Annotated in this window: 50 protein-coding genes (1 of these 50 running past the window's edge); 45 read left to right on the top strand and 5 right to left on the bottom strand. The window is 73.1% G+C overall.

What is annotated here, in order from left to right:
- On the bottom strand, positions 1–157 hold the 5' portion of the coding sequence (locus ACWGKT_RS40395) for a hypothetical protein (RefSeq protein ID WP_453277601.1). 89 nt of this gene lie to the left of the window's left edge; the window shows 157 of its 246 coding nt (coding positions 1–157); its start codon is at positions 155–157; the stop codon falls past the left edge of the window.
- Between the two features lie 281 nt (positions 158–438).
- On the opposite strand from ACWGKT_RS40395, the gene ACWGKT_RS40390 reads away from it, so the two are divergent.
- The 4 genes from ACWGKT_RS40390 (at position 439) to ACWGKT_RS40375 (ending at position 4,916) form a co-directional block, all read left to right on the top strand.
- Positions 439–1,260, top strand: a complete 822-nt coding sequence (locus tag ACWGKT_RS40390) for an AfsR/SARP family transcriptional regulator (RefSeq protein WP_356144419.1) — start codon at positions 439–441, stop codon at positions 1,258–1,260.
- A gap of 319 nt (positions 1,261–1,579) precedes the next feature.
- Positions 1,580–2,362, top strand: a complete 783-nt coding sequence (locus ACWGKT_RS40385; RefSeq protein WP_356144421.1) for a thioesterase II family protein — start codon at positions 1,580–1,582, stop codon at positions 2,360–2,362.
- Entirely contained in the window at positions 2,359–3,630 is a 1,272-nt protein-coding gene (locus ACWGKT_RS40380) for a beta-ketoacyl-[acyl-carrier-protein] synthase family protein (protein ID WP_453277600.1), read from the top strand. The genes ACWGKT_RS40385 and ACWGKT_RS40380 overlap by 4 nt, the downstream gene beginning before the upstream one ends.
- A complete protein-coding gene (locus tag ACWGKT_RS40375) occupies positions 3,627–4,916 on the top strand; it encodes a ketosynthase chain-length factor (protein WP_453277599.1) in 1,290 nt (429 codons plus the stop codon). Before ACWGKT_RS40380 ends, ACWGKT_RS40375 begins: the two co-directional genes overlap by 4 nt.
- Positions 4,917–5,075: 159 nt before the next feature.
- Here the strand turns inward: ACWGKT_RS40375 and ACWGKT_RS40370 are convergent, their stop codons facing one another.
- Positions 5,076–5,330: a DUF6059 family protein gene (locus tag ACWGKT_RS40370; RefSeq protein ID WP_356144427.1), complete on the bottom strand. Its 255-nt coding sequence runs from the start codon at positions 5,328–5,330 to the stop codon at positions 5,076–5,078.
- A gap of 409 nt (positions 5,331–5,739) precedes the next feature.
- Between ACWGKT_RS40370 and ACWGKT_RS40365 the strand changes: the two genes are divergently transcribed.
- The 6 genes from ACWGKT_RS40365 (at position 5,740) to ACWGKT_RS40340 (ending at position 11,987) form a co-directional block, all read left to right on the top strand.
- A complete protein-coding gene (locus ACWGKT_RS40365) occupies positions 5,740–6,693 on the top strand; it encodes an aromatase/cyclase (RefSeq protein WP_356144429.1) in 954 nt (317 codons plus the stop codon).
- A complete protein-coding gene (locus tag ACWGKT_RS40360; RefSeq protein WP_453277598.1) occupies positions 6,690–8,450 on the top strand; it encodes an acyl-CoA dehydrogenase in 1,761 nt (586 codons plus the stop codon). The genes ACWGKT_RS40365 and ACWGKT_RS40360 overlap by 4 nt, the downstream gene beginning before the upstream one ends.
- Before the next feature lie 233 nt (positions 8,451–8,683).
- Positions 8,684–9,505, top strand: a complete 822-nt coding sequence (locus tag ACWGKT_RS40355) for a 4'-phosphopantetheinyl transferase family protein (protein WP_453277597.1) — start codon at positions 8,684–8,686, stop codon at positions 9,503–9,505.
- Between the two features lie 216 nt (positions 9,506–9,721).
- Positions 9,722–11,242, top strand: a complete 1,521-nt coding sequence (locus tag ACWGKT_RS40350; RefSeq protein WP_453277596.1) for a condensation domain-containing protein — start codon at positions 9,722–9,724, stop codon at positions 11,240–11,242.
- Between the two features lie 35 nt (positions 11,243–11,277).
- Positions 11,278–11,418, top strand: a complete 141-nt coding sequence (locus ACWGKT_RS40345; protein WP_235454279.1) for a hypothetical protein — start codon at positions 11,278–11,280, stop codon at positions 11,416–11,418.
- Between the two features lie 149 nt (positions 11,419–11,567).
- Positions 11,568–11,987 carry a pyridoxamine 5'-phosphate oxidase family protein gene (locus ACWGKT_RS40340; RefSeq protein ID WP_453277595.1) on the top strand — a complete coding sequence of 140 codons (420 nt, stop codon included), beginning with the start codon at positions 11,568–11,570 and terminating at the stop codon, positions 11,985–11,987.
- Positions 11,988–12,130: 143 nt separating this feature from the next.
- Here ACWGKT_RS40340 and ACWGKT_RS40335 read toward each other — a convergent pair whose 3' ends face one another.
- On the bottom strand, positions 12,131–12,616 hold the full coding sequence (locus tag ACWGKT_RS40335; RefSeq protein ID WP_453277594.1) for a nuclear transport factor 2 family protein: 486 nt from the start codon (positions 12,614–12,616) through the stop codon (positions 12,131–12,133).
- Positions 12,617–12,782: 166 nt separating this feature from the next.
- Between ACWGKT_RS40335 and ACWGKT_RS40330 the strand changes: the two genes are divergently transcribed.
- From ACWGKT_RS40330 to ACWGKT_RS40285, 10 genes are all read left to right on the top strand, one after another.
- Positions 12,783–14,252 carry an FAD-dependent monooxygenase gene (locus ACWGKT_RS40330; protein ID WP_453277593.1) on the top strand — a complete coding sequence of 490 codons (1,470 nt, stop codon included), beginning with the start codon at positions 12,783–12,785 and terminating at the stop codon, positions 14,250–14,252.
- Positions 14,253–14,305: 53 nt separating this feature from the next.
- Positions 14,306–15,001, top strand: coding sequence for an antibiotic biosynthesis monooxygenase family protein (locus ACWGKT_RS40325; protein ID WP_356144441.1), 696 nt, complete (start codon positions 14,306–14,308; stop codon positions 14,999–15,001).
- A 259-nt stretch (positions 15,002–15,260) separates the two neighbouring features.
- The gene (locus tag ACWGKT_RS40320; RefSeq protein ID WP_356144443.1) at positions 15,261–15,590 is read left to right on the top strand and encodes a TcmI family type II polyketide cyclase; all 330 of its coding nucleotides are present in this window, start codon (positions 15,261–15,263) and stop codon (positions 15,588–15,590) included.
- Positions 15,587–16,858: a beta-ketoacyl-[acyl-carrier-protein] synthase family protein gene (locus tag ACWGKT_RS40315; RefSeq protein ID WP_235454273.1), complete on the top strand. Its 1,272-nt coding sequence runs from the start codon at positions 15,587–15,589 to the stop codon at positions 16,856–16,858. Before ACWGKT_RS40320 ends, ACWGKT_RS40315 begins: the two co-directional genes overlap by 4 nt.
- Positions 16,855–18,069: a ketosynthase chain-length factor gene (locus ACWGKT_RS40310; RefSeq protein ID WP_453277592.1), complete on the top strand. Its 1,215-nt coding sequence runs from the start codon at positions 16,855–16,857 to the stop codon at positions 18,067–18,069. The genes ACWGKT_RS40315 and ACWGKT_RS40310 overlap by 4 nt, the downstream gene beginning before the upstream one ends.
- A gap of 42 nt (positions 18,070–18,111) precedes the next feature.
- Positions 18,112–18,381 carry an acyl carrier protein gene (locus ACWGKT_RS40305; protein WP_356144449.1) on the top strand — a complete coding sequence of 90 codons (270 nt, stop codon included), beginning with the start codon at positions 18,112–18,114 and terminating at the stop codon, positions 18,379–18,381.
- 14 nt (positions 18,382–18,395) lie between these two features.
- A complete protein-coding gene (gene fabG / locus ACWGKT_RS40300; protein ID WP_453277591.1) occupies positions 18,396–19,184 on the top strand; it encodes a 3-oxoacyl-ACP reductase FabG in 789 nt (262 codons plus the stop codon).
- 39 nt (positions 19,185–19,223) lie between these two features.
- The gene (locus ACWGKT_RS40295) at positions 19,224–20,168 is read left to right on the top strand and encodes an aromatase/cyclase (protein WP_453277590.1); all 945 of its coding nucleotides are present in this window, start codon (positions 19,224–19,226) and stop codon (positions 20,166–20,168) included.
- A gap of 2 nt (positions 20,169–20,170) precedes the next feature.
- Positions 20,171–21,649 (top strand): FAD-dependent oxidoreductase, encoded by a 1,479-nt coding sequence (locus tag ACWGKT_RS40290; RefSeq protein WP_453277589.1) that lies wholly within the window; start codon positions 20,171–20,173, stop codon positions 21,647–21,649.
- A gap of 99 nt (positions 21,650–21,748) precedes the next feature.
- Positions 21,749–23,260: an FAD-dependent monooxygenase gene (locus ACWGKT_RS40285; RefSeq protein WP_453277588.1), complete on the top strand. Its 1,512-nt coding sequence runs from the start codon at positions 21,749–21,751 to the stop codon at positions 23,258–23,260.
- A gap of 247 nt (positions 23,261–23,507) precedes the next feature.
- Here the strand turns inward: ACWGKT_RS40285 and ACWGKT_RS40280 are convergent, their stop codons facing one another.
- Positions 23,508–24,593: a methyltransferase gene (locus tag ACWGKT_RS40280; RefSeq protein WP_356144459.1), complete on the bottom strand. Its 1,086-nt coding sequence runs from the start codon at positions 24,591–24,593 to the stop codon at positions 23,508–23,510.
- A 388-nt stretch (positions 24,594–24,981) separates the two neighbouring features.
- Here ACWGKT_RS40280 and ACWGKT_RS40275 point away from each other — a divergent pair, with 388 nt between their 5' ends.
- The 23 genes from ACWGKT_RS40275 (at position 24,982) to ACWGKT_RS40165 (ending at position 53,927) form a co-directional block, all read left to right on the top strand.
- A complete protein-coding gene (locus ACWGKT_RS40275; protein ID WP_356144461.1) occupies positions 24,982–26,112 on the top strand; it encodes an inositol-3-phosphate synthase in 1,131 nt (376 codons plus the stop codon).
- A 29-nt stretch (positions 26,113–26,141) separates the two neighbouring features.
- On the top strand, positions 26,142–27,158 hold the full coding sequence (locus tag ACWGKT_RS40270) for an SCO3242 family prenyltransferase (protein ID WP_453277605.1): 1,017 nt from the start codon (positions 26,142–26,144) through the stop codon (positions 27,156–27,158).
- On the top strand, positions 27,155–28,027 hold the full coding sequence (locus tag ACWGKT_RS40265; RefSeq protein WP_453277587.1) for a sugar phosphate isomerase/epimerase family protein: 873 nt from the start codon (positions 27,155–27,157) through the stop codon (positions 28,025–28,027). Before ACWGKT_RS40270 ends, ACWGKT_RS40265 begins: the two co-directional genes overlap by 4 nt.
- A complete protein-coding gene (locus tag ACWGKT_RS40260; RefSeq protein WP_453277586.1) occupies positions 28,024–28,638 on the top strand; it encodes an EboA domain-containing protein in 615 nt (204 codons plus the stop codon). The genes ACWGKT_RS40265 and ACWGKT_RS40260 overlap by 4 nt, the downstream gene beginning before the upstream one ends.
- Positions 28,638–29,525, top strand: a complete 888-nt coding sequence (locus tag ACWGKT_RS40255) for a TatD family hydrolase (RefSeq protein WP_453277585.1) — start codon at positions 28,638–28,640, stop codon at positions 29,523–29,525. The genes ACWGKT_RS40260 and ACWGKT_RS40255 overlap by 1 nt, the downstream gene beginning before the upstream one ends.
- 3 nt (positions 29,526–29,528) lie before the next feature.
- On the top strand, positions 29,529–30,698 hold the full coding sequence (gene eboE / locus ACWGKT_RS40250) for a metabolite traffic protein EboE (protein ID WP_453277584.1): 1,170 nt from the start codon (positions 29,529–29,531) through the stop codon (positions 30,696–30,698).
- Positions 30,695–32,128: an alkaline phosphatase family protein gene (locus tag ACWGKT_RS40245; RefSeq protein ID WP_453277583.1), complete on the top strand. Its 1,434-nt coding sequence runs from the start codon at positions 30,695–30,697 to the stop codon at positions 32,126–32,128. Before eboE ends, ACWGKT_RS40245 begins: the two co-directional genes overlap by 4 nt.
- 126 nt (positions 32,129–32,254) lie before the next feature.
- Positions 32,255–32,581, top strand: a complete 327-nt coding sequence (locus ACWGKT_RS40240) for a 4Fe-4S dicluster-binding protein (protein ID WP_356144475.1) — start codon at positions 32,255–32,257, stop codon at positions 32,579–32,581.
- Entirely contained in the window at positions 32,581–34,578 is a 1,998-nt protein-coding gene (locus tag ACWGKT_RS40235; protein ID WP_453277582.1) for a hypothetical protein, read from the top strand. The genes ACWGKT_RS40240 and ACWGKT_RS40235 overlap by 1 nt, the downstream gene beginning before the upstream one ends.
- 56 nt (positions 34,579–34,634) lie before the next feature.
- On the top strand, positions 34,635–36,035 hold the full coding sequence (locus ACWGKT_RS40230) for an amidase (RefSeq protein WP_453277581.1): 1,401 nt from the start codon (positions 34,635–34,637) through the stop codon (positions 36,033–36,035).
- 3 nt (positions 36,036–36,038) lie between these two features.
- Complete coding sequence (locus ACWGKT_RS40225; RefSeq protein ID WP_453277580.1) at positions 36,039–37,562, top strand: glutamine synthetase family protein; 1,524 nt, start codon at positions 36,039–36,041, stop codon at positions 37,560–37,562.
- Positions 37,563–37,656: 94 nt separating this feature from the next.
- Entirely contained in the window at positions 37,657–38,943 is a 1,287-nt protein-coding gene (purB, locus tag ACWGKT_RS40220; protein WP_453277579.1) for an adenylosuccinate lyase, read from the top strand.
- Positions 38,927–39,331 carry a GNAT family N-acetyltransferase gene (locus tag ACWGKT_RS40215; RefSeq protein WP_235454247.1) on the top strand — a complete coding sequence of 135 codons (405 nt, stop codon included), beginning with the start codon at positions 38,927–38,929 and terminating at the stop codon, positions 39,329–39,331. Before purB ends, ACWGKT_RS40215 begins: the two co-directional genes overlap by 17 nt.
- Before the next feature lie 186 nt (positions 39,332–39,517).
- Positions 39,518–40,291, top strand: coding sequence for a response regulator transcription factor (locus ACWGKT_RS40210; RefSeq protein ID WP_453277578.1), 774 nt, complete (start codon positions 39,518–39,520; stop codon positions 40,289–40,291).
- A gap of 109 nt (positions 40,292–40,400) precedes the next feature.
- On the top strand, positions 40,401–41,156 hold the full coding sequence (locus ACWGKT_RS40205) for an MFS transporter (protein WP_453277577.1): 756 nt from the start codon (positions 40,401–40,403) through the stop codon (positions 41,154–41,156).
- A gap of 364 nt (positions 41,157–41,520) precedes the next feature.
- Positions 41,521–43,557, top strand: a complete 2,037-nt coding sequence (locus ACWGKT_RS40200) for an FAD/NAD(P)-binding protein (protein ID WP_453277576.1) — start codon at positions 41,521–41,523, stop codon at positions 43,555–43,557.
- Positions 43,554–44,975 carry a 3-carboxy-cis,cis-muconate cycloisomerase gene (gene pcaB / locus ACWGKT_RS40195; protein ID WP_453277575.1) on the top strand — a complete coding sequence of 474 codons (1,422 nt, stop codon included), beginning with the start codon at positions 43,554–43,556 and terminating at the stop codon, positions 44,973–44,975. The genes ACWGKT_RS40200 and pcaB overlap by 4 nt, the downstream gene beginning before the upstream one ends.
- A gap of 218 nt (positions 44,976–45,193) precedes the next feature.
- Entirely contained in the window at positions 45,194–46,267 is a 1,074-nt protein-coding gene (locus ACWGKT_RS40190; RefSeq protein WP_453277574.1) for a ScyD/ScyE family protein, read from the top strand.
- A gap of 260 nt (positions 46,268–46,527) precedes the next feature.
- Entirely contained in the window at positions 46,528–48,006 is a 1,479-nt protein-coding gene (locus ACWGKT_RS40185; protein ID WP_356144494.1) for an FAD-dependent monooxygenase, read from the top strand.
- An 80-nt stretch (positions 48,007–48,086) separates the two neighbouring features.
- Positions 48,087–49,559, top strand: coding sequence for an FAD-dependent monooxygenase (locus tag ACWGKT_RS40180; RefSeq protein WP_356144496.1), 1,473 nt, complete (start codon positions 48,087–48,089; stop codon positions 49,557–49,559).
- A gap of 246 nt (positions 49,560–49,805) precedes the next feature.
- Positions 49,806–51,044 carry an FAD-dependent monooxygenase gene (locus ACWGKT_RS40175; RefSeq protein ID WP_453277573.1) on the top strand — a complete coding sequence of 413 codons (1,239 nt, stop codon included), beginning with the start codon at positions 49,806–49,808 and terminating at the stop codon, positions 51,042–51,044.
- A gap of 96 nt (positions 51,045–51,140) precedes the next feature.
- A complete protein-coding gene (locus tag ACWGKT_RS40170) occupies positions 51,141–51,599 on the top strand; it encodes a carboxymuconolactone decarboxylase family protein (RefSeq protein WP_356144500.1) in 459 nt (152 codons plus the stop codon).
- Positions 51,600–52,400: 801 nt separating this feature from the next.
- Positions 52,401–53,927, top strand: coding sequence for an MFS transporter (locus tag ACWGKT_RS40165; RefSeq protein ID WP_356144501.1), 1,527 nt, complete (start codon positions 52,401–52,403; stop codon positions 53,925–53,927).
- Between the two features lie 183 nt (positions 53,928–54,110).
- Here ACWGKT_RS40165 and ACWGKT_RS40160 read toward each other — a convergent pair whose 3' ends face one another.
- On the bottom strand, positions 54,111–54,815 hold the full coding sequence (locus tag ACWGKT_RS40160) for a gamma-glutamyl-gamma-aminobutyrate hydrolase family protein (RefSeq protein ID WP_453277572.1): 705 nt from the start codon (positions 54,813–54,815) through the stop codon (positions 54,111–54,113).
- Between the two features lie 510 nt (positions 54,816–55,325).
- Here ACWGKT_RS40160 and ACWGKT_RS40155 point away from each other — a divergent pair.
- Positions 55,326–56,336, top strand: a complete 1,011-nt coding sequence (locus tag ACWGKT_RS40155; protein WP_356144505.1) for an alpha/beta hydrolase — start codon at positions 55,326–55,328, stop codon at positions 56,334–56,336.
- Positions 56,337–56,374: 38 nt separating this feature from the next.
- On the top strand, positions 56,375–57,604 hold the full coding sequence (locus tag ACWGKT_RS40150; RefSeq protein ID WP_453277571.1) for an acyltransferase family protein: 1,230 nt from the start codon (positions 56,375–56,377) through the stop codon (positions 57,602–57,604).
- The last annotated feature ends 67 nt before the right edge of the window (positions 57,605–57,671 follow it).

Genomic DNA, 57,671 nt, shown 5'->3' with positions numbered 1-57,671 from the left:
GCAGGTCTGGCAAGAAGCCGTGCCCGCAGCGCGCACTCTCCAGAACGAGGTTGCCCACCCCGTCCTGCCGCGCTGGCGTCGCCAGACGGCTCAGCAACTCCCGGACGAGCGGGTCGGTGCCGCGGTCCGGGGGCGCGCTGTGCGATTCCGTCCCCATGGCTGGAAAGCTAACAGCATCCATGCGCCCCGGGACAGGGGTTTCGGACCCGCGCCGCAAGCTCGCGAACCCTTTTTCAGTGATATGTCAGCGCTGTATCAGGGCCCTGCACGTAAGGTCACTCAAGAAATGCTCAAGCAACTCTTGCGTTCGAGTCGCGAGAAGATCAAGTTCCCCTCTTTGGCGCCCTGCGGCAATGACAAAGAATGTCGTGAGGCGACAGTATCTAATGGCTCGATTACCCGACTCGGAACCGACGGCCTACACGGCTCGGAGGAATCATGGAGATAAAAGTCCTGGGTGCACTCAATGCCGAAGTCAATGGAATGTCGATCGTCCCGACCGCCGGCAAGCCACGCCAGATCCTGGCGCTGCTGGCGCTGTACCCGGGACGAGTCGTTCCCGTGCCCACCCTGATGGAGGAGATCTGGGGCACCGACCTGCCGCAAAGCGCCCTGACCACGCTCCAGACGTACATCCTTCAGCTGCGCCGCATGCTGGGCACCGCCATGGGGCCCGATGCCCCGGGCTCCGCCAAGGACGTGCTGGCCACGCGGTACGGCGGCTACACGCTGCAGGTGCCCGCCGAGGCCGTCGACGTCTACCAGTACGAGCGGCTGGTGGCCGAGGGGCGGCAGGCGTTCGAGGACGGGGAGGACGAGCTTTCGGCCTCCAGCCTGCACGAGGCGCTGAAGCTGTGGGACGGGCCCGCGCTGGTCGACGTCCGGGTCGGGCCGATCCTGGAGATCGAGGTCATCCGCCTGGAGCAGAGCCGCCTGGTCGCCCGCGAGCGCCGCATCGACGCCGACCTGCGTCTTGGCCGGCACGTCGAACTGATCGCCGAGCTCACCGACCTGATCGCCCGTCACCCCCAGCACGAGGGGCTGCACTCCCAGGCGATGGTGGCGCTGTATCGTTCCGGCCGGCAGGCGGGGGCGCTGGACGTGTATCGCAGGCTCCGCCACCGGCTGATCGACGAACTCGGCGTGGAGCCCTCGCCCCAGCTCCAGCGGCTGCACCAGGCGATGCTCGCCGTCGACCCGCGTCTGGACGTCGCCGCGGGACCGCGGCGGACCTCGACCTTCGACCTGTACGCGGCCTGAGGGACGCGGACGGACCGAAGGGGCGCACCCGGCCCGAGGACCGTAGGCCGGCCGAGCACCGTACGCCGCCGAAGACGCTGAAGATTCGGCACCCGCACGGGACCCGTCCGCGCACCACGGAACCACACCGGGTCCCGGACGCACGACGTGACAGACACCGCACAACCGAGGGCGCGGGGGATCCTCCGGCTTTGGTGTCGAATCGAGCGCGGCCCAAGTCGTACCGGCCAAGCTCTGGAGGCGGACGTCCGCGCCGCCCGCCCCCGGGCCGGTGCCGCACGCGCCGCGACGCACACATCTTCCAGGAGGAGGGCGACGGATGGGTTCCCGAATGGAGGAGGGCGGGGCGCACAAGAGCCGCGTGAGGCTGCACTGCCTCGGCCACGCGGGCGCGGGGGTGGGCAGTTACCGCCACTGGGCCGCCTCGGTCGGACCCGACGTCGACGTGGTCACCCTTCCCCTGCCCGGCCGTGACAGCCGCCGGCGCGAGCAGCGCGTGACCGATCGCGCCGGGCTGCTGGCCGACCTGCTGCCCAACCTGCTGAAGGCGGCGCACGAAGGGCCGTACGCGCTGTACGGCCACAGCCTGGGCGCCCTCGTCGCCTACACGCTCACCCGGGCGCTGGCCGACGCCGGCGCACCCCCGCCGCTGCTCCTCGCGGTGGGCGCCTGCCCGCCGCCGCACGCCTCGACCGCCCTGATGAGCGCGGCCGACCTGCCCGACGACCAACTGCTGCCCCTGCTGGACCATCTGGGGTCACTGCCGCGCGGGACGTCCGCGTCCCCCGGCGGGCTGTGGCGGCGCAGCGTCCTGCCCGTGCTCCGCGACGACCTGCGGCTGGCCAGGTCCCTGCGGACGGCGGCGCTGGACCCGGTCACCGGCGGGAACGTCAGCTGCCCCCTGGTCGTCTTCGCCGGCAGCGACGACCCGCTCGCCGCGCCCGCCGCGCTGGAACACTGGCAGCGCTGGACCCCCGGGCCGATCGATCTGCACACCGTGGCCGGGGACCACTTCTTCGCCGACTCCCCGGACCTGCCCGGTCTCGTCGGGCAGGCCTGCCGCGACCGCGCCGCCGCGCTGCCGTCGGGAGGCCACCGATGAAACGCGTCGTGATCACGGGCATCGGGGTGGTCGCCCCCGGCGCGGTCGGCACCAAGAACTACTGGTCGCTGCTGACCCTCGGCCGCACCGCGACCCGCGGCATCACTCTCTTCGACGCCGGCGCCTTCCGCTCCCGGGTCGCCGCCGAGGTCGACTTCGACCCCGCCGCCCACGGCTTCACCCTCGCCGACACCGAACGCCTCGACCGGACCGCCCAGTTCGCCCTCGTCAGCGCGCGGGAGGCGATCGCCGACAGCGGGATCGGCGGCGACGAGCGGATCGATCCGCTGCGCACCGGGGTGAGCCTGGGCAGCGCCATCGGCTGCACCACGGGCCTCGCCACCCAGTACGCCATCCTCAGCGACTGCGGCAGCACCTGGACCGTCGACCACACCAAGGCCGGCGAGTACCTCTACGACTACTTCGTGCCCAGCTCGCTGGCGGCGGTCGTGGCCCGCGACTGCGGCGCCCAGGGGCCGGTCGGTCTCGTCTCCAGCGGCTGCACCTCGGGCCTGGACGCGATCGGGAACGGCGCCGAGCTGATCCGCGAGGGCAGCGCCGACGTGGTCGTCGCGGGCGGGGCCGAGGCGCCCATCTCCCCGATCTCCATGGCCTGCTTCGACCGCATCCGGCTCACCAGCCCGCGCAACGACGAGCCCGCGACGGCCAGCAGGCCCTTCGACCGCACCCGCGACGGCTTCGTGCTCGGCGAGGGCGCGGCTGTCGTGATCCTGGAGGAGCTGGAACACGCCCGCCGGCGCGGCGCCCGCGCCTACGCCGAGCTCTCCGGCTTCGCCGCCTACAGCAGCGCCCACCACATGACGGGACTGCGGCCGGGCGGGCAGGAGATGGCCGACACCATCCGGGCCGCGCTCGACAAGGCACGGATGAACCCGGTCGACGTCGACTACATCAACGCGCACGGCGCCGGCACCCGGCACAACGACCGGCACGAGACGCACGCCTTCAAGGCCGGGCTGGGCGACCACGCCCGCCGCATCCCGGTCAGCTCCATCAAGTCGATGATCGGCCACGCCCTCGGCGCGGCCGGTGCCCTCGACATGGTCGCCAGCGCGCTGGCCATCCAGCACGACACCGTCCCGCCGACGGCCAACCTGCACGAACCCGACCCGACCTGCGACCTCGACTACACCCCGCTGTTCGCCCGGGAGCAGCGCACCAGCACGGTGCTCAGCGTCGCCAGCGGCTTCGGCGGGCTCCACAGCGCCACGGTGCTCACCCGGCCGCGGCTGAGGGAGGCGGCATGACGACCACGGCCGGACCGGGACCGCGGGGCGGCACGCGGACGCAACCCGCGCGAACCCGGGAGGGGACGGGCGGCCGCGCACGGGCGCTGGTCACCGGCATCGGCGTCGCCGCGCCCAACGGGCTCGGCACGCGCGCCTGGTGGCAGGCGCTGCTGCGCGGCCGCAGCGGCATCGGGCCCATCACCCGCTTCGACGCCTCCGGATACCCGGTGCGCATCGCGGGCGAGATCCCCGGCTTCGTCGACGAGGACCACATCCCCAGCCGGCTGCTGCCGGAGACCGACCGGGTCACCCGGATCGCCCTGACCGCCGCCGAGGAGGCGTTCGCGGACTCGGGCGTGGATCCGCGGGAACTGCCCGAGTACGCGGCCGGAGTGATCACCGCCAGTTCCGCGGGCGGTGTCGAGTTCGGGCAGCGGGGGCTGGCGGCCCTGTGGGCCAAGGGCGCGCGGTATGTGAGCGTGTACCAGTCCTCCGCCTGGTTCCATGCGGCGAACCCGGCGCAGATCGCCATCCGGCACCAGCTGCGCGGGCCGGGATCCACCATCATCAGCGAACAGGCCGGCGGCATCGACGCGCTCGCGCGCTCCCGGCGGCGCATCCGCGACGGCGTGCGCCTCATGGTCACCGGCGGGGTCGACTCCACGCTGTGCCCGTGGGGCTGGGCCGCCCATCTGGCCGACGGGCGGCTGAGCACGTGCGCCGATCCGGCGCGGGCCTACCTGCCGTTCGACGCGGACGCCGGCGGCCATGTCGTGGGCGAGGGCGGCGCGCTGTTCGTCGTCGAGGACGCGGACGCGGCGGCCCGGCGCGGGGCGGTCGGCTACGGGATCGTGGCGGGCTGCGCGGCGACGTTCGACGGGGCCGACCGGCCGCGGCTGCGGGAAGCGGCCGAACTCGCCCTGGCCGACGCCGGGATCCGTCCCGAGGAGGTCGACGTGGTCTTCGCGGACGGGGCGGGGGAGCGGGCGGCGGACCGGGTCGAGAGCGAGGCCCTGTGCGCGCTGTTCGGACCGTACGGGGTGCCGGTGACGGTGCCCAAGACGATGACCGGACGCCTGGGGGCGGGCGGTTCGTCGCTGGACCTGGCGGCGGCCCTGTTCGCGCTGCGGGAGCGGGTGGTGCCGCCGACCACCGGGACCCGGAAGGCCGCCGAGGACTGCGCCCTGGACCTGGTCACGGGCAGCGCCCGCGAACTGCCCGGCCTGCGCACCGCCCTGGTGCTGGCGCGCGGCCGCGGCGGCTTCAACTCGGCGGCGGTGGTGTGCGCGCCGGCGGCCGGGTGACTGTCCGCCGCGGGCGTGGGGGTCGTACGACGTAGGGTCCGCGCCGGCCGCGCAGGTGCGCGCGGGCCGAGCGGGGGAGTGGGTACGGCGAGGCGCCGGGTGAGGACGGCGAGGTGCCGTGCCTCGCCCGTGCTGTGTCGCCTGTTCTGGCTGTTCCCGTCACGCCGCTTTTTCCGGCCGTTCGGGGTTGCTCTGTGTGCGGATCAGTTCGCGTTCCAGCCGGCGCTCGAATTCGGACAGCGGCACATCGGCCCGCAGTCGTTCCGGGTGTCCGGGCGGCGGCTGTTGCCAGGGTGCGCGGCGGCCCGCGTACTCGTACGGGCTCGTCTCGCCGCAGACGATCAGCAGTCCGTAGACGACCAGACCGTCCCACAGGCTGCGCACGAACCGCAGGACCGGGCGGAAGAGACCCATCGCTGCCCCTCTCGTGGCTGGTTCCTGTCCTGTGGAGTGCGTCGCCGGACCGTTGGGCGACGCCCGAGACCGCCACCGTCGGTCGTAACGCTTGAGAACGCGCCCAGTTTCGGTGGAGCGGCGAGGGAGCCGCAGCGGCGTCTGCGGCATGTGCCTCAGGCCGTGACCCTCGCGACCTGCGTCGCCTCGGGCCGGTTCGAGACAGATCCGAGTGGCGCCCGAGCGGCGCGCGGGTGGATCGCGAGCGGTTCCGGACAGGGTCGAAGGCAGGGCCGCCGAAACTCCGGAACGCAAAAACGATTAATCACCCGTCCGGATACCGCCCGTGCGGCGTGGGACCGCCACACGTGCGAGACCGACGGGTGACACCGGTACGGCGGCAAACCTCGGACGACGAAGGGTGTGGACGATGCCGGATGCAGGAGTGCACCGCGCGGTCAGTGAAGTCATCGCATCGGCCCCGGCCGGCGTTCTCTACGGCCTGATCGCCGACGCCACCCAGTGGCCGCTGTTCTTCCCGCCCTGCGTCCACGTGGAGCAGCTGGAGTTCGACGGGACCAGGGAGCGCCTGCGGATGTGGGCCATGACGGGCGACAAGGTCGCCTCCTGGGTCTCCAGCCGGCGCCTGGACGTAGGACGACGCCGGGTGGAGTTCACCAAGGACCTGCCCGATGCGCCGGTCGAGTCGATGAGCGGCGTGTGGACGGTGGTGCCGCTCGGCGACAACCGCTCCCGGGTCACCCTGGAGCACACGTTCACCGTCGTCGGGGACGACCCCGGCGACGCGGCCTGGGTGGAGCGCGTCACGGTGGTCAACAGCCGGGCCCAGCTCGACCGGCTGGCCTGGATGGCCGAGCGCTGGACGCGCCTGGACGACCTCGCCCTGTCCTTCGAGGACAGCGTGCACGTCAAGGCGCCCGCGGAGCTGATCTTCGACTTCCTCTACCGGGCCGAGGACTGGCCGGTCCAACTGCCGCACGTGCACAGCCTCGACGTGATCGAGCAGGCGGCGGGCGTGCAGACGATGCGCATGGGCAGCGGCATGGACGGCGCCGCGCACACCACCGAGTCGGTGCGCATCTGCTTCCCGAGCGCCGGCCGGATCGTCTACAAGCAGACGCGGACCGCCCCGCTGCTCACCGCGCACACCGGCGAATGGTCCCTCGAACCGGACGAGTCGGGCGTGAACCTCGTCGCCCGCCACAACGTGGTGCTGGCCGAGGAGGCCATCGAAGCGGTCCTCGGCGAGGGCACCACCGTGGCCGAGGCCGCCCAGCACGTACGCGACCGGATCGGCCGGGCCGGACTCCTCGTACTGCAGCACGCCACGCGGCACGCCGCAGGTGCGGTGCGTGTCCTGTGACCGCTGTCGTACCCGCCGCCCATCGCGCGGCGCAGGAGCGCCCCCGGGTCCTGGACGCCGGTGAACCCGAGCGTGCGGCCCGGCTGGAGGAAGTGCTCGGCGACCCCTTCGATCCCGCCAACCCGCACGGCCACCAGGCGCTGCTGCGGGCGGACGACGCCCGCGAGGTGCCCGAGGCCACCGAGGCACTGCTCGCCCGCGCGGGCCTGGCCGCCGAGTTCGTCCCGCACGACCTGGACGGCAGGCTGACCGACCTGGAGCAACTCGCCCGCGTCCTGCGGCCGTTGTTCCGCCGCGACCTGGCGCTCGGCTACGGGTTCGGCATCACCTCGCTGTTCGCCGCCTCCGCCGTGTGGACCGCGGGGGACCCGCGCCAGCAGCGGACGCTCGCCGACGTACTGCTCGGCGGCGGACGGGTGTCGATCGTGCACCGCGAGGTGGCGCACGCCAACGCCATCCTGCGCAACGAGCTCACCGCGGTGCGCACCCCGGACGGCGGCTTCCTGCTCAACGGCCGTAAGGACGCCGTGATCAACGCCGCCCGCACGGACACGTTCGTCGCGTACGCGCGCACCTCGCCCGAGGACGGTCCCGGCAGCCACTCGGTGCTGCTGCTGGGGCCCGAGCCGCCACGCTCCGGCGAGGTGCGCAGGCTCGCCCGGGCGGAGACGCCCGGGATGCGCGGCGCCCACTTCAGCGGACTGGAGCTCGCCGACGTGCCGGTGCCGGACTCCGCCCTCGTCGGCGAGGTCGGTGACGGCGTGTCACTCGCCCTGCGCAGCTTCCAGATCAGCCACTGCCTCATCCCGGGCACCGTCCTCGCGGGCGTGGACAGCGTGCTGCGGCAGGCCGTGCGCGCGGCCACCGAGAACCGCCCCGACGGCCGGCCCGCCCGCCGCGGGCAGCGGGCCCTGGCGGGAGTCTTCGCCGACCTGCTGGCCTGTGACGCCATGGCCGTCACCGGGCTGCGCGCCCTCAGCCTCGTACCGCAGGACGCCTACCTGCTGGCGGCGGCCGTCAAGTACACGATGCCGGACCTGCTGCGGGAGGACCTGGAGGAACTGGCCACCGTGCTCGGTGCCCGCGGCTACGACCGCGGGCCGCTCTACGGCGGCTTCCAGAAGCTCGGCCGGGACCTGCCGGTGGCCGGGCTCGGGCACTCCGGGACCGCCGTGTGCCAGGCGGTCCTGGTGCCGCAGCTGTCGACGTTGGCGCGCACGACGTGGTTCCGCAGCGACGAGCCGCCCGCCGACCTGTTCCGGCCCGGCGCGCCGCTGCCCGCCTTCGACCACCGCAGGCTCGCCCACTTCGGCACGGAAGACCTGCTCACCGCGACGCTGATCGCCGCGGCCGACCGGCTCGACGCACAGCGCTCCCACGGGCCGCTGCACGACACGCTCGCCTCGATCGCCCGCATGTTCGTCGACGAGCTGCGGATCCTGCGCGCCCGGTGCGTGGCCCTGTCGGCCTCGGGCAGCACGGCGTTCGACCCGCAGGCCTGCGCGCTGGCCGACCGCTACGCCCTCGTCCTGGCCGCCGCGGCCTGCCTCGGCGTCTGGGAGGGGCAGGCCGGCGGCGACTCCTTCCTGGCCCGCCCGGCCTGGGCGGTCCTGGCCCTTGGCCGCATCGGCCGCAGACTCGGCGCCCCGGTGCCCGAGACACCCCCGGAGGTGGACCAGGAGGTCCTGGCGGAGGTGCTCCAGCGCTGCCGCGAGGGACGCAGCCTGGACCTGTACGCGACGCAACTGGCCGGCTGAGCCGGTCACCGGCGGCCCGGTCGCGGCACGCGCACCGCGCGCCGTACGCACCCCGAGCCGGGACGACGGCGGCGCGGTGCGGGGCCGCCCGGAAGAGCCGCACCGGCCGGGGCACCGGGCCGCCGCGGGAACGACGGCACAGGGCGCCGTGCGGGGGACCGCGCGGCGCCCCCGTCCGGTCGCGTCCCGGGCCCGGGGCCGTGCCGGCCGGACCTACACGCAGGGAGACAACGATGGACCGGGTGAGATGCGCCGCGCCCCTTCACGTGCCGCGGCCGGCAGGCCCCTGGCACGGTGTACGGGACAACCTGGCCGTGCTCGGCAACGCGCTCGTCTACACGACCTGGAGCGAGTGGCTGCCCAGCGTGCTCACCACACCGAGGCTGAGAGAACTGCTCGGCCCCGACTGGGACCGCTACCGGCGCACCCGGGACGCCGTCGTGCGTTACCGGTTCGCCGCCTCACGGCTGCTGATCAAGTACACCGCCGCGGCGGCCCTGGCCACCCCGCCGGAGTACCTCGACCTGGCCTACCGGCTGGGCGGGCGGCCGTACCTGCGCGGCTTCGACCAGATCGAGCTGAGCCTCAGTCACACCGGTGACGTGATGGCGGTCGGGCTCAGCCGCACCGGCCGCATCGGGGTCGACGTGGAACCCGCCGACCGGTTCGTGCGCCTGGACCTGCTGGAGACGCAGATGCTCACCCCGGCCGAGACGCGTGAGCTCGCCGGTCTGCCCGAGAAGGAGCGGGCCGTGCGCACCCTGCGGCTGTGGACCCTCAAGGAGGCCTACAGCAAGGCGCTCGGCCAGGGACTGCGCCTGGGATTCAAGGAGTTCGGCTTCAGCCCGAGCGGCCGGCTGCGCGCGCCCGACGGGCGCTCCGCCACCCGCGGCGAGTGGGGGTTCGCCACCCATCCCGTCATGGACCGCTTCCTGCTGAGCGTGGCCTGCCACGACACGGGGCTGAACACCGCGGGCGACACCTCGGTGGAGACCATGCTCGACCGGGGCTTTTTGTCCGCGATGACCCGCCCGCCGGACCCGGACCCGAAGTAGCCCCCCTTCTCCGGTCGTTCGCGAGGCGTTCTGCGGCGGATCCCCGGCCGTGTCAGCCCGGTGTCAGCCTTCTGGCAGCCCGCTGCTGCACGATGCTTCCTGGAGTGCCACGCCCGGGCCTGCCAGGCTTCCCGGGGACCTCCGTGACCGACGGGGCCCGCACGGGAGGACAGCGCCCGTGCGTGGGGAGGCCACGACCTGAGGGGAGGGCGGTCCATGGGGAGGCGGAACCGCTCTCGTACCGCGCGCGACCGGGCCGCAGCCTCCCCCGACCGCCCGGCGCGCATCTATGTGCCGGTGACCTGGCAGCAGTACGACCTGCTGGTCGACTCCTTCGCGCACCGCGGCACCGGGCGGCACGTCGAGCAGCTGACGTGGTGCTGGCACGGCCCGCTGGACACCGAACGCTTCACCGCGGCCTGGCAGTCGGTCGTCGACCGCGAGACCGTGCTGCGCTCCGGCTTCCTCTGGGGAACCAGGCCGCGCGTGGTGTTCCACGAACGCGCCCACCCGGAGGTCGTACGGCATCCCGCGGCCGGCGTCGACTGGCGCGAACTGGTGGAGCGGGACCGGCTGCGCGGCTTCGACCTGCGCCGGCCCTGTCCGCTGCGGATCACCCTGGTCGGACCCACCAGCCAGGCCCCCGCCCACTCCCGCCCCGGCGGCGCCGTGCCCGTCACCCGGGTGCTGGTCACCTTCCACCAGGCGCTGCTGGACACCTGGAGCGTGTTCATCCTCCTGGAGGAGTTCTGCCGCGCCTACCTCGCCGGCGGTGTGCTGCCCGGCGGCGAGCGCCGGCCCGACCTGCGGGACTGGGCACGCTGGCTGGAGCGCCAGGACTCGGCACCGGCACGGGACTTCTGGAGCCGGGCCGTGCCCGGGGACGCCCCGGTGGTGCTGCCGCTGCTGCCCGGGCCCGCCACCGCGCAGAGCGGATGCGGGCGCGCCCAGGCCCGGTTGAGCGCCGCCGAGGCCGAGCGGCTGCACCACTGGGCCGCCGCCCGGGCCGTGCCCGACTCCGGTGTGCTGCAGGCCGTCTGGGCGCTGCTGCTGTACCGCGCGGCGCGCACGGAGGGGACGGCGCTGGTGGGCTTCGGGGTCGCCGTCTCGGGACGCGGCGTCGCCATGGACTCCGTCGAGCGGCTGCTGGGTCCGATGCGCACTTGCCTGCCCATGGTGGTGCGGATCGATCCCGACCACCGGATGGGCCGCCTGCTGGCGACGCTGCGCGACGGGTCACTGGACATGGCGGCCTACGAATGGGTCTCCGCCGGGCAGATCCACGAGTGGACCGGGCGCACCGCACGCGGCGACCGGCTGCTGGACACCCTGGTCGCCCTGGAGAGCACCCCGCGCCCGCTCGGCGACCTGCACGCCGAACTCGCCGACGCCGGCATCCGACTGGAACTGCAGGACACGCGGGACGCGCACCCCGCCTTTCCCGTCGCCCTGGTCGCCCACCGCGGCGGCGACGGCTCGCTGAACCTCGCCCTCGCCCACGACCGGGCCCGGGTCTCCGACGCCGACGCGGAACTGCTGGTCGGCCACTGCGCCCGGCTGCTGCGCCGGCTGCCCGCCACCACCTCGACCACGACCGTCTCCGACGTGCTGTCCGCGCTCGACGGCGACGAACCGCCCCGGGGCGCACCGCCGCGGCGCAAGGGGAACGCCGTACGGCTGCGGCTGCGCTCGACGGGCGGCCGAGGCGCCGTCGAGCGAGCCGCTAGCGAGTCTTGACACCGTGGGGCGATCCACCAACGGAGGAGGTGCTCATGCGCGACGGCACGGAGGAGTTGCGGGAGATCGAGATGGCCCTGTTCGGCATGGTGCCGGTGGGGCTCGTGCCGACGCTCCGGCTGGCCGGGGCGGATGACGACGAGGACGAGGACACGATCGTCCGCAGCATCGACTAGCCCCTGTCCAGGGCCTGTGCGGCGGAGCAGGTCGCAGACGTCCGCGCCCGCGACCTGCTCCGCCGCACAGGCCTTGCGGCCCGGACGGCTGTGTCCGCCGTCGTTTTCCCGCACCGGATGACCCCACCCGAAGTGAGGACTCACCCACGATGTCGCTGTCTCAGCAGCCCCCGGCCGCCCTGGCGGTGCCCGACTCCGTCGAGGCCTTCCTGCACGACCCCAAGCACGTGGCCGCGTTCACCACGCTCCGGCCCGACGGAACCCTCCATGTGGCTCCCGTACGGTTCACCTGGCACGCGGCCGACGGGCTGGCCCGGGTGATGACGGTCGATTCCTCGCGCAAGGCCAGGAACCTGCTGGCCGCGCCGGGCAGTCGCGTGGCGCTGTGCCAGGTGGACGGCTTCACCTGGGTGACGCTGGAGGGCTTCGGCACCGTGGTCCGCGATCCCGCGCGGGTCGCCCGGGGCGCCAAGCTCTACGCCAAGCGGTACTGGTCCGCCCCGCCCAGCCCGCCCGGCCGGGTGGTCATCGAGATCGCGGTGGACCGCGTGATCCACCTCAACACCTGAGCCATTACGGCGTAATAGCCCCGGCACGACGACGACGCCCGGGGCTATTACGCCGTAATAGCCCCGGGCGGTGCGGTCGTTCGGCGCGGTGGGTCGGTGCGGTCGGTCGGTGCGGTCGGCACTCGCCGGTGCCGGTGTGCGGCTCAGACCGCCGGCGGCGGCGGGGTGCCGTCGGCCCACAGCAGGCGGAAGGACAGCAGGGTCAGCCTCCAGCCCCGCGGGGTGCGGCGCGCCTCGCCGTCGACGAACGTGCCCGTCGCGAACAGCGGGTCGAGCTGTCCCTCGGGGCGCGCGTGGTGCGCGTGATGCACATGCGTGGACAGCAGGTTGGCGCGCAGCGTCGCCCGGTCGCCGTCCAGCACGACCAGGGCCGGGGAGCCGAGGTGCTGGGTGGCGGCGAACGCCGCGAGCGCCGACCGGTGGTACTCGGCCATGCCCTCGACGCCCGCGTGCCGGCTGATCGGGAACGCCACGACGGCGTCCTCGGTGAACAGCGCGGACGCCCAGGCGTCGTCGAGCTCCTCGTCGTCGAGCGAGACGAGGTACCGCGAGAGCAGGTCCGCGACCTCGGCGCGGGACTCCGCGTCGGACTGTGTGGTGGCTGCTTCGGTCATCGGGGTGGAGGTCATGTCTGAGAATGCCGCCGGAAGTACCCCTCCCGGCAAGTCGGCTTGTCAAAGTTCTGACGTTCCCGACGTTTCTCTGGCATTCGTTGTCGAAAACCTGTATCGGAGGCTATTTACGGCCTCGGAAATACCTCGCAATACTGGCCGGACACCAGTGAGAAGAGGGCAAATGAAATTCTTCGATGCGGATGTCATTGTCGTGGGTGCAGGGCCCACCGGACTCATGCTCGCGGGTGAACTGAGGCTCAATGGAGTCTCGGTCGTCGTTCTCGACAAACTTTCCGAACCCATTCGCGAGTCGCGCGCGCTCGGATTCTCGGCCCGGACCATCGAGGAGTTCGCACAGCGCGGCCTCATTGCCCGCTTCGGCGAGGTGGGAACCATTCCCGTCGGCCACTTCGGCGGTGTTCCGCTCGACTACCAGGTGCTCGAAGGCGGCTCGTACGGAGCCCGGGGCATTCCGCAGGCCCGCACCGAGGGTGTCCTCGGCGGCTGGGCGAAGGAGCTGGGCGCCGACGTGCGCCGCGGGGTCGAGGTCACCGGCCTGGACGCCGACGACGAGGGGGTGACGGTCGAGGCCCAGGGGCCCGACGGCCCGCTGCGGCTGCGCGCCCACTACGTGGTGGGCTGCGACGGCTCCCGCAGCGTCGTGCGCACGCTCACCGGCATCGACTACCCGGGCAGCGCCGCGACGGTCGAACTGCGCTTCGCCGACATCACCGGTGTGCAACTGCGGCCCCGCTTCAGTGGTGAGGCCGTCCCCGGCGGCATGATCATGGTGATGCCGCTCGGGCCGGACCGCTGCCGCATCATCTACTTCGACCGGAACGAGCCGCTGCGCACCAGCTCCGGGCCGATCACCTTCGAGGAGGTCGCCGAGGGGTTCCAGCGGCTGTCGGGCGAGGACATCAGCGGTGCCACCCCGCTGTGGGTCAGCACCAGCACCGACGTCAGCCGGCAGGCCGCCGAGTACCGGCGCGGCCGGATCTTCCTGGCCGGCGACGCCGCCCACATCCACCTGCCGATCGGCGCGCAGGGCATGAGCGCGGGCGTCCAGGACGCCGTCAACCTCGGCTGGAAGCTGGCGCTGGCCCTCAAGGGCCAGGCTCCCGAGAACCTGCTCGACACCTACCACAGCGAGCGGCACCCCGTCGGTGCCCGCATCCTGATCAACACCCTTGCCCAGCGCACCCTCTACCTCGGCGGCGACGACATGGCCCCGATGCGCGAGGTCGTCGCCGAACTGGTCGAGGGCCACGAGTCCGTCCGGCGTCATCTGGTCGGCATGGTCACCGGCCTGGACATCCGCCACGACGTCGGCGGCGACGACCACCCCCTGCTCGGCCGGCGTCTGCCGGAGCGGGAGCTGGTCGTCGGCGGTGAGAAGACCTCCAGCGTCTCCCTGCTGCACGCCGGCCGTGCCGTCCTGCTGGAACTGGGCGGGGACCACGGCCTGCGCGAGGCGGCGGCCGGCTGGACCGACCGTGTCGACGTGGTCGCCGCCGAGTTCGACTGCGACGTTCCCGTGGACGGGATCCTCGTGCGCCCCGACGGCTACGTCGCCTGGGTCGGTGCCGTCGGCACCGGTGCCGACGGTCTCGTACCCGCCCTCACCCGCTGGTTCGGCTCCGCCGCCTGAAGCGCGCCCGCGTTTCGGCTCACGTCCGCACCCTCAAAGGAAGCGAAGGATCCATGCCCACCATTTCCCCCGAGGACAAGAACCTCATCGTTCTCAACCTCTTCACCACCGACGCTCCCGAGAAGCAGGACCAGCTGATCGAGGAGATGACGAAGATCGTCAACGCGGCGACCTACGAGGGCTGGAAGTCCTCCACCGTGCACTCCGGCATCCTGAGCCACGGCACCGCCAACTTCATCCAGTGGCGCAGCGGCGAGGACCTGGAGAAGCGCTACGAGGGCGAGGAGTTCAAGCACCGCACGCTGCCGGTCTTCGGCGAGATCACCACCTCGATCCGCCTGCTGCAGAACGACGTCGCCTACACGCTGACCCGTGACGGCGGCAAGGGCGGCGCCGTCGAGATCGGCCCGCACCGTGGCGTCTTCACCGTCATCACCATCTTCGGTGTCGCGCCGGAGAACCAGGACGAGCTGGTCGACGCCCTCGGCGAGGGCCAGAACTGGCTCGTGGACGTCCCCGGGTTCCAGTCCCACATCGTCCTCAAGGGCCTGCGCGCCCGCGGCCTGGACGGCCTGTGGGTCGCCTCCTACTCCCAGTGGGACAGCCAGGAGGCGTTCGACACCTACCGCGACATCCCGGCCGACAAGCAGTCCGAGGGCCGTATCAAGGCCCAGGACCGGACCCGCGCCGTCGCCACCTACGCCGACCTCAACACCTACAACGTCGTGCACACGCGTTCCGCCGAGTAACGCGCCACAGGCGACGCGACACCCCCCGCACGCCTCCGGACGCCCGTTGCTCCCGAGCTGGGACCGGGCGGCCGGAGGCGTGCGCGTATGCACCGGTTCGCCGCTGCACGCCGGTGGCTCCGGCCGGACTCAGGCATTCCCCGTGCCGGGCGCTATCGCCGGGCCGCACCGTCGAGGTCGATGGAGGTGCCCCGGGCCCACCGTGCCGCCCCGTCTGCTTCGCGAACCCTCCCACGCAACCGCCGAGGAGCTGAACCCTATGCACAGCACGCTGATTGTCGCCCGGATGGCGGCCGTCTCCAGCAACGACGTGGCGCGGCTGTTCGCCGACTTCGACGCGACGGACATGCCTCACCGCATGGGCACGCGGCGCCGCCAGCTGTTCTCCTACCGGGGCCTGTACTTCCACCTCCAGGACTTCGACGAGGACAACGGCGGTCAGCTGATCGAGGCCGCCAAGAGCGACCCGCGCTTCGTCGGCATCAGTGACGACCTGAAGCCGTTCATCGAGGCCTACGACCCGGCGACCTGGCGTTCCCCGGCCGATGCCATGGCCACCCGCTTCTACCACTGGGAGGCGTCGGCGTGAACCGGCGACGTGTTGTCATCACCGGAATCGAGGTGATCGCCCCCGGCGGTGTCGGCCGGCACAACTTCTGGGACCTGCTGAGCGAGGGCCGCACGGCCACGCGCGGCATCACCTTCTTCGATCCCAGTCCGTTCCGCTCCCGGGTGGCCGCCGAGGCCGACTTCGACCCCTACGCGCACGGCCTGAGCCCCCAGGAGGTCCGCCGTCTGGACCGGGCCGCCCAGTTCGCCGTCGTCGCCTCCCGCGGCGCGGTCGCCGACAGCGGCATCGACCTGGGCGCCGTCGACCCCTACCGGGTCGGCGTCACCGTCGGCAGCGCGGTCGGCGCCACGATGGGCCTGGACCAGGAGTACCGGGTGGTCAGCGACGGCGGCCGGCTGGAGGCCGTGGACCACACCTACGCGGTTCCGCACCTGTACGACTTCATGGTGCCGAGCTCGTTCGCCTCCGAGGTCGCCTGGGCCGTCGGCGCCGAGGGACCGAGCACCGTCGTCTCCACCGGCTGCACCTCCGGCATCGACTCCGTCGGCTACGCCGTCGAACTCGTCCGCGAGGGCTCGGCGGACGTGGTGATCGCCGGTTCCTCCGACGCCCCGATCTCGCCGATCACCATGGCCTGCTTCGACGCGATCAAGGCGACCACGCCGCGCCACGACGACCCGGAGTGCGCCTCGCGTCCCTTCGACGCGACCCGCAACGGGTTCGTGCTCGGTGAGGGTGCCGCCTTCTTCGTCCTGGAGGAGCTGGAGAGCGCCCAGAAGCGCGGCGCGCACATCTACGCCGAGATCGCCGGGTACGCCACCCGCTCCAACGCCTACCACATGACGGGCCTGCGCCCCGACGGCGTGGAGATGGCCGAGGCCATCAACCTGGCCCTCGCCGAGGCCCGGCTGAACCCCGAGGCGATCGACTACATCAACGCCCACGGCTCGGGCACCAAGCAGAACGACCGCCACGAGACCGCCGCGTTCAAGCGCAGCCTGGGCGATCACGCCTACCAGACCCCGGTCAGCTCCATCAAGTCGATGGTCGGGCACTCCCTCGGCGCGATCGGCTCCATCGAGATCGCCGCGTCCGCGCTGGCCATGGAGTACGACGTCGTACCGCCGACCGCCAACCTGCAGACCCCGGACCCGGAGTGCGACCTCGACTACGTCCCGGTCGTCGCCCGCGATCAGCTGATCGACGCGGTCCTGACGGTCGGCAGCGGATTCGGCGGATTCCAGAGCGCCATGGTGCTGGCCAGCCCCGAGAGGAGCCTCGTATGACCACCTCGGTCGTGGTGACCGGCCTGGGCGTCGCGGCGCCCAACGGCCTCGGCACCCAGGACTACTGGTCGGCGACGCTGGGCGGCAAGCACGGCATCGGCCGCGTCACCCGGTTCGACCCGACCGACTACCCCGCCCGTCTGGCGGGCGAGGTCCCCGGGTTCGTGCCCGAGGAGCACCTGCCCAGCCGGCTGCTGCCGCAGACCGACCGGGTCACCCGGCTCGCGCTGGTCGCGACCGACTGGGCCCTGAAGGACGCCGGCGCCGACCCCAAGGACCTGCCCGAGTTCGACATGGGCGTCATCACGGCGTCCGCCGCGGGCGGCTTCGAGTTCGGCCAGGGCGAGCTGCAGAACCTGTGGAGCCGGGGCAGCCAGTACGTCTCCGCCTACCAGTCGTTCGCCTGGTTCTACGCCGTCAACAGCGGCCAGATCTCCATCCGCAACGGCATGAAGGGTCCCTCCGGGGTCGTCGTCAGCGAGGGCGCCGGTGGTCTGGACGCCGTCGCGCAGGCCCGCCGGCAGATCCGCAAGGGCACCTCGCTCATCGTCACCGGAGCCGTCGACGCCTCGATCTGCCCCTGGGGCTGGGTCGCCCAGCTGGCCACCGGCAAGCTGTCCACCCGGGACGAGCCGACCCGCGCCTATCTGCCCTTCGACCGTGAGGCGCACGGCTACGTGCCCGGCGAGGGCGGCGCCATCCTCATCACCGAGGACGCCGAGGCGGCCCGCGCCCGCGGCGCCCGCGTCTACGGCGAGATCGCCGGGTACGGCGCGACGATCGACCCGCGCCCCGGCAGCGACCGCGAACCCGGCCTGCGCAGGGCCATCCAGGTCGCCCTCGCCGACGCCGGAGTGGACACCGTCGACGTCGACGTGGTCTTCGCCGACGGCGCCGGCGACCCGGCCGGCGACCGCGTCGAGGCCGAGGCCATCAGCGACGTCTTCGGTGACCGCGGCGTCCCGGTGACCGTGCCCAAGACGATGACCGGACGGCTGTACTCCGGCGGTGCGCCGCTGGACCTCGCGGCCGCCTTCCTGTCGATGCGGGACGGCGTCATCCCGCCCACGGTGCACATCGAGCCGTGCGCGGACTACCCGCTCGACCTGGTCCTCGCCGAACCCCGCCAGGCCGAGGTGCGCACCGCCCTGGTCCTGGCCCGCGGCAGCGGCGGATTCAACTCCGCCATGGTCGTGCGCACCACCGCCTAGCGCCCTCACCAGCACAGACCACCACCGATGAAAGGAACCACCATGGCCACCAAGGCGTTCACCCTCGATGACCTCAAGCGCACCCTGCGGGATGCCGCGGGCGTGGCCGAGGGCGTCGACCTGGACGGCGACATCCTCGACACCGAGTTCGAGGTGATCGGCTACGAGTCGCTCGCGCTGCTGGAGGCCGGCAGCCTCATCGAGCGCGAGTACGGCATCTCCCTCGACGAGGAGGCCGTCGGCGAGGCCAACACGCCGCGCGCCTTCATCGACGTCGTCAACGCGCAGCTCGCGCCGGCCCAGGCAGCCTGAGGGGAGAGACGGACATGACGCAGAGCGCCACGCCCAGGGTCGCCGTCATCACCGGTGGCACCAGCGGCATCGGCCTGGCCACGGCCCGCCTGCTGGCCTCCACCGGCCACCAGGTCTTCATCGGTGCCCGCAACGCCGAGAACATCGCCTCGACCGTCAAGGATCTGCAGGCCGAGATCCTCAGCGTGGACGGAGGTGTGGTCGACGTCCGCGACACCGCCTCCGTCGACGCGTTCGTCCAGGCCGCCGTCGACCGCTTCGGCACCATCGACGTCCTGGTCAACAACGCGGGCCGGTCCGGCGGCGGTGTGACCGCCGACCTCACCGACGAGCTGTGGGAGGACGTCGTCGAGACGAACCTGCACAGCGTCTTCCGGATGACCCGCGCGGTCCTCAACACCGGCGGCATGCGCAACAAGAACCGCGGCCGGATCATCAACATCGCGTCCACGGCCGGCAAGCAGGGCGTCGTCCTGGGCGCCCCCTACTCGGCCTCCAAGCACGGCGTCGTCGGCTTCACCAAGGCCCTCGGCAACGAGCTCGCGCCGACCGGCATCACCGTCAACGCGGTCTGCCCCGGCTACGTCGAGACCCCGATGGCCCAGCGCGTGCGCCAGGGCTACGCGGACGCCTACGACACCACCGAGGACGCCATCCTCCAGAAGTTCCAGTCGAAGATCCCGCTCGGCCGCTACTCCACGCCGGAGGAGGTCGCCGGCCTCGTCGGCTACCTGGCCTCCGACACGGCCGCCTCCATCACCTCGCAGGCCCTCAACGTCTGCGGTGGTCTGGGCAACTTCTGACATCCGCCACCACCCGACACCACCGAGGAGAAAGCCGCCATGACGACGCGTGAGGTCGAGCACGACATCACCATCGGCGCACCGGCCGCCGCGGTCTACCAGCTGCTGGCGGACGTGACGAACTGGCCCCGGATCTTCCCGCCCACCATCCACGTGGACCGGATCGAGGCGCAGGGCAACGAGGAGCGGATCCGCATCTGGGCCACCGCGAACGGCCAGCCGAAGGACTGGACCTCGCGCCGCACCCTGGACCCGGAGTCCCTCACCATCACCTTCCGCCAGGAGATCCCGGCACCGCCCGTCAAGCACATGGGCGGCACCTGGATCATCGAGCCGCAGGGCGAGCAGGAGTCCCGGGTCCGGCTGCTGCACGACTACAGCGCCATCGACGACGAGCCGCACGACCTGCTGTGGATCGAGCGGGCCGTGGACAAGAACAGCACCGCGGAACTCGCCGCGCTCAAGGTCAACGTCGAGCGCGCGCACGCCGCCGAGACCGAGGAGCTCACCTTCTCGTTCACGGACACCGTGCAGATCGCCGGCAACGCCAAGGACGCCTTCGACTTCATCAACGAGGCGCAGCTGTGGGCCGAGCGGCTCCCGCACGTGGCGATCGTCCGCCTCACCGAGGAGACCCCGGGCCTGCAGGAACTGGAGATGGACACCCGGGCCAAGGACGGCTCGACGCACACCACCAAGTCCTACCGGGTCGTCTTCCCGCACCACCGGATCGCCTACAAGCAGGTCACCCTGCCGGCGCTGATGACCCTGCACACCGGTGAGTGGACCTTCGTCGAGAACGAGGAGGGCACCGCCGCCTCCTCCCAGCACACCGTGACCATCAACACGGAGAACATCGCGCGCACCCTCGGCCCCGACGCCACCGTGGCCGACGCCCGCGAGTACGTGCACACGGCGCTGTCCACCAACAGCTGCGCCACGCTGTCCCACGCCAAGGCCTACGCCGAGCAGAAGAAGGCCTGACCGTGCCGGCGGACAGCGTGCGGACCGACGTCGTCGTCGTCGGGGCCGGTCCCGTCGGGCTCATGCTCGCCGGGGAACTGGCCCACGGCGGCGTCGACGTGGTCGTCGTGGAGAAACGACGCGCCCCCAACACCGAGTCACGGGCCTCCACCCTGCACGCCCGGACCATGGAGATCCTCGACAACCGCGGACTGCTGCCCGACTTCGGCAACCCGCCCAACGAGCCCCGCGGCCACTTCGGCGGCATCCCCCTCGACCTCACCCTGCCCAGCTCGCACCCCGGGCAGTGGAAGGTCCAGCAGACCAAGACCGAAGCGGTCGTGGAGGAGTGGGCGCTGTCGCTGGGCGCCGAGCTGATGTGCAAGCACGAGCTGGTCGCCGTGACGGACCACGGGGACCGGGTCGAGGCCGAGGCCATCGGCTACGACGGCGTGCGGCGGCAGATCCGCGCCCGCTACCTGGTGGCCTGCGACGGCGAGGACAGCACCGTGCGCCGGCTGATCGGCGCCGACTTCCCGGGCCAGGACGCCGGGCGTGAACTGCTGCGCGCCGACGTCGCCGGCATCGAGGTGCCCAACCGGCGCTTCGAACGCCTGGAGCGCGGGCTGGCCATCGCCGCCCGCCGCCCCGACGGCGTGACCCGGGTGATGGTCCACGAGTTCGGCTCGTCCGCGCAGGAGCGCACCGGCGACGCCCAGTTCGAGGAGATCGTCACCGTCTGGAAGCGGGTCACCGGCGAGGACATCAGCGGCGGCACCCCGCTGTGGGTCAACGCCTTCGGGGACGCCTCCCGTCAGCTGACCCAGTACCGGCAGGGCCGGATCCTGTTCGCGGGCGACGCCGCCCACCGGCAGATGCCGATCGGCGGACAGGCCCTCAACCTCGGTATGCAGGACGCCTTCAACCTCGGCTGGAAGCTGGCGCTGCACGTGCGCGGCAAGGCCCCCGCCGAACTCCTGGACACCTACCACAGCGAGCGGCACGCGGTGGGCCGGCGGGTGCTCGCCAACATCCGCGCCCAGGCGACGCTGCTGCTCGGCCCACCGTCGGTGGAGCCGCTGCGCGCCGTGCTCACCGAGCTGATCGGCTCGGAGGAGGTGCGGGCCCACCTGGCGGGCATGATCAGCGGACTGGACGTGCGCTACGAGGTGGACGGCCCCGCGCACCCGCTGCTCGGCGCCCGGCTGCCGTGCACCACGGTGCGGGTGCGCGAGGACCGCGTCGGCTCCGCACGGCTGCTGCGTTCCGGCGGCGGCGTCCTGCTCGACCTGCGCCCCGGCACCCCGACCGGTGACACCACCACCGCCGGCTGGGAGGACCGGGTGACCCGGCTGGCGGCCGTCGCCGAGCCGGGCAGCGATCTCGACGGCATCGACCGTCTGCTCGTACGACCCGACGGCCATGTCGTCTGGATCGACCACGGCGCCGGCGACGAGGGGCTGCACGACGCCCTTGAGCGCTGGTTCGGCCCGCCCCGCTGAGTTCGGCCGCCGCACCATCCGGCCGGCGGCCGCCCATCCGCCGGTGAACCACGCCCCCACGCCCGGCGGCGAAGATCCCCACAGCCAGGAAGGACAACCATGGATGGGTCAGCGACGGACACCGACGTCCTCGTCGTCGGTGCCGGCCCGACCGGACTGATGCTCGCGGGCGAACTCCGCCTCGGCGGAGCCCGCGTCGTCGTGATCGAGAAGCTGGCCGCCCCCACCGGGCAGTCCCGTGGTCTGGGCTTCACCGCCCGCGCCATGGAGACGTTCGACGAGCGGGGGCTGCTGCCCCGGTTCGGTCAGGGCGAGACGCTGGCGACGAGCCCGATGGGGCACTTCGGCGGCACCCAGTTCGACTTCACCGTGCTGCCGGACGCGCACTTCGGCGCCCGCGGCATCCCGCAGGGCCAGACCGAGGCGGTGCTGGAGGACTGGGCGGACGAGCTCGGTGCCGACATCCGCCGCGGCTGGGAGTTCGTGTCCCTCGCCGACGGCTTCCTCGACGGTGACGCCGTCGAGATCACCGTACGCACCCCCGAAGGGGAGGAGCACCCGCTGCGCGCCTCCTACCTGGTGGGCTGCGACGGCGGGTCCAGCCGGGTGCGCAGGGCGGCCGGATTCGACTTCCCCGGCGCCGACGCCGGTCGCGGCATGTACCTCGCCGACATCACCGGCGTCGAACTGCGCGCCCGCCACCTCGGCGAGCGCCTCCCCAACGGCATGGTGATGTCCGCCCCGCTCAACGAGAACATCTGGCGGATCATCGTCTGCCCCGACGGCACCCCGGCGCACGACCGCGAGCGGACCGTCACCTACCAGGAGGTGGCGGACGCCTGGCGGCACATCACCGGAGAGGACATCAGCGGCGGCGGCGCCTCGTGGGTGAGCTCCTTCACCGACGCCACCCGCCAGGCCGCCGAGTACCGGCGCGGCCGGGTCTTCCTGGCCGGCGACGCGGCGCACATCCATCTGCCCGCCGGCGGGCAGGGGCTGAGCACCGGCGTGCAGGACGCGGCCAACCTGGGCTGGAAGCTGGCCGCGGCGGTCCGCGGCGACGCGCCCGACGCCCTGCTCGACACCTACCACGACGAGCGGCACCCGGTCGGCCGCCGCCTGCTGATGAACACCCGAGCGCAGGGCACGGTCTACCTCGGCGGCGCCGAGTCCGACCCGCTGCGCGAGCTGTTCGGCGAGCTCATCCGCTACGACGACGTCAAGCGGCACCTGGCCGGCATCGTCAGCCACCTGGACATCCGCTACGACCTGGGCGACGCGTCGCAGCCGCCCCACCCGCTGCTGGGCCGCCGGATGCCGCCCCGGCTGCTGGTCGGCGCGGACGGCGAGACCCGCATCGCCCGGCTGCTGCACCCCGCCCGCGGGGTGCTGCTCGACCTGGCCGACGACGCCGCCGTGCGGAGCGCGGCGGCGGGCCGGCGGGACCGGGTGGAGGTGGCCACCGTCCTGGTCAAGCCCGTCGAGGGGCCCGACCCGCTGGCCGACACCACGGCCGTGCTGGTCCGCCCCGACGGATACGTGGCCTTCGCCGGCTCCTCGGCGGACGGGCTCGACGCGGCGCTGGAGCGCTGGTTCGGCCCCGCCCGCTGACGCTCCCAGACGACGGGCCCCGGTGTGCGCATCCCGCACACCGGGGCCCTTTTCGCTGCGCCGGGCGCCTTTCCCGTGCGGCGGACCGTCATCGGCGTCGCGTCTGCCTCTTCGCCGGACGCCGTCCCCGTGCGACGCCGTCCCGTGCGCCCGTCCGACGGCACACGGCGACGGCCCCGGCCGTACGTCCTCACGACGTACGGCCGGGGCCGTCGGGGTACGGGGGAGCCGGATCCGGGGTGCCGGATCAGACCGGTATGGCCTCGACGACGGAGACCGCGGCGGCCGTCTCCACCACGCGCTCCAGCTTGAAGCCGGCGCGGGAGAGCAGGTCGGCGTACTGGGAGGTGCTGCGCTCCTTGCCGCCCACCAGCAGCATCAGCCACAGGTCGACGAGCTTGCCCGAGTGCGGCTCGTTGCCGCCCTCCGGCAGCACCATCTCGACCAGCAGCAGCTTGCCGCCGGGGTTGATGGCGGCCCGGATGTTGCGCAGGATCTGCAGCGCCTGCTCCTCGGGCCAGTCGTGCACGATGTGCTTGAGCACATAGGCGTCACCGCCCTGCACGACCGGGTCGAACAGTCCGCCCGCGTGCGTGGTGCAGCGGTCCGCGACGCCGTTCTCGGCGAGGAACTCGGCCGCGCCGTTGCCCTCGACCCGCGGGTCGGAGAGGATGCCGCGCGCCTGCTGCGCCTGCTGCAGGATGCCGGCGAGCAGCCCGCCGCGGCCCCCGCAGAAGTCCACGACCGTCTCGAACTGCGAGAAGTCGTACGCGCCGAGCACGGGCCAGGTCTCGGTGTCCGACATGTTGCCCATGCCGCGGATGAACACCTCGCCGTACTCCTGGTTCTGCTCCAGGTACTCGAAGGCGCCCATGCCCCGGTGCTTGGGCAGGGCCGCCTCGCCGGTGACCACCGAGTCCAGCAGGTGGCTCCAGTCCTCCCAGTGCGTGGGGTGGCCCATCAGCACGGCGATGTCCCGCATCGACATCGGGTGGTCGGAGCGCAGCGCGTCGGCCATCGGGGTCAGCGCGTACGTGCCGTCCTCGTGACCCTCGAAGACCCCCTGCGAGGCGAGCAGCCGCAGCAGCCGGTCGACGGCCTCGGCGTTCGCGCCGACGCGCCGCCCGATCTCCGCGGGGCTCAGCGGACCCTCTGCCAGCTCGTCGGCGACGCGCAGCCGGGCGGCCACGTACAGCGCCTGCGTGACCATGGACCCCATCGCCAGCTCCAGCAGGGCGAAGGGCGGGGGCGCGAGTTCACGACTGCGCCGCTGCAGATCCGCACGGGTCTTTTCCGCTTCCCGGACCACGCTCGGGGGCGGCAATTCGGGCATGAGATTCCTCCATGGCAGGAGCGCGACATGTGTCCCAACCGCCGGAAGGGACCCGGACTACAACGGTATGGAAAAGCCTCGGCATGCCCTGGAGGGGCACTTGAATTCCGGTGGGATTTCGATCCGCCTATTTGACAAAGGAAAAGTCGTCCCTTTTCGCGCACCGGAACCGTCCACGGCCCGTCGGACGCGGAAAGAGGCCGCCGCCGTCGGGCGGGTGACCCCAGTTCAGCGCACGCCCGCCGGGCGGGCACCGGCTTTCGGTGGGAAACGGCTCGGCGGTCACTCGACAGCCGCCGGAGCAGGGCGCCCGGGCGCCGGGCGGCTCGGCATTCTGGCCGGAGATCCGCTTGCCGACCACGTGGTCCGACGCTCCTGGAGGCTACCCGTGTCACTTCACACGAAGACCCCCGCCGCCTCGGCGCGGACGGGTGTGTGGCTGGTCGGCGCCCGGGGCTCGGTCGCCACCACAGTGGTCACGGGCTGCGCGGCGCTGGCGGCCGGGCTGCTGCCGCCGACCGGCCTGGTCACCGAGACGCCCGCGCTCGCCGGCAGCGGCCTGCCGCCGCTGTCCTCGCTGGTCTTCGGCGGACACGATCCGGCGAGCACCCCGCTGGCCAAGCGGGCGGACGAACTCGCCGCCCAGGGAGTGCTGCCGCACTGGCTGCCCGCCGCCGTACAGGGCGAGTTGACCGCCGCCGACGAACTGATCCGCCCCGGCGGCCCGCTGCCCGGCGACGACCGCGCCCCCGAGGAACTGATCGGCGTGTTCGCCGCGGACATGCGGGAGTTCCTGCACACCACCGGCGTCGCCCGCGCCGTCGTCGTCAACGTCGCCTCGACCGAGCCGACGCCGGAGCACGGCGCATGGCCGGCCAGCTCGCTGTACGCGGCGGCGGCCCTGCGGGCCGGCTGCGCCTACGTCAACTTCACCCCGTCCACCGGGCTGCACCACCCGCAGCTCACCGCAGCCGCGGCCGTCTCGGGCCTGCCGTACGCGGGCCGCGACGGCAAGACCGGGCAGACGCTGCTGCGGTCCGTCCTCGCCCCCATGTTCCGCGAACGGGCCCTGAAGGTGCGGGCCTGGTCGGGCACGAACCTGCTGGGCGGCGGTGACGGCGCCGCGCTCGCCGACCCGGCGACCGCGGCGGCGAAGAACGCGGGCAAGGAGCGGGTGCTCGTTGACAACCTGGACGCGGCGCCCGAGGGCGAGGTGCACATCGACGACGTACCGGCCCTCGGGGACTGGAAGACGGCGTGGGACCACGTCGCGTTCGAGGGCTTCCTCGGCACCCGCATGGTGCTGCAGACGATCTGGCAGGGCTGCGACTCCGCGCTCGCCGCGCCGCTGGTGCTGGACCTGGTCCGGCTGCTCGCCCGCGCCCACGAGCGCGGACTGTGCGGGCCGCGCCCCGAACTCGGCTTCTACTTCAAGGATCCCTACGGCGACAGCGCCTCCCTGGCCGAGCAGTACGAGGCCCTGCTGGCCTTCGGCGAACGACTGCGGGAGCCCCGGTGACCGCCGCCCGTCCCGCCGGCCCCGCCCGGATGCGGGCGCGCCACCTCCACCCCGCGCCGCAGCCCGCGGCGGCCGCCGCGCCGTCCGGGGCCCGCACCCTGCCCGCCGCCGGGGGAGCCCCCGCCGCGCGCCCGCCGCGCTCCGCCGCGGCCACGGCGCGGGCCTGGGCCGAACTGCTGCGTATCCCGGCCGTGTTCACGGTGCCCGGCGACGTGCTCGCCGGCACGGCGGCCGCCGGGGCGCGGGCCGGGCGGTCCACCGCCCTGGCGATCGGCGCCTCGGTGTGCCTGTACGAGGCGGGCATGGCCCTCAACGACTGGGCGGACCGGGACGAGGACGCGGTGCAGCGCCCGCGGCGGCCGCTGCCCTCGGGCCGCATCCGGCCACGGGCCGCCCTCGCGGCGGCGGGCACGCTGAGCGTGGCGGGCCTGGCCCTGGCCGCCTGCGCGGGCCGCCGGACGTTCGCGGTCGCCGCGCCGCTGGCGGCCACCGTGTGGGCGTACGACCTGAAGCTGAAGCACACACCGGCGGGACCGGTCGCCATGGCCGCCGCCCGCTCCCTGGACCTGCTGCTCGGCGCGGCCGCCACGGACGGCCCCCTGCGCCCGGGGCTCGCCCCGGCCGCCCTGCTGGGCAGCCACACCTGCGCCGTCACCCTGGTCTCCCGCCGCGAGGCGGAGGGCGGTTCGACGACCGCCCCGCTCGTCGCCCTCGCGGCCGCAACGGCGGTGGCGACGACGGTCTCCGGCGGGGCCGGGGTCCTTCGCGGGGCCAAAGGCTTGCGTGGCGCCGACGTCTCCCGAGAAGGCGCCGTCCGCAGCGCGCTCGCTCTCGGCTACGGGGTCACCTTCGCGCGGCCCCTCGCGCATGCCGTGCTGAATCCCTCTCCCGTGCTGACCCAGCGGGCGGTCGGCGCCGGGATCCGGGCCACGATCGCGCTTCAGGGGGCGCTGGCGGCGCGGGCCGGCGCGCCCGGGACCGGGCTGCTGACCACGGCGCTCGCGCCGGTCGCGGCCCGGCTGGCGCGCAGGGTGAGCACCACGTGAACGGGCTGCGCCTGGGATACGGCACGAACGGGCTGCGCCTGGGATACGGCACGAACGGGCTGACCGACCTGCGCCTGGAGGACGCCCTCGCCCTGCTGGCCGACCTCGGCTACGACGGCGTCGGCCTGACCCTCGACCACATGCACCTCGACCCGCTGGCCCGCGACCTGCCCGCCCGCACCGCCCGCCTCGCCCAGCGGCTCGGCGAGCTCGGCCTCGGCGTCACCGTGGAGACCGGCGGACGCTACGTCCTCGACCCGCGCCGCAAGCACGGCCCGAGCCTGCTGGACGACGACGAGGACGCCCGCTGGACCCGCATCCGGCTGCTGGTCCGCGCCGTACGGATCGCCGCCGAACTCGGCGCCCACGCCGTGCACTGCTTCAGCGGCGTCGGCCCGCCCGGCGTCGACACCGACACCGCCTGGCAGCGCCTGGCCGGCGCCCTGGACCCGGTACTGGACGCCGCGGACGAGGCGGGCATCCCGCTCGCCGTCGAACCCGAACCCGGCCATCTGCTGGCCACCCTCGCCGACTTCCACCGGCTGCGCTCCGATCTGGGCGATCCCGCCCCGCTCGGCCTCACCCTCGACATCGGGCACTGCCAGTGCCTGGAGTCCGCCCCCGTGCAGGACTGCGTGCGCCAGGCCGCGCCCTGGCTGCGGCACGTGCAGATCGAGGACATGCGGCGCGGCGTCCACGAGCACCTGCCGTTCGGCGAGGGAGAGATCGACTTCCCGCCCGTCCTCGCGGCCCTGGCCGACAGCGGCTACCGGGGACTGACCGTCGTCGAACTGCCCCGCCACTCCCACGCCGGACCCGAACTCGCCGCCCGCTCCCTGGACTTCCTGCGAAACGGAGGCACGAGATGACCGCTGTGCACGCCGGCCCGGACACCGGGCAGGGCGGCGCGGCCCGGCCCGAGACCCTCGTGGTCGGCCTCGACGAGGACGCGCGGCGCTGGCTGGAGCAGGCCCGCGCCGAGGCCGCCGCGCAGGCACCCGGCTGGGAGCTGCGCTTCGCCGAAGCCGGCCGCCGCTGCGGGCCCGCCGACGACGCCCGGGTGCTGCTGCTGACCGCGGCCCGGCCGGACCCGGCCGACCTGACCCGGCTGTATAGCCAGGGCACGGCCGCCGAGCGCCGGGCCGTACTGCTCGCGCTGCCCCTGCTGGAGACCGACCCCGCGCACGGCGTACCGCTCGTCGAGGACGCACTGCGCACCAACGACACCAGCCTGCTGGCCGCGGCCCTCGGCGACTACGCCGCCCGGCACCTTCAGGCGCACACCTGGCGGCACGCCGTCCTCAAGTGTCTGTTCACCGGTGTGCCCGTGAGCCGGGTCGCCGGCCTTGCGAGCCGCTCCCGCGGGGACGGCGAACTGGCCCGGATGCTGCGCGCGTACGCCGCCGAGCGCACCGCGGCCGGCCGGGCGGTCCCCGACGACCTGCACCACGTGCTCGCCTCGACCAAGGAGGAGCGGTAATGCGCATCTTCGACCCGCACATCCACATGACCTCCCGCACCACCGACGACTACGAGGCGATGCACGCCGCCGGTGTCCGCGCGATCGTCGAGCCCGCCTTCTGGCTCGGCCAGCCCCGCACCTCGCCCGCCTCCTTCCACGACTACTTCGACTCCCTCCTCGGCTGGGAGCCGTTCCGCGCCGCCCAGTACGGCATCACCCACCACTGCACGCTGGCCCTCAACCCCAAGGAGGCCAACGACCCGCGCTGCGCACCGGTCCTCGACGACCTGCCCCGCTACCTGGTCAAGGACCAGGTCGTCGCGGTCGGCGAGATCGGCTACGACTCGATGACACCGGCCGAGGACACCGCCCTGGAGCACCAGCTCCAGCTCGCCGCCGACCACGGCCTGCCCGCCCTCGTGCACACCCCGCACCGCGACAAGCTCGCCGGGCTGCGCCGCACCCTCGACGCCGTCGCCGCCTCCGCGCTGCCCGCCGAGCGGGTGCTCCTCGACCACCTGAACGAGACCACCGTCGAGGAGGCCAAGGACAGCGGCGCCTGGCTCGGCTTCTCCGTCTACCCGGACACCAAGATGGACGAGCGGCGCATGGTCGCCGTGCTGAGGGAGTTCGGTCCGGAGAAGGTGCTGGTCAACTCCGCCGCCGACTGGGGAAAGAGCGACCCGCTCAAGACCCGCAAGGTCGCCGACGCCATGCTCGCCGCCGGCTTCGACGAGGACGACGTCGACCTGGTGCTGTGGCGCAACCCGGTGGCCTTCTACTCCCTCAGCGGCCGGCTGCGCCTGACGGCGCCCGCCACCGGGCCCACCCACGAGGGCAACTCGATCCTGCGCGGCGCCCCCGCCACCCCCGCGGCGGCGCATCCCGTGGCCGCCGGGGCGTGAGCCGTGCGCCTGCGGCATCCGGACGGCAGCGTCGTCCACCTCGCCTACTGCACCAACGTGCACCCCGCAGAAACCCTCGACGGGGTCCTCGGCCAGCTGGACACCCACTGCGCCGCGGTGCGCGAGCGCCTCGGCGTGCCCCGGCTCGGCATCGGGCTGTGGCTCGCGCGGGACGCCGCCCACACCCTCGACACCGACCCGCGGGCGCTGCGCACCCTGCGCACCGCCCTGGACCGGGCCGGTCTGGAGGTCGTCACCCTCAACGGCTTCCCCTACCAGGGCTTCGGCGCCGAGGAGGTCAAGTACCGGGTGTACGAGCCCGACTGGGCCGACCCCGAGCGGCTCGCGTACACCCTGGCCCTCGCCCGGGTCCTCGCCGCGCTGTTGCCCGACGACGCCGCCGAGGGCACCATCTCCACCCTGCCGCTGGCCTGGCGCACCGCCCACGACGCACCCCGTGCCGCCCGCGCCCACGCGGCGCTCACCGAACTCGCCGGCCGGCTCGACGACCTGCACGCGGCGACCGGCCGCTCGGTGCGCGTCGCCCTGGAACCCGAGCCCGGCTGTGTGGTGGAGACCTGCGCCGACGCGATCGGCCCGCTGACCTCCGTCGGGCACACCCGTCTCGGGATCTGCGTCGACACCTGCCATCTGGCCACATCCTTCGAGGAACCGGAACCCGCCCTCGCGGCCCTCGCCGCCGCCGGGGTGGAGGTGGTCAAGTGTCAGCTGTCCGCGGCGCTGCACGCCGAGCACCCGGACCGGCCCGAGGTGCGCGCCGCCCTGGCCGCGTTCGACGAGCCGCGCTTCTTGCACCAGACCCGTGCCACCACCGGCTCGGGACTGCTCGGCACCGACGACCTCGGGCCCGCCCTGGCCGGCGGAACACTGCCGGCGGACACGCCGTGGCGCGCCCACTTCCACGTCCCGCTGCACGCGCCGCCCGCCGAGCCCCTGACCTCCACCCTGCCCGTCCTGCGTCGGACCGTGGCCGCCCTGGTCGGCGGCGAACGGCCGCTGACCAGGCACCTGGAGGTGGAGACGTACACCTGGCAGGCGCTGCCGCCGGCGCTGCGCCCGCACGACGCCGGGCAGCTCGCCGACGGCATCGCCGCCGAACTCGCCCTCGCCCGCGACCTGTTGACCGACCACGGCCTGAAGGAACTGCCATGACCCGACCAGAGGGACCCGTGCCCCTGCTCGTCCTCGACGTCGTCGGTCTCACCCCGGCACTGCTCGCCCACATGCCCCACTTGCGCGCCCTGGGCGAGCGGGGCTCCCGGGCAGCCCTGGACACCGTGCTGCCCGCGGTCACCTGCTCGGTGCAGGCCACCTTCCTCACCGGCCGCACGCCCGCCGAGCACGGCATCGTGGGCAACGGCTGGTACTTCCGCGACCTCGGCGAGGTCCTGCTGTGGCGGCAGAGCCACCACCTGATCGAGGGGGAGCGGGTGTGGGACGCGGCCCGCCGCGCGCATCCCGGCTACACCGTCGCCAACATCTGCTGGTGGTACGCGATGGGCGCCGACACCGATTTCACCGTCACCCCCCGCCCGGTCTACCGCGCCGACGGCCGCAAGGAACCCGACTGCTACACCCGGCCCGCCGCCCTGCACGACGAACTCACCGCACGCCTGGGCACCTTCCCGCTGTTCAGCTACTGGGGCCCCGGCGCGGGCCTGGCCTCCTCGCGCTGGATCATCGAGGCCACCCGGTACGTGCTGACCGCCCACGGCCCCGACCTGACCCTGGCCTACCTGCCCCACCTCGACTACGACCTGCAGCGCTTCGGCCCCGACGACCCCCGCTCGCACCGGGCCGCCGCCGACCTGGACGCGGCCCTGGCCCCGCTGCTCGACGACGCCCGCGCGCAGGGCCGTACCGTGGTCGCACTGTCCGAGTACGGCATCACGCCCGCCCGCCGGCCCGTCGACATCAACCGCGCCCTGCGCCGCGCCGGCCTGCTTCAGGTGCACACCCAGGACGGCATGGAGTACCTCGACCCGCTGGCGTCCCGGGCGTTCGCGGTCGCCGACCACCAGATCGCCCATGTCTACGTGCGCCGCCCCGAGGACCTCCCGGCCACCCGTGCGGTCCTCGACGAACTGCCCGGCATCGGTCTGCTCCTCGACGACACCGGCAAGAAGGCGCACGGCCTCGACCATCCCCGCGCCGGCGAACTCGTCGCCGTGGCGCAGCCGGACGCCTGGTTCACGTACTACTACTGGCTCGACGACGCCCACGCCCCCGACTTCGCGCAGCTCGTCGAGATCCACCGCAAACCCGGCTACGACCCCGCCGAACTCTTCCTCGACCCGGCCGACCCCTACGTCCGCGTCCGGGCCGCCTCCGCGCTGGCCCGCAAGAAGCTCGGCCTGCGCTACCGCATGGCCGTCGTCCCGCTGGACCCGTCCCCGGTGCGCGGCAGCCACGGCCGGCTGCCCGGCAACGACGAGGAGGGTCCGCTGCTGCTGTGCTCGGCGCCCGACGCGGCGGCCGGGCGGGTGGCGGCCACGGAGGTGAAGGGCCTGCTGCTGGAGCTGGCCGGGCTCGGCGTCGACGGCACTCGGCCGCCGCGCGAGCCGGCCTCCACCAGCGCCTGAGACGGTTCCCGGAGCTCAACCCGCCCCCCACCGACGCTCCGGGCCCGGTCGAGACGCTGGTCCGACCATCGGATGCGTCCGGTTTCCGGCTGTGGCCGAGAAGACTCACATAAGGGGTCCCTGCCCGTGAAAAAGATCGCTTCGTCGGCAGCGCTGTCCGGGCGGGCCGAGCGAATAGAGCAGCGCACCCGCCCCGACAACTGGAAGAAGCCGCCGCGCCGCATCGAGAAGTCCGAGTGCATCACTTGTGACACGTGCCTGCGCAGCTGCCCCGAGGAGTTCGGGGCCATCTTCGACCGCGGACTGGATGTCGTGATCATCCCCGAGCTGTGCTCGGGCTGCCCCCAGTGCGTACTGGAGTGCCCCGTGGACTGCATCTACGTCGACGAGGAATGGACCCCGACCGACGAGCCGATGTGGAACCACATCGAACTCACCGCCGAGGACGTGTGATGAGCGGCCTGCCCGATCAGAGTGAGTCCCGCCGTGCCGCCAACGCCCGGAAGCGGATCAGCCGCCGCCCGAGCCGCCTCGGCATCCCGGCGGGCACGGTCACACCGGACCGCACGTTCGACCCCCAGGCCGGTTTCCCCGGTCTGCTGAAGCGGACCTGGCAGAGCGCCGAGGAGTGCGCCGACCTCCGCTCCTTCGTGGAGGTGCTGCTCACCCTCGACGGCCACGTCCCCGCCGACATCCAGCTGCGCGCCCTCAGCACGCCCGAGGAGGCCGCGCTGAAGGTGCTGTGCGGGGTGACCTGGCGCACCGACGACGGCGAGACCGGCACCGTCCGGTCGGCGTGCGGGCTGACCTGGCGCGAGGAGGAGACCGGCGAGGCCGCGTCCGACGCGCCCGCCGCCGAGCACGGCGAGGACGAAGAGCCCGCCTTCCTCGGCGAGATCGGCCTGTCCACCTCCGGCCGCATCGTGCTGCGCGTCCCCTCCCAGGCACCGCTCGGCCAAGGCACCCTCGTCGGCGGCGTCCGGCGGATCCCCTGGACGCGCCAGGACCTGGACGCCTACCGGCAGGAGACGGAGCGCGCCGCCGCCCGGCTGGCCGACTCCGTGGCCGACTGCCGGCGCTGGCTCGCCGCGCAGGGCACCGAGGGCCGCGACGCGCTGCTGGAACAGGCCACCGAGGCGGCGCTGCGCACCGCGCCGTTCGTGCTCCACCAGCAGGACAAGCAGTACACGAACTTCCGCGCCGCCAACAACCTCACCGGCAAGACGCTGTGGCCCGGGCACCCGGACTGCGCGCTCAGCAGCCTGCGCGGCCTGCCGCTGGAGCTGTGGTCGGACGGCGACGTACAACTCCTCGTCTGCCTGATCCTGCTCATCCGCTCGGCCGGCGCCGGCCGGGTCGAGGAGGCCAACGGCACCCAGCTGACGGTCGATCACGTCGCCTACATGCTGGAGCGGGTCCGCCGCGGCTACAACGGCATCCCCGGCGGCGAACCGGTCCCGGCCCCCGCCTCGCACACCGTCGCCGCCCTCGACGAACTCGCCGTCGCCCTGCGCGCCCGCCGGCAGCACGCCCTGCGCGGCGCCCAGCTGTACCGCGAGATCCACGGCGCCCTCATGCACAAGATCGAGCGCGTGGCGCAGGCGCCCGGCGAGCGGGCCCTGGCCCGCGAGGACGCGCTGTGTGCCCGGCTCACCGACGCGCTGCCGGTGACCGGCTCCACGCTCGCGGAGCTCGGCGAGGGCCTGGCCGCCGCACCGGACTGGCTGGCCGCCCCGTACGGCGACTTCGGCACCGGCCTGGAGCACCTCGTGTACGAGACGGTGGCCGCGACCACCGACGTGTTCGAGGCCGACTTCACGATGAGCCGGGGCATCCGCTCGCTGCCCGCCCTCGTCTCGGCGCTGCGCGAGGAGCGCTGGGCGGAGATCTGCGACTGGGACATCACCCGCTTCTTCTGCTGCGTGGTCCCGCACCCCTCCGCCGCACGGCACTTCGGCGACTCGATCTCCGCGCTCGCCGACGCCGCCTGGGCGATGTCCTCGCGGATGCAGTACAACTCCTGGCACTTCATCGCGGGCAACCTGCCCCGTTCCACCGAGGTGCTCGCCCGCGACCACTTCGTGCCGCCCACCATCCCGGACGTCGCGTTCTACTCCGACCAGCACCACCACGGCCACGTCAACAACAAGGTGCGGTTCTCCATCCGCACCCCGCAGGCCGTCGAGGTGGACGGACGGACCTTCAACGGTTTCATCGACCTCAGGCTGCTGCGCAGCGACGGCGTCCCGTTCGACGAGCAGGACCTGCTCGCCGCGCACCGCGTCTCGGCGTTCGTCGCCCGCGCCACCGGCCTGGCCGCCGGCATGGCCGCGGCCGGCCGGCCCGTCGAGGTCACCGCGTTCGACTCACCCTGGCACTGGTCGGTCATCACGGGCGGCGTACCCGCGGCGGCCGGCACCGCCCCCGGGCAGGTTCGCCGTGCGTCCTGACACGCACGGCGGGCCCCGCCCCGTTCCGTATTCGGCGCGCTCTTGAAGGAGAGCCGATGACCGCCCGCGGCATCAGTCAGATCAAGGAGCTCCTGTCCCGAGGAGAGCTCACCGTCGTCGAGCACGTCCAGTCCGTCCTGACCGCGATCCGCGAGCGGGACACCCTGGACTCCTACGTCGCGGTCGCGGGCGACGAGGCCCTGCGGGCCGCCGAACGGGCCGACGCCCTCATCCGGGAAAAGGGCCGCGAGGCCTGGTGGGAGTTGCCGCTGCTGGGCGTCACGGTCTCCGTCAAGGACCTGCTGCAGACCCGCGACCTGCCCACCACGCGCGGCTCGCTGCTGCCCAACGACCGTCCGCGCGAGGACGCCCCGGCCGTGGCCCGGGTGCGCGCGGCCGGCGGGATCGTCGTCGGCAAGACCACCACGTCCGAGTTCGGCTGGAGCGCCTCCACCGTGGGCCGGGTCGCCCCGCCCACCCGCAACCCCTACGACGCGCGGCTGACCGCGGGCGGCTCCAGCGGCGGGGCCGGCGCCGCGGTCGCGGCCGGGCTGTGCGAGGGCTCCCTGGGCACCGACGGCTCCGGCTCCATCCGGATCCCGGCCGCGTTCTGCGGCGTCGTCGGCTACAAGCCGTCCTACGGCCGCGTGCCCTACTTCCCGAACGGGGCCGACCGTCTCGCCCACCAGGGCCCCCTCGCGCTCACCGTCGCCGACGCCGGCCTGCTCGGCCAGGTCATCGCCGGCCCGCACCCCACCGACCCCGACTCCGGGCTCGGCTCGCTGGACTCCCCGCGCGACCTGCGCGCCCTGCGGATCGGCTGGATCGAGTACGAGGGCACCGACCCGGAGATCCGCCGCGTCACCGAACAGGGCAAAGAGGTACTGATCGCCGAGGGGCACCGGGTGGAGGATGTGGAGGTGCGCTGCCAGAACCTCTACCCGGCCGTCGTCGACATCCTCGCCGCCAGTGAGGCCGCCGGCACCCCGCCCGAGCACGAGGCCTGGTGCGACCCGGGCCGGCTGGAGATCGTCCGCCACGGACGCACCCTCAGCGGCGTCCGGGTGATCCAGGCCGAGGAGGTGCGCCAGAACCTGCGCGCCACGCTGCGTTCCGTCATGGACCGCTACGACCTGCTGGCCATGGCGACCGTGCCCGTCGAGCCCTTCGAGGCCGACGCGATAGGCCCCGCCTGGGCGGCCGACCCCCGCGACCTGATGTGGCTGTCGTGGGCGCCGGCCTCCTACCCGTACAACATGACCGGCCAGCCCGCCGTGTCCCTTCCCGCCGGTCTGACCCGCGCCGGACTTCCGGCCGGCCTGCAACTCGTCGGCCCGGTCGGCGCCGACGATCTCGTCCTGACGGTGGCCCGCCGCCTGGAGGCGTTGCTGGCGCCGCTGCCGCACCCGCCCGCGGCCGACCTCACCCCTGCCATCTCCGGCGAAAGGACGCTCTGAACCATGTATGCCAGGTCATGGTCCACCCCCTCCGCGGAGGGCAGCGTCGGGCGGCCCTCGTTCGTCACCGACCACGGGCTCTGGGACGCCGAGCAACTCGCCGCGGCCGAGCGGGTCGAGGCCGCCCTCGACGGCGTCGACCTCGTCCGCGTCGCCTTCGGCGACCCGCACGGGCTGGCCCGCTCCAAGACGCTGACCGTCCAGGCGTTCCGCAGCGTGCTGCGCAACGGCATGAACTTCAGCCCCGGGCCGTTCCTGTTCGACACCGGGCACGCCGTCGCCGTCGACTTCCTCGGCGACCACGGCATCGGCGTCGACGAGATCGCCGGCGCCGGCAACTTCATCCTGGTGCCCGACCCGCTCACCTTCCAGGTGCTGCCCGGCCGCGGGCCGCGCACCGCCTGGGTGATCGGCGACGAGTACCTGCGCGACGGCACCCCGCACCCGCTGTCCGGGCGGGCCGCGCTGCGCCGGGTCCTTCTCCGCTACGCCGACCAGGGGCTCGCGCCCGTGATCGGCCTGGAGGTCGAGTGGTACCTCACCCGTCGGCTCGACGACGAACCCGGCAACCAGGGCAACGGCTTCGGCCTGCAGGGCCAGGCGCCGCGGGTGACCGCCGTCAACGCCGGCTACCAGTTCAACCTCGACGCCGCGTACGACACCGTCGCCCCCCTCACCGACCAGCTGGCGATGCAGCTGCTCAAGCTGGGCCTGCCGCTCAGGTCGATGGAGCACGAGTCCGGACCGGGCCAGGTGGAGACCACCTTCAGCCCCATGTCGGCGCTGGACGTGGCCGACGCGATGCTGCTGTTCCGCACCTACACCAAGCGGTTCTGTGCCCGCCGCGGCTACCACGCCTCCTTCATGTCGCAGCCGCTGCTGGACGCCGCCGACCCCAGCGGCTGGCACCTGAACCAGTCCGTCGTGGAGAGCGCCACCGGCCGCAACGTCTTCAGCGCCGAGGGCCTGTCCGGCGGTCTGTCCCCGCAGGGCAAGGCCTACGCCGAGGGCCTGCTGGCCTGGGCGCGCGAACTGTGCCTGCTGTCGGTGCCCACCATCAACGGCTACCGGCGCCTGGCCGCCGAGCACGCCCTCGCGCCGACCCGGGTCGGCTGGAGCTTCGAGGACCGCACCGCGATGCTTCGGGTGGTCGGCAGCGGCGCCGGCGCCCACATCGAGAACCGCATGGGCGAACCCTGCGCCAACTCCTATCTCAACATCGCCGCCCAGCTGTTCGCCGGCCTCGACGGCATCACCGCGGCCCCCGCGACGGGCGCGTCCGGCCCGTCGGCGGGCAGCGAGCCGGGCGACGGCCCCGGCCAGGTCGTGCCGCAGTCCCTGGGCGAGGCGCTCGACGCCTTCCGCGCCGGCCGCGCCGAGCAGGTCCTCGGCGCACCGCTCGCCGCGTGCCTGGCCAAGCTGAAGGAGAGCGAGCTCAGCCGCTTCGAGGCGTGGTGCGTGCAGGCCGCCCCCGCGCCGGGCCGCGTCACCGAGTGGGAGCAGCGCGAGTACTTCGGGGCGTACTGAGGGAGCGCCCCGAAACAAGGGTCCGGTGCGGCGGAGGTCACCGCACCGGGCCCTCCTCACAGCCCCTCATCAGCCCACGGACGAAGGCCCTTTCATGATTCCTCGCTACACGCTGCCCGAGATGGCCGACCTCTTCTCCGACCAGTCGCGCTACGCCACCTGGGTCAGGGTCGAGATCCTCGCCACCGAGGCCCAGGTCGAGCTCGGACGCGTACCGAAAGAGGCCCTGGAGGACATGCGCCGGGCCCGCGTGCCGCTGGCCGCCCGGGTCGCCGAGATCGAGAAGGAACGCGACCACGAGGTGCTGTCCTTCCTCGCCGCGTACTGCGAGGACATCCCCGACTCCTCCGCCCGCTGGGTACACCTCGGCATGACCAGCTACGACCTGGTCGACACCTCCCTCGGCCACACCCTGGCCCGCGCCACCGACCTGCTGACCGGCGCGGCGAGGCGGCTGCGCCGGGTGCTGGCCGACAAGGCGCTGGCGCACTGGGACACCGTGATGGTGGGACGCACCCACGGCGTCCACGCCGAGCCCACCACGTTCGGGCACAAGCTCGGCGGCTACGCCTTCGCCGTCGACCGCTCCATCAAGCGGCTCGCCGCGGCGCGCGACGCCGTCGCCGTCGGCACCATCTCCGGCTCGGTGGGCACCTACGCCCTGATCGACCCGTTCGTCGAGGCGTACGTGTGCGAGGCCCTCGGCCTGGGCGTCGAGCCGGTGCCCAGCCAGGTCGTCGCCCGCGACCGGCACGCCCAGCTGCTGCAGGCGGTGGCCGCGCTCGGCGCCTGCATCGAGCAGGTCGCCCTGGAGCTGCGGCTGTTGCAGCGCACCGAGGTGCGCGAGGTGGAGGAGCACCGCGCCGTCGCCTACCAGGGCTCCAGCGCCATGCCGCACAAGCGCAACCCCACCACCAGCGAGCGGCTGTGCGGCCTGGCCCGGCTGCTGCGCGGCTATGCCGGCACGGCGCTGGAGAACGTGGCGCTGTGGCACGAGCGGGACCTGGCCCACCAGTCCGTGGAGCGGGTCATCCTCCCCGACAGCCTGTCCGTGGGCCACTTCCAGGCCACCAGGGCGGCCGATCTGGTCGAGGCGCTCACCGTCAACTCGCAGCGGATGCGGGCCCACATCGACCAGACCGACGGCCTGATCTACAGCTCGTCGGTCCTCGCCGACCTGCTGGGCGACGGCATGGAGCGGGAGCGGGCCTACCGCTCGGTGCAGGCCGCGGCGAACCACACCATCGCCACCGGCGAACACTTCGGCACCTCCCTCGCCAAGGAGGGCATCGACCTGGGGAAGCTCGAACCCGAGCGCTTCCTCACCCACCACGACGTCATTCACAGCCGATTGGAGAAGCTTCGTGAGCTGGACGATTGAGCGGGTCGAGGGCGCCGGCCTCGACCTGGACGAGGTGCTGGAGGTGTACCGCTCCTCGGGGCTCGGGGAGCGGCGCCCGGTGGCGGACCGGGAGCGGATGGCCGCGATGGTGGAGAACGCCAACCTGGTGCTCGTCGCCCGGGACGCCGACGGCACGCTCCTCGGCATCTGCCGCAGCGTGTCCGACTTCTCCTACGTCACCTACCTGTCCGACATCGCCGTGGCCGGCACCCACCAGCGCTCCGGGATCGGCCGCGCCCTGATCGACGCCACGCAGAAGGAGGCCCCGACCGCGAAGATCGTGCTGCTGTCGGCGCCCGCCGCCACGCAGTACTACCCGCGCATCGGGTTCACGCAGCACCAGTCGGCGTGGGTGCTCAACCCGTAACCGCCGAGTTCGGCCAACGGCCGTGTTCGACGCGGTCGAGCCCCGCGCTGGATCGGGACTCGACCGCATGTCTGTACGTTCGAGGCGGGGCGTGGCCGAAAGTGTGGGGCCGTGGCCGGGCCCGGCCCGCGTCCATCCGGCTCACGCACCCACCGCACACGGCCGTGTCAGGATCCTGGGGGAGGCATGACGCACATGTCGGCACCGCCGCTGATGGAGCCCCGCACACCCGTCCCGCCGCCCTTCCGGCTGGTGAAGGACGCCCTACCGCACGCCACCCCACGTTCCTCCGCGGCCACGCCCAGGCGCCGCATCCTGGTGGTGGATCCCGAGGTCGACCGCATCGACTCCCTGGTGGCCCAGCTGCGCAGGCACGGCCACGAGCCGATCGGGGTCAAGCGCGGCGGAACGGCCCTGCAGGCGCACGCGGACGTCGACCTGGTGCTGCTGGCGCTGGAACTGCCGGACCTGGACGGGCTGGAGGTGTGCCGGGCCATCCGCTCGGTCAGCCGGGTGCCCGTCATCATCGTCACCGCCCGGCAGTCCGAACTGGACTGCGTGCTCGGCCTGCAGGCGGGCGCCGACGACTACGTCACCAAGCCGTTCGGGCTGCGCGAACTGATGGCCCGTATCGAGGCCGTCCTGCGCCGCGTCCAGTGGCAGCCGGCCATAGTCCAGGAGATCCGGCACGGCCGGCTGCGCATCGACGTCAACTCCCGGGTGGTCACCGTCGACGGTGTCGAAGTCGCCCTGACCCGCAAGGAGTTCGACCTGCTGTGCCTGCTGGCCTCGCATCCGGACACGGTCATCCCGCGCAAGCAGCTGCTCCAGCAGGTGTGGGGCGACTCCTGGTCGCGGCGCACGGTCGACACCCACGTCAGCAGCCTGCGCGGAAAGCTGGGCGACAGCCGGTGGATCGTCACCGTGCGGGGGGTGGGTTTCCGGCTCGGCAACGGGTGACCGAAAGGCCGCGGCCTCGACCGGGTGCCCATCCGGCCCCCAGTGGTGCTTGAGCGCCGGCTGCTGTACTGCGTTGCACCACACGTCGGGGCGAGCGGGACGGGCGGCTGTGACCACCACCATCGACGAGACGGCCGGCACCGCGCGGGGACTGCGCGGCCAAGCCGTGCGTCTGCTGCCGTCCCTGCTGGTGCTCGCCGTCCTGCTGTCCCAGATCGACAGCACCGGCGCGCCCCTCGGCCCGCACGGCGGCCGATTACCCCGCCCGCCGTGGGAGGCCGTCGCCTACCCGCTGGCCACCGCCGCCGCCCTGCCCGCCCTCGGCCGGCTCGGCGACCGGCGCGGACGGCGGTGCGTACTGGTCGGCGCGCTCACGGTGTTCCTGACCGGGGCCTCGCTGAGCGCCGCGGCCCGCGCCCCCGACGCGCTGGTCGCCTTCCGCACGCTCCAGGGCATCGGCGCGGGCGGCGTGACGGCCGCCGTCGTGGCGTTCCTCGCCGAACGCGTGCCCGCCCAGGAGCGGGCCTCCTACCAGGGCGTCCTCGTCGGCGCGACCACCCTCGCCATGACCGGCGGCCCGGTCGCGGACGGCACGATCACCGAACACCTCGGCCGGCACTGGGCGGTGACCGTCCTGCTGCCGCTCGGCGTCCTCGCGCTCCTCCTGGCGGCGGCCCTGCCGCCCGCGCCGCGGCCCGACGGCGCGCCGCGCGCCGACTACCGGGGCGCCGCGCTGCTGCTGGTGGCCCTCACCGTGCTGGTACGGATCGCCACCTGGGGCGGCGCCGGACACGCGCCCCGGACCGACGACCTGCTGGCGCTGGCCCTCGACGGAGCTGACCGGCTGTTCAGCCTTTTCTCCTGACCGTTCGACCCCACCCCGCCGTTCTCCGCGGGGCACCAGTGTGTTCCCCGCGCCACGACCGCACCGGAGCCCTCCAGTGGGATCCCAGCCCTGGTTGAGCGCTGCGGCCGACGGTGGCGGAGGAAGGAGGCGCTGTGGACGGTACGCGCGGAGGTCACCGCGACGGTGCGCCCGCAGGACCTGCTGGGCCGCCGGTCACCGCAATCCTCACGAGGCCGCCGATGACGGCGGCCGTTCTGTTCTGCCCGGAACTTCGGGAACCCACCAAGACCTTCGGGGGCGGCGCCCGACGCGCCATCGCCGCCACAGCCGTCGACGCGACGCCGCGGCCCCGCCGTCCCCGACTGCCGAGCGGAGTGTCCTTGTGAGCAGCGGACGTATGGAAGTGTGCCTCGTGGGCGCCGGACCGCGCGGACTGTCCGTCCTGGAACGGCTCTGCGCCCAGGAACGGAAGTCGCCCCGCTGGCCCCACCTCGTCGTGCACGTCGTCGACCCCGGCCCGGCCGGCTCGGGCATGGTGTGGCGGCCCTCGCAGTCCCGGCACCTGCTGATGAACACCGTCGCCTCGCAGGTCACGGTCTACACCGACGCCAGCGTCACCATCGAGGGACCGCTGGAGGAGGGCCCGAGCCTGTACCAGTGGGCCAAGGCGCTGGGACCGAGCGCGCTCACCCCGGGCACCGGTCTGGCGCACGACGACGAGACGCTCGCCGAGGCCCGCGACCTCGGCCCGGACACCTACCCCACGCGCGCCCTGTACGGCGCGTACCTGACGTGGGTGTTCCAGCAGGTCACCGCGAATGCGCCGGCCCATGTCACGGTGCACGTGCACCCGGTGCGGGCCGTCGCCCTGGAGGAGGACGACCCGGCCGGGACGGGCCCGCAGACCGTGGTGCTGGAGGACGGCACCCGGCTGACCGGGCTGGGCGCGGTGGTGCTGGCGCAGGGCCATGTGCCCCTCACGCCGACGGACACCGAGCGGGACCTGGCCGCCTTCGCCGCCGGGCACGACCTCACCTACATCGCCCCCTCCAACCCCGCCGACGTGGACCTGTCGGACGTGGCGCCGGGCGAGAAGGTGCTGCTGCGCGGACTCGGCCTCAACTTCTTCGACTACATGTCGCTGTTCACGCACGCCCGCGGCGGCGTCTTCGCCCGCGAGGCCGACGGCCGCCTGGTCTACCGCCCCTCCGGCCGCGAGCCGCGCCTGTACGCCGGATCGCGGCGCGGCGTGCCCTACCAGGCGCGCGGCGAGAACGAGAAGGGCCCGCACGGCCGCTACTTCCCGAGGCTGCTGACCTCCGAGTACATCGCGACGCTGCGCGCGCGCTCCAGGCCGGTCCGCTTCGGCACCGACCTGTGGCCGCTGATCGCGAAGGAGGTGCAGTGCGTCTACTACGAGACGCTGCTGGCCACCCGCGAACACCCGGCCCGCGTCGCCGAGTTCGCCCGGCGCTACCTGGGCGCCGCCCCGGGCCCGGAGGAGGAGCGGCTGCTCGCGCAGGCCGGCGTCGGCGAGTCCGAGCGCTGGGACTGGGAGCTGGTCGCCCGCCCCTACGGCCGCCGCAGCTTCGAGGACCTGGCCGCCTTCCGTGCCTGGCTGCGCGGCTACCTCGACGACGACCTGCGCGAGGCCCGGCAGGGCAACGTCAGCGGCCCGTTCAAGGCGGCCCTGGACGTGCTGCGCGACCTGCGCAACGAGGTGCGGCTCGCGGTCGACCACGGCGGCCTCGACGCCGACTCGCACCGCGACGAGCTCGACCGCTGGTACACCCCGCTCAACGCGTACCTGTCGATCGGCCCGCCCGCCTCCCGCATCGAGGAGATGGCCGCGCTGATGGACGCCGGGATCCTGGAGGTCACCGGCCCCGCGTTCCGCGTCGACGCCGACCCGGACGACGGCTGCTTCGTCGGCACGTCCGGGGAGATCGGGGACGTCCATGTGCGGGCGCGCGTCCTGATCGAGGCCCGGCTGCCCGAGATCGACCTGCGGCGCACCGCCGACCCGCTGATGAGCCGGCTGCTGCGCACCGGCCAGTGCAGGCCCTACCGCATCGCGGGCAGTGGCCCCGGGGCCGCCGCGGACTACGAGACGGGCGGCCTCGCGGTGGCGGAGCGGCCCTACCGGCTGCTGGACGGGCGGGGCGTGCCGCATCCGCGGCGCTTCGCCTACGGGGTGCCCACCGAGTCCGTCCACTGGGTCACCGCGGCCGGCATCCGGCCCGGGGTCGGCTCGGTCACGCTCGAGGACTCCGACGCCATCGCGGGGGCGGTCCTCGCCCTGCCGGCCCCGGCCGCCGTCCCCGGGGCGGCCGGCGGAGCGACGCCGGTGTACGCCCCCGCCCGGGCGGCGGCCCGGACGAAGCTCGGCACCACCACGACGGCGAGGAAGGCGGCATGACGACCGCTCACGAACGGCCGGCCCTCGCGCAGGCCCTCGACGCCCACCTGGACGCCGGACTGCTCTCCCCGGTCCGCGCGGGCACGCCCGTCGAGGCGGCGGTGGGCGACGCGGCCTGGCTGCAGGCCATGCTCGACGCGGAGGCGGCCCTGGCCCGGGCCCAGGCCCGGTGCAACGCCGTGCCCGCGGCCGCGGCCGCGGCGATCACGGCCGCCGCGCGCGCCGAGCGGCTGGACGTACGGCAGTTGGCGCTGGCCGCCCGGGAGACGGCGAACCCGGTCGTCGGCCTGATCAAGGCGCTGACGGCGGTCGTCGCCGCCGAGGCGCCCGAGGCCGTCGAGTACGTCCACCGCGGTTCCACCAGCCAGGACGTCTTCGACACCGGGGCGATGCTGGTGGCCGCGCGGGCGCTGCGGCTGATCGTCGCCGACCTGCGGACGGTCGCCGACTCCCTGGCCGTCCTCGCCGCCGAGCACCGGGACACGGTGATGGCGGGCCGCACCCTCGCGCTGCACGCCGTGCCCACCACCTTCGGTCTCAAGGCGGCGGGCTGGCGGCAGTTGGTCCTTCAGGCCGCCGAGCGCCTGGAGCGGATCCTGGCCGGCGGGCTGCCGGTGTCCCTGGGCGGCGCGGCCGGAACGCTCGCCGGCTATCTGCAGTACGCGGGCGAGGGCGCCGGCAGCCAGGAGGTGCTCGGCGACCTCGTCACCGCCTTCGCCGCCGAGACCGGCCTGGCCGTGCCCGTCCTGCCCTGGCACGCGCTGCGCACACCGATCGCCGACCTGGGCGCGGCCCTCGCGCACACCGCCGGTGCCCTCGGCAAGATCGCCGCCGACGTGCTGGTGCTGACCCGCACGGAGACGGGCGAGGTGGCCGAGCCGACGGTGGCCGGACGCGGCGCCTCCTCGGCGATGCCGCACAAACGCAACCCCGTACTGGCCACGCTGATCCGCTCCGCGGCGCTGCAGGTGCCCGCCCTGGCCGCCGTACTGGCGCAGTGCCTGATCACCGAGGACGAGCGGTCGGCGGGCGGCTGGCACGCCGAGTGGCAGCCGCTGCGCGAATGCCTGCGGCTGACCGGGGGAGCGGCCCACACCGCCGTCGAACTGGCCGGGGGACTGGCCGTCCACCCGGAGCGGATGCGCGCCAACCTCACCGCGACCGGCGGGCAGATCGCCTCCGAGCGCCTCTCGGCCGCCCTCGCCCCGCACCTGGGCAAGGCGGCGGCCAAGGACCTGCTGACGCGGGCGTCGCTGGCGGCGGCCGAGACGTCCCGGCCCTTGGCCGAGGTACTGGCCGAACTCCCCGAGGTGCGACGCCTGTTGACGCCCCGGCAGCTGACGGACCTGCTCGACCCGGCCGGCTACACGGGCGTGGCGGGGGCACTGGTCGACCGGGCGCTGGGCCGCACCGCCTGACCGTCCCTCGCAAAAGGCGACGGACGTTTCCCGGAATTCGGCCGAAATATTCCTGGAGTCGCGACCGAAATACGCCTGGAGTCGCACTCGAATATCCCCGGTATTCGGCATGGGTTTTGTTTTCAACGGTTATGCGAGTCTGTTTCCCCTCTTACTCTGGTGGCGATTTCAAGACTGCTCCGGAAAACGGGGGAGCCCACAGCCAGCTAGGGAGAGTCATGTCGATTTCACGTTCCTGGAGAAGGGCCCTGGTGACGGCGGGCGCGGCCGGCATAGTCGCGGCACCGCTGCTGGCCGTTCCGGCGCACGCCGAGACCACGGCGACGCTGGAGGTCCTCGCCGACCACCTGAACAACCCGCGCGGCGTGAGTGTGCTGTCCGACGGTTCCGTCGTCGTCGCCGAGGCCGGCCAGGGCCTTTTGGGCTGCGCGGACGGAGCGCAGTGCGTCGGCAGGACCGGCTCCGTGTACAAGGTCAAGGGCAGCTTCAAGGGCCGCGTCGTGACGGGGCTCGCCTCCACCGGGCAGGGCTCGGCGAACGGCCCGGTCAACGTCACCGGCCCGACCGACGTGGTGGCGGACCCGAACGGCGGCTACGACATCGTCAGCGGCCTCGGCGGCACCACGCAGTCCCGTGCCGCGCTGGGCCCGGAGGCGGCCACGCTGGGCACGGTCTTCCGTACCCGTGACGGCAAGGTCCTGGGCGACCTGGCCGACCTGGAGACCCGGCTGAACCCCGACGGCGGCGAGGTCCACGCCAACCCGTGGTCGCTCGTGCGCAGCGGCTCGGGCTTCCTGGTCACCGACGCCGGCGCCAACACCCTCGTGCGCACCAAGAGCGACGGCTCCACCTCCGTCGAATTCCTGGTGCCGACCAACGCGACGCCGTCCCGCACCGCCGAGGGCGTGCCCACCGGCATGGTCAAGGCCCACGACGGCACCATCTACTTCAGCGACATGAGCGGCACCGTCCCCGGCTCCGCCCGCATCTGGAAGATCCCGCCGGGCGGCACCCCCGAGGTGTTCGTCACCGGCCTGTCCAACCTGGTCGACCTGGCCGTGGACTGCTCGGGCAACCTGGTGGCGCTGTCGTACACCAAGGGCTTCCAGGCGGGCCCGCCGCTGCCGGGCACCCTCTCGAAGATCGACGGGAAGACCAAGGCGATCACCGAGATCCCCACCGGCGACCAGCTGAACCAGCCGACCGGCCTCGCCCTCGGCCGGCAGGGCCAGATCTACGTGACCAACAACAGCGGTGGCGGCGAAGGCCAGTTGGTCCGCGTCCACTACTGACCTCTCCCGGCCGGCGTCCTTCCACCGGCGTCCGGTCACCGGCACCCGTGCCGCCTGCCCCACGCAGGCCCGCGGACCACGGCCCCGTCGCCCCCCGACCGGCGGGGCCGTTCCGTGCCCGTATTCAGGCGCATTGTTCCGGCGTCCGGCATGCCCCGTGGCGGTGCCCGTATGCCCTCGAAAGCGCTTGAGTCAGTCTGCATCGCCCGTCGACCACGGTGGGCTTTCCTGGTGCCCATCCACCTGCGTGAGGAGTCGACATGGCACACGGTGCGATCATCGTGGGAGCCGGCCCGGTCGGTCTGATGCTCGCCGGCGAGCTGAGCCTCGGCGGCGCGGACGTCGTCGTCTATGACAAGTTGCCTGCTCCGAGCGGTGAGTCGCGCGGCCTCGGATTCACCAGCCGTACCGCGGAGGTCTTCGACCAGCGGGGCCTGCTCGAAGGCCTCGGCGACATCCGCTGGGGCAAGCAGGGCCACTACGGCGGTATCCGCATCGACTTCTCGCTGCTGGAGGAGAGCCACTTCGGCGTGATGGGCCTCGCCCAGTCGGTCACCGAGGACATGCTCGGCGCCTGGGTGGCCCGGCTCGGTGTCGAGGTGCGCCGCGGGCACGAGCTGACCGGCTTCACCGAGACCGAGGACGGCGTCGTCGCCCGCTTCGAGGGCCCCGACGGCCCGGTGGAGGCCACCGCCGCCTACCTCGTCGGCTGCGACGGCGGCAACAGCACCGTGCGCCGGCTCGCGGGCATCGCCTTCCCCGGTGACGAGGCCACCCGCGGCCTGTACCTGGCGGACGTGGTCGGCGCCGACCTGCGCATGCGGCCCATCGGCGAGCGCATCCCCGGCGGCGGCATGGTCCTGTCGGTCACCCTGGAGCCCGGCGTCGACCGCATCGTCATCCACGAGCCCGGCGTCCGCCCGCACCACGGCGAGGGCGAGGTGACCTTCGCCGAGGTCGCCGACGCCTGGCAGCGGCTGACCGGCGAGGACATCCACCACGCCGACGCCTCCTGGATGTGCGCCCTGACCAACGCCTCCGGCCTGGCCGAGCAGTACCGCAAGGGCCGGATCCTCCTGGCCGGCGACGCCGCCCACGACCACGCACCGCTCGGCGCCCAGGGCGTCAGCGTCGGCCTGCAGGACGCCGCGAACCTCGGCTGGAAGCTCGCCGCCGTACTGCGCGGCCAGGCGCCCGAGTCGCTGCTCGACACCTACCACAGCGAGCGGTACCCGATCGGCGAGAAGCTGATGGTCGACGTGCACGCCATGTCGATGATCTACCTCAGCGGCGAGGAGATGGAGCCGCTGCGCGCCGTCCTGCGCGAACTGGTGCAACTGCCCGAGGCCGCCCGCCACCTGGCCGGCCGGGTCAGCGGCCTGCACATCCGCTACGACGTCGGCGCCACCGGCCACCCCCTGCTCGGCCTGCGGCTGGCCCCCTACCGGGCCGTGGAGCGCCCCGACGGCAGCCGCGTCCGGGTCGCCGAACTGCTGCACGCGGGGCACGGCGTGCTCATCGTCACCGACGGCGACACCGCCACGGCCGAGGCCGCCGCGGGCTGGGCCGACCGGGTCGACGTCGTCACCGGCAGCTGGGCCGAGCAGGAAACGCACGACACCGACCCGCTGCACGCCGTGCTGGTGCGGCCCGACGGACACGTCGTGTGGGCGGCTCCGGGCGGGGGCGACCTGACCGAGGCCCTCACCCGCTGGTTCGGCGAGCCCGCCGACGCGTGACCGTACCCGATTCCCTCTCCTGACCGCAGTCGACCTGGCAGCCGCCCGCCGGCGGCAGCCAGCTGTTTGAGGAGTACGACATGCCAAAGGGCGCAATCATCGTCGGCGCCGGGCCGGTCGGGCTGATGCTCGCCGGCGAACTGCGCCTGGCGGGCGTCGACGTCACCGTGTTCGAGCAGCTGCCCGCCCCCAGTGGCGAGTCCCGCGGGGTCGGCTTCACCCGCCGGGCCGCGGAGGTCTTCGAGCAGCGCGGACTGCTCGCCCGCTTCGGCGAGGTCGAATGGGCGCAGGGCCACTTCGGTGGCGTGCGCATCGACTTCTCCCAGCTGGAGGACAACCACTTCAGCGTGCGGGGCATCCCGCAGTTCCACACCGAGGAGATCCTCTGCGCCTGGCTGGACGAGCTCGACGTGGACGTCCGCCGCTCGCACGAGGTCCTCGGCTACCGCGAGACCGAGGACGGCGTCGTCGTCGAGTACCAGGGCCCCGACGGGCACGGCGAGTTGAGCGCCCAGTACCTGGTGGGCTGTGACGGCGCGCGCAGCCTGGTGCGCCGGCTGGCCGGCATCGACTTCCCCGGCTGGGAGCCCACCCGCGGGATGTACATGGCCGACCTCGTCGGCGCCAACGTCCGCCGGCGTCCCATCGGCGAGCGCGTGCCCGGCGGCATGGTCATGTCCTTCAACCTGCAGAACGGCGTCGACCGCATCGTCATCCACAACGAGGCGCTCAGGCCGCCGGAGGACAAGAGCAGCCTCACCTTCTCCGTCATCGCCGACGCCTGGCAGGAGATGACAGGGGAGCGCCTGCACGACGCCGAGGTGCGCTGGGTGAGTTCCTTCACCGACACCACCCGGCAGGCCGCCGAGTACCGCAAGGGCCGCGTCTTCCTCGCCGGCGACGCCACCCACATCCACATGCCGGCCGGCGCGCAGGGCATGAGCGTGGGCGTCCAGGACGCCGCCAACCTCGGCTGGAAGCTCGCCGCCGCCCTCAACGGCTGGGCGCCAAAAGGGCTGCTGGACACCTACCACTCCGAACGGCACCCGGTCGGCCAGCGGCTGATGCGCAACACCCGCGCCCAGACCAAGCTCTACCTCAGCGGCGACGAGATGGAGCCGCTGCGCGCCGTGATGCAGGAGCTCGTCGCCGACCCCGACGTCGCCCGCCACCTGGCCGGTCAGGTCAGCGGCCTCGACATCCAGTACGACATGGGCGAGGGCAGCCACCCGCGGCTCGGCCTGCGGCTGCGACCCGACCTCGCGCTCAAGCTCGCCGACGGCAGCCCCTCCTCGGTGTCCGAACTGCTGCGCACCGCCCGCGGCGTGCTGATCGTCACCTCCGCCGCCGCGAACGCCGCCGAGCTGCGCGAGACGGCGGCGCCCTGGGCGAGCCGGGTCGACGTCGTCACCGGCGACTTCAGCGACGAGGAGACGGCGCGGCCCGACGCGCTGCACGCCGTCCTGGTCCGCCCCGACGGGTACATCGCCTGGGCCGCCCCCGACGAGGCGGCCCTCAAGCCGGCGCTGCAGCGCTGGTTCGGGGCTGCTTGAGCCCCACTGGACAGGGCCGCCCCAGGCAGCCGGGGCGGCCCTATCGTCGTATCCCCCGAGAGCCGCGCACGACGACAGGGATCTGGACGCCTGCGCACCCGCGCCCCCTGCACCGTCCTCGCCGGCCGGCCCGACCGGGTTCGGGAGCGGGCGGCGCGGCCACCGCGCAGTACGTGCGTTGGCCGCGCCGCCTTTCGCGTTGTGCGGGCCGGACAAGGGCACCGGCCCCGAGGCAGGAGGGGACAGATGAGCGAGAACCAGCCGCACGTCGCCGTCGTCGGGGCGGGCATCGGCGGACTGACCGCCGCGATCGCGCTGCGCCGGGCCGGACTGCGCGTGGACGTCTACGAGCAGGCACCCGTGCTGTCCGAGATCGGCGCCGGCATCCATCTCGCCCCCAACGGCAGCCGCCTGCTCGTGCGCCTGGGCCTCGGCAAGCGGCTCGACGAGGTCGCCGTACGGCCCGAGGCGATGGAGGTGCGGGTCTGGGACACCGGCGCGGTGGTCGTGCGGCAGCCGATGGGCGATGCCTGGCAGGCCCGGTTCGACGGCCCGCACTACACCCTGCACCGGGCCGACCTGCACGGGCTGCTGGCCGAGGCGGTCCCCGCCGACCTGGTGCACGTCGGCCACCGGGCGGTCGCCGTCACCGAGGACCCCGGCGGCGTACGGATCGACTTCGCGCACGGGGCGAGCGTGCGCGCCGACGTCGTCGTCGCCGCGGACGGCGTGCACTCGCCGCTGCGCCGGCCGATCGCCGGGGAGGAGCCCGCGGTGTTCTCCGGAACCGCCGCCATCCGCGCGGTCGTTCCGTCCGCCGCCTGCCCGGATCTGCCCCGGGACGCGCTGCTCACCTGGGTCGGCCCGGCCGGCCGGCTGCTGGCCCACCCGGTGCGGGGCGGGCACGAGACCGCGTTCGTCGCCGTCGTCGCCGACCCCACCGACGGCGGCGACTCCTGGAGCCGGCCCGCCGACACCGCCGCGCTGCGCCGGGCGTTCGCCGGCTGGGAGCCGGGCGCGCGGGCGCTCGTGGAGGCCGCCACCGAGGCCGGCCACTGGACGCTGTACGACCGCGAGCCGCTGCCCCGCTGGAGCACCGCCCGTACCACCCTCCTCGGCGACGCCGCGCACCCGATGCTCCCGCACCACGGCCAGGGCGCCAGCCAGGCGATCGAGGACGCGGTGACGCTCGCCGCCTGTCTGGCCCGGCTCGGCACCGGCCCGTCCGGCCCCGCCCCGGCGCTGCGCCGCTACGAGGAACTGCGCCTGGAGCACACCTCCCGGGTACGACAGGGTTCGCTCGGCGGGGGATCGCAGCGTCTGTCGCCGACGACCGAGGAGTCGCCCGCGTCACCCTCCCGGCCGCCGTCCTCCTCCCCGTCGGCGCGCCCCGGCGGGGCCGGTATGGAGGAGCTGGTGCGCGACGTGACCTGGGTGCAGCGCTACGACGTGGAGGCGGAACTGGCCACCGCGGGACTGGCCTGAAAACTTTTCCCGCAGCGACCGTCACATTCCTGTGCCGGGATCCGTCAGTGCAGTGAGACACCAGAACGGATCACCACCCAGCACAGGAGACAGACAATGGCTGCACGCATGAAGAACCCGGCGATGGTCCTCCCCGACGCCATGCAGGGCATCCCGCTGCTGTACAAGGCGATGCACCGCGGCGGCGTCCCGCAGACCACCCTTGAGCTGGTGCATCTGCGTGTGAGCCAGATCAACGGCTGCAGCGCCTGCGTCCACGCCGGTGTGGCGACGGCCAAGAAGGCCGGTGAGACCGACGAGCGGCTGCACGCCGTGGCCGCCTGGCGCGAGACGGACTTCTTCACCGACGCCGAGCGCGCCGCGCTGGAGCTGGCCGAGGCGTCCACCCTGCTCACCGACCGTCCGAACCCGGTGTCGGACGAGGTGTGGGACGCGGCCGCCGACCATTACGACGAGGCCCAGCTGTCCGCCCTGATCCTCATGATCGCCACCACCAACTTCTTCAACCGCATCAACATCACCATCAAGGAGCCGGCCGGCGCGACCTGGGGCTGATACCGCCTCAAAAGCCCTGCTCGCCCTGGTCCGGGCGCTGCTCCCTTCAGGACCCCGTCCCCGCGGCCGCCGGGCACCGGGCACCTCCCCGGTGCCCGGCCTGGCGAGGGGACCACCGCAGACCGCCGCTGCTCCACCGCGCGACCGGGCCCGTCCCCTGACCGGAATCCTCCGGTGACCGGGCCCTTGAGTGACCGGATCCTTCCCATGACCAGGTCCGTCCCGTGACCTGATCCGTCCCCTGTTCCGATCGACCGGGTTCGTCCCGTGACCGGAACCTCTCCCCGGGCCGATGGAGCCCCCGATCCGGCGCCGACCGGGTACCGGGAACACCCCGGTTATCACCTCCGGCCCCTTGCGCCACCTCGGCTTGGACCGCCCTTCGAGCCAGGCTTGAGCCACCCGTCCCAGGCTGCGGATCACAGCAGGCCTGGCAGGGGCCCGAGCCCAGTGTCGGCGGTCGCGAAGGCCCCGTCGTAGCACGGAGCGCTCAAGCCACGTTCGAGCCGTTCTCAGCCGGAGCCCTGTGTACTTTCCGTGGCCCGTGACGGACCGCAGCGTCCTGTGTGCGGACCGCAGGGACAGAGGCCGGGGTTGTGCCCCGGTCGCCACGAACGGGAGCGCCGATGGCAGACACGTACGACAGCTTGGGCACCGGCACGCGCGGGTTGCCCGACGGCACGGCCCAGGGACAACCGGCCGGCCGGTCACGCGTGTCCGCTCCCATCCATCCATGGGGCGCCCGACCTCGTCGGGGACCGCTCTTGATGACCTGATCCCGCACATTTGAGGAGTTTCACAATGGCTGCCCCCGACTCAACCACGAGCCGGTCAGGCCTCGGGGCGGGCTTCAACCCCGGGGCGATCCTGGCTTTCGTGTGCATGGGCCAGTTCATGGTCTTCACCGACGTGTCGATCGTGAACCTCGCACTGCCGTCCATCCAGGACGGCCTCGACATGTCCGACGTCAGCCTGAACTACATCGTCACCGCGTACGCGACGGTGCTCGGTGGCTTCCTGCTGCTCGGCGGACGACTGGCGGACACCTTCGGCCGTCGGCGGATGATCCAGATCGGCTTCACCATCTTCGCGCTGGCGTCGCTGACCTCCGGCCTCGCCACCAGCGGCACCATGCTGATCGTCTCGCGCGGCTTCCAGGGCTGGGGCGCGTCGATGGTCACCCCGGCCGCGCTCGCGATCCTGACCAACACCTTCCGCGAGGGTCCCGAGCGCAACAAGGCGCTCGGCCTTTGGGGTTCCCTGTCCGGCATCGCCTCCATCGTCGGCGTGATCCTCGGCGGTGTGCTCGCCGACGGTCCCGGCTGGGAGTGGATCTTCTGGATCAACGTGCCGATCGGTCTCGGTGCCGCCCTGCTCGCCCCGCGCATCCTGCCCGAGAGCAAGGCCGAGCAGCGCGGTCAGTTCGACACCTTCGGCGCCGCGACGCTCACCTCCGGTCTGCTCCTGCTGATCTTCACCCTCGGTGAGGCCACCAACGTCGGCTGGGGCACCTTCCGCACCATCGGCTCGCTGGCCGGCGTGGCCGTGCTGCTCGCGTCCTTCCTGGTGATCGAGTCCAGGGTCAAGTCGCCGATGATGCCGCTGCGGTTCTTCCGGCTGAAGACGATGCGGGTCGCCAACTTCTCCGCCGTCCTGGTGTTCGGCACCTTCAGCGCCCTGTTCTTCTTCGCCAGCCTCTTCATGCAGGACGTCTACGGCTACTCCCCGCTGAAGGCCGGCTTCGCCTACGTGCCGCTCGCCGTCTCCGTCGCGGTCGGTGCGGGCATCGCCTCCGGCATGGTCACCAAGATGGCGGCCCGCCCGGTCGTGATGATCGGTCTGGCGCTGACCGTCGCCGGCCTGCTGCTGATGTTCCGCGCTCCGGCGGGCGGCAGCTACGCGGTCGACCTGCTGGCTCCGTTCATCCTGCTCGGCACGGGCTGCGGCATGGTCTTCGTGACCCTGCAGATCGCCGCCTTCGTCGGTGTCTCCCCCGAGGAGGCGGGTGTCGGCGCCGGTCTGATCAACACCAGCCAGGAGGCCGGTGGCGCGCTCGGCCTCGCGGTCGTCGCCACCATCGCCTACAACGGCATGGCCACGAAGATGGCCGACACGAAGGGCAACGCGCACGCGATCACCAAGGTCTACGAGACGGCCAACCACCACGCCTTCCTCTCGTCGGCCTGCCTGGGCTTCGTCGCCCTGCTGGTCGTGACCTTCCTGATGCCGCGCGGTCAGGGGTCGATGAACGCCACGCCCGCTCCGGCGGAGGCCGAGGCGGCTCCCGCGGCGCAGGGCGCCGTCCTGGCCACCGACGCCGAGCGCTGACCGACCGCACCACCTCGCACGATCCCGCACCACGGCCCTGCCCCTCCCACCCGGGAGGGGCAGGGCCTCTCCCATGCCCGCCCACCGCGGCCGGAGGGGCCCCGGCTCGACAAGGGCCCGCCCGTGCGACCACCGCACGGGCGGGCCCCTCGCCTTCGACGACGTACCGTCAGGAGCGCGGTGTCACCGCCGCATTCCCGCCCGCGCCGCCTCGATGAACGCCTCGAACAGCCCGATGGTGTCCTCGCCGAGCTCGCCGTGCGCCTGCAGGCCCGCCAGGAAGGGCGCCGACGGATCCGCCGCCTCCGCGCCCTCGATGACCCCGTCGTCGGACCAGGCGGTGGCCACGAGCCCCGCGCCGAGCTGGTCGATGCCCTGGTGGTGGTGGCAGTACACGGTGGGGGAGGGGCCCAGCGTGGCCCCCAGCAGCGAGTCGGGCTTGACCTGGATGGGGCGCGGCTCGTAGCGGCCCGGCACGGCGGGCGAGTGCTCGGGCAGGTGCTGGTTGAGGGTGCCGCCCCGGGAGATGGAGATCAGCTGCAGTCCCCGGCACACCGCGAGCACCGGGATGCCGCGCCGCTCGGCCACGGCCAGGGCGGCCAACTCCGCGTCGTCGCGCGCCTTGTGCGGCGGGAAGGTGAACTTCTCCCGCTCCGCTCCGTACAGCGCCGGGTCGACGTCCGCGCCGCCGCTCATCAGCAGCGCGTCCACCCCCGCCATCGCCGCCTCGACGGCTTCCGGGATCGGCGGCAGCAGTACCGGCGCTCCGCCGGCGGCCGTCACCTTGTCCATATAGGCCTGCGGGAGCAGGGCGACCGAGACATCCCCCCAGATGCCCCAGTCGACTGTCGTCGCGTCGGCGGTCAGCGCCACCACGGGTCGTGTCATGGATTCCTCGTCCTCTCGCGAGCCGCTCCCGGCGGGAGCGCCGGTGGGGTTGCCTCTCGGCGTCGGTGGCCCGGGACGACGGCGTGCGCGGGGCGTGTGGCCCTCGCCGCGTCGTACCGGCACAAGTCCGTCGGCTGCCGGCCGCGCGGCATCGGGAAGGTGACCACCGGCGGACGGCAGGGTCCTCCTTCCCCCGGCGCCAGCGTGCGGGAGACCGGCCGAAGGACGCCGGATCAGTTCTGGAGGAGCGCTCGACGCGCACTTGAGCCCGTACCCAGAACCGTTCCGGCCGCTCCTGTGCCGCGGTACGACCGGCCGAACGGATCCGGCCACCGCCCGAGGCGGCCTCCTCGCCGGGTCGAGTCAGGCCCCAGCGCTCCATACGACGATCGGCCATGCGGCGTTTTCTGGCCTCACGGACCACGAGACGGCCGTCGTCACCTCCGTCCTGGCCGTACCGGGCGGTGGGCGAAGCACCTCTCGCACACATACGGATTGGAGTGGTCAGGCATGTCGCTGGATCGGCGCAGGGTGATCGCGCTGGGAGCCGGAGCGGCTGCGGCGTTCACGGCGATGGACGGTGTCGCCTCGGCGGACGAGGCGGGCGCGTCGGCCAGGACCGGCGGCCTTCCGTACCGGAACGTCCCGAGCGACGCGGAGTTGGCGCGTTCCCTGCCCGGCGGCTTCCGCAGCCACCACGCCGACGTGAACGGGACGCGCCTGCACTACGTCGTGGGCGGCAAGGGCGAGCCGCTGGTGCTGCTGCCCGGCTGGCCCGAGACGTGGTGGGCGGACCGCAAGATCATGCCCATGCTCGCCCAGCGCTTCCGGGTCATCGCCGTGGACGCGCGCGGCCAGGGCGGATCGGCCCGCCCGGAGGGCGGCTACGACAAGAAGACGATGGCGCGTGACGTGTACGAGCTGGTCCGCGGCCTCGGCTACCGCTCGGTGAACATCGCCGGACACGACATCGGCGCGATGGTCGCCTACAGCTTCGCGGCCAACCACCCCGACGCCACCCGCCGCCTGGCGTTGCTGGACGTCACGCACCCGGACGACTCCCTCTACCAGCTGCGGATGCTGCTGCCGCCCAACACCGGCTTCAACATGTGGTGGTTCGCCTTCAACCAGGTGCAGGGCCTGCCGCAGGACCTGATGACCGGCCGGTTCTGGCGCGTGATCGACTGGCTGTTCGACAACTCCCTGTACGACCAGAGCGTGGTGACCGACTTCGACCGCGCCGTCTACGCGCGGGCCTACGACAACCGCGACGGCATCCGCGCCAGCTGCGCCTGGTACCAGGCCCTCAACCAGGACATCGCGGACATGAGGACGTACGACAAGGTGAGGGTCCCCGTGCTCGGGCTGGCCTGCCCCTCGGAGTTCGACCACGTGCGCACGACCCTCACGAACGTGGCGACCGACCTGCGCGACGTGGTGCGCGTCGAGAAGTCGATGCACTGGCTCTCCGAGGACGACCCCGAGCTGGTCTCCCGGACATTGACGGACTTCTTCGGGTGAGCGCCCGGAGCCGGACACAGAGAGAAAGGTGAAGGGTCATGTCGCCGACAGCGGAGACCAGACTCCGAGCGGGTGAGGACGCGAGCCGTCTGCCCTCGCTCACCGGCATGCGGATCATCGCTGCGCTGATGGTGTTCGCCTTCCACGCGAACTACCAGTTCCCGTTCGCCGACAAGGACACGGCGAGCACCTTCAACCGCATCTTCGCCCTGGGCGGCTCGACCGGTGTCGGCTTCTTCTTCATCCTCAGCGGCTTCGTGCTGACCTGGTCGGCGCGGCCGAGCGACACCACCGTCCGGTTCTGGCGGCGACGCCTGGTCAAGATCTTCCCCAACCACCTGGTCACGTACATCGCGGCGGCCCTGCTCTTCCTCAACGCCGGTACGGCGCTGGGCGGCTGGAAGGCCGTACCCAGCCTCTTCCTGATCCAGGCCTGGTTCCCGCAGGTCGACATCGCCTCCGCCATGAACCCCGTGGCCTGGTCCCTGTCGGCGGAGTTCCTGTTCTACCTGTCCTTCCCGTTCCTGCTGCGCTGGATCAGCCGCATCAAGCCGCAGCACCTGTGGCTGTGGGCGGCCGGCATCGTCGGCGTGATCTTCACGATCCCGATGATCACGTGGACCTTCCCCGACGGCCCGCACATCATCTGGGGCCCGGTCACCAAGTGGCAGGGCTGGCTGGTCTACATGTCGCCGCCGGCGCGCATGCTGGAGTTCACCTTCGGCATCCTGCTGGCGCGGATCGTGCAGACCGGCCGCTGGTTCAAGCTCCCCCTGCTGCCGGCGGCGGCGATCGCCGCAGTGACGTACTGGTTCGCCTACCACGCAAGCTGGACCTACTCGCACGTCGCCGTGATGGTGATCCCGCTCGGCCTCGTCATCGCGGCCGGCGCCCAGTCCGACATCGACGGCAAGTTCTCGGTGCTGCGCACCAAGCCGATGGTGTGGCTGGGCAACGTCTCCTTCGCCTTCTACCTCTGGCACGCCCTCGTCCTGACCGAGCTGTCGCGCCACACGCAGGACCTGAAGCAGAACCACGGCATCGGCGGGGGCCTCGCCTATCTGGCGATCGGCTTCGCCATCACCCTCGTGCTGTCGTGGGGCCTGTACAGCCTGGTCGAGGAGCCGGCGATGCGCCGCTTCGCCAAGCCGAAGGCCGCCAGGGCGCAGGCCTCCCGCTCGCAGATCGTGGCCCGCTCCGTGCCGGGCGAGGCCACGGCCGCGGCACCGCAGCGGGAGCCGGAGCAGGACGTCCGCACCCAGTCCTGAACGCCCCGCACCCACTCCCGTACGACGTAGAGAGCGGCGGCGCCGGCCGGAGGAACCTCTCCGGCCG

Source organism: Streptomyces sp. NPDC054794 (assembly GCF_053611585.1).
Note: the sequence above shows the minus strand (reverse complement) of the source record. Positions and strands in the feature narration are given on the sequence as shown.

Coding starts and splice junctions, on each gene's coding strand:
- ACWGKT_RS40375 (WP_453277599.1), top strand. CDS start 3,627: ATGACGACCACGGCCGGACCGGGACCGCGGGGCGGCACGCGGACGCAA.
- ACWGKT_RS40170 (WP_356144500.1), top strand. CDS start 51,141: ATGGCTGCACGCATGAAGAACCCGGCGATGGTCCTCCCCGACGCCATG.
- ACWGKT_RS40320 (WP_356144443.1), top strand. CDS start 15,261: ATGCACAGCACGCTGATTGTCGCCCGGATGGCGGCCGTCTCCAGCAAC.
- ACWGKT_RS40185 (WP_356144494.1), top strand. CDS start 46,528: ATGGCACACGGTGCGATCATCGTGGGAGCCGGCCCGGTCGGTCTGATG.
- ACWGKT_RS40365 (WP_356144429.1), top strand. CDS start 5,740: ATGCCGGATGCAGGAGTGCACCGCGCGGTCAGTGAAGTCATCGCATCG.
- ACWGKT_RS40270 (WP_453277605.1), top strand. CDS start 26,142: ATGCGGGCGCGCCACCTCCACCCCGCGCCGCAGCCCGCGGCGGCCGCC.
- ACWGKT_RS40330 (WP_453277593.1), top strand. CDS start 12,783: ATGAAATTCTTCGATGCGGATGTCATTGTCGTGGGTGCAGGGCCCACC.
- ACWGKT_RS40190 (WP_453277574.1), top strand. CDS start 45,194: ATGTCGATTTCACGTTCCTGGAGAAGGGCCCTGGTGACGGCGGGCGCG.
- ACWGKT_RS40180 (WP_356144496.1), top strand. CDS start 48,087: ATGCCAAAGGGCGCAATCATCGTCGGCGCCGGGCCGGTCGGGCTGATG.
- ACWGKT_RS40175 (WP_453277573.1), top strand. CDS start 49,806: ATGAGCGAGAACCAGCCGCACGTCGCCGTCGTCGGGGCGGGCATCGGC.
- ACWGKT_RS40355 (WP_453277597.1), top strand. CDS start 8,684: ATGGACCGGGTGAGATGCGCCGCGCCCCTTCACGTGCCGCGGCCGGCA.
- purB (WP_453277579.1), top strand. CDS start 37,657: ATGATTCCTCGCTACACGCTGCCCGAGATGGCCGACCTCTTCTCCGAC.
- ACWGKT_RS40235 (WP_453277582.1), top strand. CDS start 32,581: ATGAGCGGCCTGCCCGATCAGAGTGAGTCCCGCCGTGCCGCCAACGCC.
- ACWGKT_RS40260 (WP_453277586.1), top strand. CDS start 28,024: ATGACCGCTGTGCACGCCGGCCCGGACACCGGGCAGGGCGGCGCGGCC.
- ACWGKT_RS40295 (WP_453277590.1), top strand. CDS start 19,224: ATGACGACGCGTGAGGTCGAGCACGACATCACCATCGGCGCACCGGCC.
- ACWGKT_RS40230 (WP_453277581.1), top strand. CDS start 34,635: ATGACCGCCCGCGGCATCAGTCAGATCAAGGAGCTCCTGTCCCGAGGA.
- fabG (WP_453277591.1), top strand. CDS start 18,396: ATGACGCAGAGCGCCACGCCCAGGGTCGCCGTCATCACCGGTGGCACC.
- ACWGKT_RS40345 (WP_235454279.1), top strand. CDS start 11,278: ATGCGCGACGGCACGGAGGAGTTGCGGGAGATCGAGATGGCCCTGTTC.
- ACWGKT_RS40160 (WP_453277572.1), bottom strand. CDS start 54,815: ATGACACGACCCGTGGTGGCGCTGACCGCCGACGCGACGACAGTCGAC.
- ACWGKT_RS40305 (WP_356144449.1), top strand. CDS start 18,112: ATGGCCACCAAGGCGTTCACCCTCGATGACCTCAAGCGCACCCTGCGG.
- ACWGKT_RS40335 (WP_453277594.1), bottom strand. CDS start 12,616: ATGACCTCCACCCCGATGACCGAAGCAGCCACCACACAGTCCGACGCG.
- ACWGKT_RS40325 (WP_356144441.1), top strand. CDS start 14,306: ATGCCCACCATTTCCCCCGAGGACAAGAACCTCATCGTTCTCAACCTC.
- ACWGKT_RS40245 (WP_453277583.1), top strand. CDS start 30,695: ATGACCCGACCAGAGGGACCCGTGCCCCTGCTCGTCCTCGACGTCGTC.
- ACWGKT_RS40390 (WP_356144419.1), top strand. CDS start 439: ATGGAGATAAAAGTCCTGGGTGCACTCAATGCCGAAGTCAATGGAATG.
- ACWGKT_RS40370 (WP_356144427.1), bottom strand. CDS start 5,330: ATGGGTCTCTTCCGCCCGGTCCTGCGGTTCGTGCGCAGCCTGTGGGAC.
- ACWGKT_RS40280 (WP_356144459.1), bottom strand. CDS start 24,593: ATGCCCGAATTGCCGCCCCCGAGCGTGGTCCGGGAAGCGGAAAAGACC.
- ACWGKT_RS40350 (WP_453277596.1), top strand. CDS start 9,722: ATGGGGAGGCGGAACCGCTCTCGTACCGCGCGCGACCGGGCCGCAGCC.
- ACWGKT_RS40155 (WP_356144505.1), top strand. CDS start 55,326: ATGTCGCTGGATCGGCGCAGGGTGATCGCGCTGGGAGCCGGAGCGGCT.
- ACWGKT_RS40255 (WP_453277585.1), top strand. CDS start 28,638: ATGCGCATCTTCGACCCGCACATCCACATGACCTCCCGCACCACCGAC.
- ACWGKT_RS40310 (WP_453277592.1), top strand. CDS start 16,855: ATGACCACCTCGGTCGTGGTGACCGGCCTGGGCGTCGCGGCGCCCAAC.
- ACWGKT_RS40210 (WP_453277578.1), top strand. CDS start 39,518: ATGACGCACATGTCGGCACCGCCGCTGATGGAGCCCCGCACACCCGTC.
- pcaB (WP_453277575.1), top strand. CDS start 43,554: ATGACGACCGCTCACGAACGGCCGGCCCTCGCGCAGGCCCTCGACGCC.
- ACWGKT_RS40165 (WP_356144501.1), top strand. CDS start 52,401: ATGGCTGCCCCCGACTCAACCACGAGCCGGTCAGGCCTCGGGGCGGGC.
- ACWGKT_RS40150 (WP_453277571.1), top strand. CDS start 56,375: ATGTCGCCGACAGCGGAGACCAGACTCCGAGCGGGTGAGGACGCGAGC.
- ACWGKT_RS40225 (WP_453277580.1), top strand. CDS start 36,039: ATGTATGCCAGGTCATGGTCCACCCCCTCCGCGGAGGGCAGCGTCGGG.
- ACWGKT_RS40380 (WP_453277600.1), top strand. CDS start 2,359: ATGAAACGCGTCGTGATCACGGGCATCGGGGTGGTCGCCCCCGGCGCG.
- ACWGKT_RS40285 (WP_453277588.1), top strand. CDS start 21,749: ATGGATGGGTCAGCGACGGACACCGACGTCCTCGTCGTCGGTGCCGGC.
- ACWGKT_RS40385 (WP_356144421.1), top strand. CDS start 1,580: ATGGGTTCCCGAATGGAGGAGGGCGGGGCGCACAAGAGCCGCGTGAGG.
- ACWGKT_RS40340 (WP_453277595.1), top strand. CDS start 11,568: ATGTCGCTGTCTCAGCAGCCCCCGGCCGCCCTGGCGGTGCCCGACTCC.